General features: G+C 50.0%; 46 protein-coding genes and 3 tRNA genes (1 of these 49 cut by a window edge). 6 read left to right on the top strand and 43 right to left on the bottom strand.

What is annotated here, in order from left to right:
* Both DWY93_RS02990 and aroA read left to right on the top strand, forming a co-directional pair.
* A protein-coding gene (locus DWY93_RS02990) for a prephenate dehydrogenase (protein ID WP_278286466.1) crosses the window boundary here: on the top strand, positions 1-947 show its 3' portion. Its footprint begins 181 nt before the window's first position; the window shows 947 of its 1,128 coding nt (coding positions 182-1,128); the start codon falls outside the window, past its left edge; its stop codon occupies positions 945-947.
* Positions 948-1,082: 135 nt separating this feature from the next.
* Positions 1,083-2,360 (top strand): 3-phosphoshikimate 1-carboxyvinyltransferase, encoded by a 1,278-nt coding sequence (gene aroA, locus DWY93_RS02985; RefSeq protein WP_117471751.1) that lies wholly within the window; start codon positions 1,083-1,085, stop codon positions 2,358-2,360.
* Between the two features lie 146 nt (positions 2,361-2,506).
* Here aroA and DWY93_RS02980 read toward each other — a convergent pair.
* The 3 genes from DWY93_RS02980 to DWY93_RS02970 all read right to left on the bottom strand — a co-directional run bounded on the left by DWY93_RS02980 (position 2,507) and on the right by DWY93_RS02970 (position 2,778).
* Positions 2,507-2,579 (bottom strand) — tRNA-Thr (locus DWY93_RS02980).
* A 37-nt stretch (positions 2,580-2,616) separates the two neighbouring features.
* Positions 2,617-2,688: transfer RNA gene (locus tag DWY93_RS02975), tRNA-Glu, on the bottom strand.
* Positions 2,689-2,704: 16 nt separating this feature from the next.
* Positions 2,705-2,778 (bottom strand) — tRNA-Pro (locus DWY93_RS02970).
* Between the two features lie 448 nt (positions 2,779-3,226).
* Between DWY93_RS02970 and DWY93_RS02960 the strand changes: the two genes are divergently transcribed.
* Positions 3,227-3,478 carry a hypothetical protein gene (locus DWY93_RS02960; RefSeq protein WP_015554284.1) on the top strand — a complete coding sequence of 84 codons (252 nt, stop codon included), beginning with the start codon at positions 3,227-3,229 and terminating at the stop codon, positions 3,476-3,478.
* Between the two features lie 234 nt (positions 3,479-3,712).
* Here DWY93_RS02960 and DWY93_RS02955 read toward each other — a convergent pair whose 3' ends face one another.
* From DWY93_RS02955 to DWY93_RS02895, 13 genes are all read right to left on the bottom strand, one after another.
* Complete coding sequence (locus DWY93_RS02955; protein WP_117471749.1) at positions 3,713-4,024, bottom strand: hypothetical protein; 312 nt, start codon at positions 4,022-4,024, stop codon at positions 3,713-3,715.
* Positions 4,025-4,046: 22 nt separating this feature from the next.
* A complete protein-coding gene (locus tag DWY93_RS02950) occupies positions 4,047-4,370 on the bottom strand; it encodes a metal-sensing transcriptional repressor (RefSeq protein WP_117471811.1) in 324 nt (107 codons plus the stop codon).
* Between the two features lie 247 nt (positions 4,371-4,617).
* Positions 4,618-7,146 (bottom strand): heavy metal translocating P-type ATPase, encoded by a 2,529-nt coding sequence (locus DWY93_RS02945; protein ID WP_117471748.1) that lies wholly within the window; start codon positions 7,144-7,146, stop codon positions 4,618-4,620.
* A gap of 209 nt (positions 7,147-7,355) precedes the next feature.
* Entirely contained in the window at positions 7,356-8,216 is an 861-nt protein-coding gene (locus DWY93_RS02940) for a hypothetical protein (protein ID WP_117566410.1), read from the bottom strand.
* Positions 8,217-8,289: 73 nt separating this feature from the next.
* Positions 8,290-8,523, bottom strand: a complete 234-nt coding sequence (locus tag DWY93_RS02935) for a hypothetical protein (RefSeq protein WP_015554280.1) — start codon at positions 8,521-8,523, stop codon at positions 8,290-8,292.
* Between the two features lie 341 nt (positions 8,524-8,864).
* The gene (locus DWY93_RS02930) at positions 8,865-10,043 is read right to left on the bottom strand and encodes a MalY/PatB family protein (RefSeq protein WP_117471746.1); all 1,179 of its coding nucleotides are present in this window, start codon (positions 10,041-10,043) and stop codon (positions 8,865-8,867) included.
* A gap of 34 nt (positions 10,044-10,077) precedes the next feature.
* Positions 10,078-11,229, bottom strand: a complete 1,152-nt coding sequence (locus DWY93_RS02925) for a PLP-dependent aspartate aminotransferase family protein (protein ID WP_117471745.1) — start codon at positions 11,227-11,229, stop codon at positions 10,078-10,080.
* A gap of 266 nt (positions 11,230-11,495) precedes the next feature.
* Entirely contained in the window at positions 11,496-12,077 is a 582-nt protein-coding gene (locus DWY93_RS02920; protein ID WP_347465613.1) for an NUDIX hydrolase, read from the bottom strand.
* Positions 12,078-12,107: 30 nt separating this feature from the next.
* Positions 12,108-12,725, bottom strand: coding sequence for a flavodoxin family protein (locus DWY93_RS02915; protein ID WP_117471743.1), 618 nt, complete (start codon positions 12,723-12,725; stop codon positions 12,108-12,110).
* Positions 12,725-12,856: a hypothetical protein gene (locus DWY93_RS02910; RefSeq protein WP_330579524.1), complete on the bottom strand. Its 132-nt coding sequence runs from the start codon at positions 12,854-12,856 to the stop codon at positions 12,725-12,727. Before DWY93_RS02910 ends, DWY93_RS02915 begins: the two co-directional genes overlap by 1 nt.
* Before the next feature lie 458 nt (positions 12,857-13,314).
* A complete protein-coding gene (locus DWY93_RS02905) occupies positions 13,315-15,015 on the bottom strand; it encodes an ABC transporter ATP-binding protein (protein ID WP_117471742.1) in 1,701 nt (566 codons plus the stop codon).
* Positions 15,003-15,779 (bottom strand): energy-coupling factor transporter transmembrane component T, encoded by a 777-nt coding sequence (locus DWY93_RS02900; RefSeq protein ID WP_117469629.1) that lies wholly within the window; start codon positions 15,777-15,779, stop codon positions 15,003-15,005. Before DWY93_RS02900 ends, DWY93_RS02905 begins: the two co-directional genes overlap by 13 nt.
* A 58-nt stretch (positions 15,780-15,837) precedes the next feature.
* On the bottom strand, positions 15,838-16,440 hold the full coding sequence (locus DWY93_RS02895; RefSeq protein WP_117469458.1) for an ECF transporter S component: 603 nt from the start codon (positions 16,438-16,440) through the stop codon (positions 15,838-15,840).
* A gap of 568 nt (positions 16,441-17,008) precedes the next feature.
* On the opposite strand from DWY93_RS02895, the gene DWY93_RS02890 reads away from it, so the two are divergent.
* Positions 17,009-17,590: a cysteine hydrolase gene (locus tag DWY93_RS02890; protein ID WP_117469457.1), complete on the top strand. Its 582-nt coding sequence runs from the start codon at positions 17,009-17,011 to the stop codon at positions 17,588-17,590.
* 477 nt (positions 17,591-18,067) lie between these two features.
* Here DWY93_RS02890 and DWY93_RS02880 read toward each other — a convergent pair whose 3' ends face one another.
* The 15 genes from DWY93_RS02880 to rsmH all read right to left on the bottom strand — a co-directional run bounded on the left by DWY93_RS02880 (position 18,068) and on the right by rsmH (position 37,315).
* Complete coding sequence (locus DWY93_RS02880; protein WP_117469456.1) at positions 18,068-22,768, bottom strand: PolC-type DNA polymerase III; 4,701 nt, start codon at positions 22,766-22,768, stop codon at positions 18,068-18,070.
* Between the two features lie 2 nt (positions 22,769-22,770).
* Entirely contained in the window at positions 22,771-23,835 is a 1,065-nt protein-coding gene (gene ispG / locus DWY93_RS02875) for a flavodoxin-dependent (E)-4-hydroxy-3-methylbut-2-enyl-diphosphate synthase (protein WP_117469455.1), read from the bottom strand.
* 41 nt (positions 23,836-23,876) lie between these two features.
* A complete protein-coding gene (locus DWY93_RS02870) occupies positions 23,877-24,962 on the bottom strand; it encodes a M50 family metallopeptidase (protein ID WP_242990509.1) in 1,086 nt (361 codons plus the stop codon).
* A gap of 232 nt (positions 24,963-25,194) precedes the next feature.
* Positions 25,195-26,343: a 1-deoxy-D-xylulose-5-phosphate reductoisomerase gene (locus DWY93_RS02865; RefSeq protein WP_117469454.1), complete on the bottom strand. Its 1,149-nt coding sequence runs from the start codon at positions 26,341-26,343 to the stop codon at positions 25,195-25,197.
* Between the two features lie 14 nt (positions 26,344-26,357).
* Positions 26,358-27,161, bottom strand: coding sequence for a phosphatidate cytidylyltransferase (locus DWY93_RS02860; RefSeq protein ID WP_117469453.1), 804 nt, complete (start codon positions 27,159-27,161; stop codon positions 26,358-26,360).
* A gap of 11 nt (positions 27,162-27,172) precedes the next feature.
* Complete coding sequence (locus tag DWY93_RS02855; protein ID WP_015554260.1) at positions 27,173-27,901, bottom strand: isoprenyl transferase; 729 nt, start codon at positions 27,899-27,901, stop codon at positions 27,173-27,175.
* Between the two features lie 239 nt (positions 27,902-28,140).
* Positions 28,141-28,695: a ribosome recycling factor gene (frr, locus tag DWY93_RS02850; protein ID WP_021904275.1), complete on the bottom strand. Its 555-nt coding sequence runs from the start codon at positions 28,693-28,695 to the stop codon at positions 28,141-28,143.
* A gap of 15 nt (positions 28,696-28,710) precedes the next feature.
* Positions 28,711-29,412 (bottom strand): UMP kinase, encoded by a 702-nt coding sequence (gene pyrH / locus DWY93_RS02845; RefSeq protein WP_021904274.1) that lies wholly within the window; start codon positions 29,410-29,412, stop codon positions 28,711-28,713.
* A 179-nt stretch (positions 29,413-29,591) separates the two neighbouring features.
* Complete coding sequence (locus tag DWY93_RS02840; protein WP_117469627.1) at positions 29,592-29,945, bottom strand: hypothetical protein; 354 nt, start codon at positions 29,943-29,945, stop codon at positions 29,592-29,594.
* Between the two features lie 242 nt (positions 29,946-30,187).
* Positions 30,188-32,293: a heavy metal translocating P-type ATPase gene (locus DWY93_RS02835; RefSeq protein WP_343220174.1), complete on the bottom strand. Its 2,106-nt coding sequence runs from the start codon at positions 32,291-32,293 to the stop codon at positions 30,188-30,190.
* Between the two features lie 5 nt (positions 32,294-32,298).
* Positions 32,299-32,613 (bottom strand): DUF6110 family protein, encoded by a 315-nt coding sequence (locus tag DWY93_RS02830; protein ID WP_015554255.1) that lies wholly within the window; start codon positions 32,611-32,613, stop codon positions 32,299-32,301.
* 356 nt (positions 32,614-32,969) lie between these two features.
* Positions 32,970-33,326 (bottom strand): transcriptional repressor, encoded by a 357-nt coding sequence (locus DWY93_RS17845; RefSeq protein ID WP_117469452.1) that lies wholly within the window; start codon positions 33,324-33,326, stop codon positions 32,970-32,972.
* An 86-nt stretch (positions 33,327-33,412) separates the two neighbouring features.
* Positions 33,413-33,781 (bottom strand): heavy metal-associated domain-containing protein, encoded by a 369-nt coding sequence (locus tag DWY93_RS02820; RefSeq protein WP_117469451.1) that lies wholly within the window; start codon positions 33,779-33,781, stop codon positions 33,413-33,415.
* 388 nt (positions 33,782-34,169) lie between these two features.
* Positions 34,170-36,050, bottom strand: coding sequence for an LTA synthase family protein (locus DWY93_RS02815; RefSeq protein WP_117469450.1), 1,881 nt, complete (start codon positions 36,048-36,050; stop codon positions 34,170-34,172).
* Between the two features lie 182 nt (positions 36,051-36,232).
* Positions 36,233-37,315, bottom strand: coding sequence for a 16S rRNA (cytosine(1402)-N(4))-methyltransferase RsmH (rsmH, locus tag DWY93_RS02810; RefSeq protein ID WP_117469449.1), 1,083 nt, complete (start codon positions 37,313-37,315; stop codon positions 36,233-36,235).
* Positions 37,316-37,716: 401 nt separating this feature from the next.
* On the opposite strand from rsmH, the gene DWY93_RS02805 reads away from it, so the two are divergent.
* Positions 37,717-38,952: a 6-phosphofructokinase gene (locus DWY93_RS02805; protein WP_015554249.1), complete on the top strand. Its 1,236-nt coding sequence runs from the start codon at positions 37,717-37,719 to the stop codon at positions 38,950-38,952.
* A gap of 238 nt (positions 38,953-39,190) precedes the next feature.
* On the opposite strand, the gene DWY93_RS02800 is transcribed toward DWY93_RS02805, so the two are convergent.
* The 4 genes from DWY93_RS02800 to DWY93_RS17065 all read right to left on the bottom strand — a co-directional run bounded on the left by DWY93_RS02800 (position 39,191) and on the right by DWY93_RS17065 (position 45,666).
* Entirely contained in the window at positions 39,191-40,687 is a 1,497-nt protein-coding gene (locus DWY93_RS02800; RefSeq protein ID WP_117469448.1) for a C69 family dipeptidase, read from the bottom strand.
* A gap of 258 nt (positions 40,688-40,945) precedes the next feature.
* Positions 40,946-44,710: a phosphoribosylformylglycinamidine synthase gene (locus DWY93_RS02795; protein WP_117469447.1), complete on the bottom strand. Its 3,765-nt coding sequence runs from the start codon at positions 44,708-44,710 to the stop codon at positions 40,946-40,948.
* A 127-nt stretch (positions 44,711-44,837) separates the two neighbouring features.
* Entirely contained in the window at positions 44,838-45,449 is a 612-nt protein-coding gene (locus DWY93_RS02790) for a sigma-70 domain-containing protein (protein WP_117469446.1), read from the bottom strand.
* 52 nt (positions 45,450-45,501) lie between these two features.
* On the bottom strand, positions 45,502-45,666 hold the full coding sequence (locus tag DWY93_RS17065) for a hypothetical protein (protein WP_181968285.1): 165 nt from the start codon (positions 45,664-45,666) through the stop codon (positions 45,502-45,504).
* 49 nt (positions 45,667-45,715) lie between these two features.
* Here DWY93_RS17065 and DWY93_RS02785 point away from each other — a divergent pair, with 49 nt between their 5' ends.
* Positions 45,716-46,591: a LysR family transcriptional regulator gene (locus tag DWY93_RS02785; RefSeq protein WP_117469445.1), complete on the top strand. Its 876-nt coding sequence runs from the start codon at positions 45,716-45,718 to the stop codon at positions 46,589-46,591.
* Between the two features lie 73 nt (positions 46,592-46,664).
* On the opposite strand, the gene DWY93_RS02780 is transcribed toward DWY93_RS02785, so the two are convergent.
* From DWY93_RS02780 to DWY93_RS02745, 8 genes are all read right to left on the bottom strand, one after another.
* Positions 46,665-49,085 carry an ATP-dependent DNA helicase gene (locus tag DWY93_RS02780; protein WP_343220175.1) on the bottom strand — a complete coding sequence of 807 codons (2,421 nt, stop codon included), beginning with the start codon at positions 49,083-49,085 and terminating at the stop codon, positions 46,665-46,667.
* Positions 49,086-49,339: 254 nt separating this feature from the next.
* On the bottom strand, positions 49,340-49,582 hold the full coding sequence (locus tag DWY93_RS02775; protein WP_015554244.1) for an HPr family phosphocarrier protein: 243 nt from the start codon (positions 49,580-49,582) through the stop codon (positions 49,340-49,342).
* 333 nt (positions 49,583-49,915) lie between these two features.
* A complete protein-coding gene (locus DWY93_RS02770) occupies positions 49,916-51,301 on the bottom strand; it encodes an NCS2 family permease (protein ID WP_117469444.1) in 1,386 nt (461 codons plus the stop codon).
* A gap of 312 nt (positions 51,302-51,613) precedes the next feature.
* Complete coding sequence (locus tag DWY93_RS02765) at positions 51,614-52,894, bottom strand: adenylosuccinate synthase (protein WP_021904264.1); 1,281 nt, start codon at positions 52,892-52,894, stop codon at positions 51,614-51,616.
* A 360-nt stretch (positions 52,895-53,254) separates the two neighbouring features.
* Entirely contained in the window at positions 53,255-54,160 is a 906-nt protein-coding gene (locus DWY93_RS02760; RefSeq protein WP_117469443.1) for a LysR family transcriptional regulator, read from the bottom strand.
* Positions 54,160-55,590: an adenylosuccinate lyase gene (purB, locus tag DWY93_RS02755; protein ID WP_117469442.1), complete on the bottom strand. Its 1,431-nt coding sequence runs from the start codon at positions 55,588-55,590 to the stop codon at positions 54,160-54,162. The genes DWY93_RS02760 and purB overlap by 1 nt, the downstream gene beginning before the upstream one ends.
* A 100-nt stretch (positions 55,591-55,690) precedes the next feature.
* Entirely contained in the window at positions 55,691-57,130 is a 1,440-nt protein-coding gene (purF, locus tag DWY93_RS02750) for an amidophosphoribosyltransferase (protein WP_117469441.1), read from the bottom strand.
* A gap of 105 nt (positions 57,131-57,235) precedes the next feature.
* Positions 57,236-57,547 carry a hypothetical protein gene (locus DWY93_RS02745; RefSeq protein WP_117469440.1) on the bottom strand — a complete coding sequence of 104 codons (312 nt, stop codon included), beginning with the start codon at positions 57,545-57,547 and terminating at the stop codon, positions 57,236-57,238.
* Between the last annotated feature and the right edge of the window lie 124 nt (positions 57,548-57,671).

The following is a 57,671-nucleotide window of genomic DNA, read 5'->3' as shown; positions in this document are numbered from 1 at the left end:
TCGACATGATCCTTGACGGGATCGATGAGACACTCTCCGCATGTGACGTTATTTTTCTCTGCACCCCTGTAGAATACAACGCGGTATACCTCGAAAAGGTACGCCCGTTTCTGAAACCTGGTGCGCTGATCACTGATATCGGAAGCACAAAGACAGACATCCATCAGGCGGTGGAACGTCTGGATTACGAGGATGTGTTTGTCGGCGGCCATCCGATGGCGGGTTCTGAAAAAACCGGCTATGAGAGCTCTACGGACCATCTTCTGGAGAATGCCTACTATATTATTACACCTACAAAAAAATCCACACCGGAGCAGATCGGCAGGATCCGCCAGGTTGCCCTGGCCATCGGCGCTCTCCCCATCGTTCTCGACTACCATGAGCACGATTTTTCCGTCGCGGCCATCAGCCATCTGCCGCACCTTGTGGCATCCAGCCTCGTTAATCTTGTCCATGACAACGATTCAAAGGATGAGATCATGAAGCGGCTGGCCGCGGGAGGTTTTAAGGATATCACACGTATCGCCTCCTCCTCCCCTGTCATGTGGGAGCAGATCTGCATGACGAACACAGAAAATATTCTGGTGCTCTTAAAGCGGTATATCACTTCCCTGGAATCCATTTGCGACACGCTGGAAAACCATAACGGTGACGCGATCTACAAGATGTTCGAGGAATCAGGCAAATACCGTTCCACATTCCCGAACCGCGGACAGGGTCCCATCGAGCGGGATTACTCCTTCTGTGTGGATGTTTTGGATGAGCCGGGATCTATTTCTGTCCTCTCTGCGATCCTTGCCGCGAAGGGAATCAGTGTTAAGAATATAGGTATCAATCACAGCCGCGAGGAAGGTGAAGGAGCACTTCGGATTTCTTTTTATAAGGAAGATAAGAAGAATGAGGCGGCGGAGCTTTTGAAAAGCCATAACTATGTGCTGACAAAGTAAGACTTATAGTTTCATTCAGGTATGCGCCAGCATATTCCGATACCGCATGACCGCCTGTTATACGCGGACTGCTACGTCAAAATGCATACCAGTTTTTTATCAGATCGTATTAAACGCAAATTACGAGGAATTTATATGAAATTACATAAAGCAGACCATGTCCGGGGTGAGATCACGGTCCCGGGCGATAAATCCATCTCCCACCGCAGTGTCATGTTCGGATCCATTGCGAAGGGAACTACAGAGATCCATAACTTTCTGGAGGGCGCTGACTGCCTCTCCACCATCGGCTGTTTCCGCCGCATGGGAATCGATATCGAAAATAAAAATGGTGTTGTCACTGTCCACGGAAAGGGCATGCACGGACTGGCTGCCCCTGCCGAGACCCTGGACTGCGGCAACTCTGGAACCACCACAAGACTCATCTCCGGTATTCTCGCGCCGCAGAATTTCGACGTGACGCTGACCGGTGACGAATCCATCCAGAAACGTCCGATGAAGCGCATTATCAAGCCGTTATCCATGATGGGAGCTGATATCAAGAGTGTCCGCGGAAATGACTGTGCGCCGCTCAGGATCTGTGGAAAACCGCTTGCAGGGATCCATTACACTTCCAAAGTCGCATCTGCCCAAGTAAAATCTTCGATCCTGTTGGCCGGACTCTACGCAGACGGGCTCACAAGTATCACGGAGCCGCAGGTTTCCAGAAATCATACGGAACTGATGCTGAAGTTTTTCGGCGCAGAGCTGGAATCAAAGGGAACTACCGTTACGATCTGGCCGGCAACAGAGCTTTTTGGAAACCGGATCGATGTGCCGGGAGATATCTCCTCTTCCGTCTATTTTGTGGCAGCAGGCCTGATTCTGCCAAATTCCGAAGTTCTTATTAAGAATGTAGGCATCAACCCGACAAGAGCCGGACTCATCAAGGTCTGTGAGGCTATGGGCGCTGATCTCACCCTGTTAAACGAGGATCACGAGAACGCAGAGCCGACAGCCGACCTTCTGGTCCGCACAAGTTCCTTAAGGGGCTGTGTCATCGAGGGCGATATCATCCCGACTCTCATCGACGAGCTTCCGACCATCGCCATGATGGCATGTTTCGCCGAGGGGACCACGGTCATCCGCGATGCCGCTGAGTTAAAAGTCAAAGAATCCAACCGTATCGCCATCATGGTCGAAAACCTGCGCGCCATGGGCGCCGATGTGGAGGAGACTGAGGATGGCATGATCATCCACGGCGGAAAACCGCTCCACGGTGCCGTCGTCGACAGTCGCAAGGATCACCGCATCGCCATGACCTTCGCCGTAGCTGCCCTCGCTGCGGACGGGGAGACTGAGATCATTGATGCGGACTGCGTGGATATCTCTTATCCGGCTTTTTATGAGGAGTTGGAAAAACTTACAAAATAGTAAAAAGACCCGAATCCATCTGGTACTTCTCCAGAGATGGATTCGGGTTCTTTTTATAAAAACGCAAAAAGCCGTCCATTCCAAACAGTTTTCATCTTCACACAGAACAACAAAAAAACCCTTGATTCACAAGGGTTTCATCAGTAAGCTCCCGGCCGGACTCGAACCGGCGACCTACGCATTACGAATGCGTTGCTCTACCAACTGAGCCACGGAAGCACCTTTAAAAAATGCTGCTGCATAACGCAACAGCAAGTGACCTGTCCGGGAATCGAACCCGGGTTTACGCCGTGAGAGGGCGTCGTCTTGACCGCTTGACCAACAGGCCTTAGTATTTAAGTAAGTCGAGGCGACAAGATTCGAACTTGCGACCTCTGCGTCCCGAACGCAGCGCTCTACCAAACTGAGCCACGCCTCGTCTCGATTACGTACGTAAGTATAATATAGATTTGCGGAAATGTCAACAGCTTTTTTTGATTTTTTTCTATTTTTTGCATTTTATCTACATTATCTACATTTTCTACTCTTCTTCCCATTTTTAATCCGTCACACATGCCTGACGGATCAAATTTTTGAAAAGAAATTAACAGAAAAGTTTTCTTTTTAAACAGAATAGTGTTATAATATCCGAAAGAGAACTCATCGCATCTGCTTATCTCACTCATGAGGTCCCACTTCTTTAAACGCCGGATCATAACAGCCTTTCCGAGCGGGAATATCATCTCCATCTGGGAGAAGCACTCTGCGAAGATATGCTGTGATCCTGAAAAGAATTTGTCAGCCTGTACTGACCGTGTTCACACATCAGAGTTCATGTGCGTTCAACTTAAATTTTCCGTAATTTTATATCCAGAGGGGGCGTTTTTATGAAAGCAATCAGAATCCTTCTTTCCATTGCCATGCTGATCGCTGCCGGTCTCGGCGCTTTCAATGTAATTCCGTTGCGAACTGCGTACTTCACACTGATCATTCTTGTGGCGATCACTGTGAGTATCCGGATCATCCACCGGATCGCCGGCAACGGCGCCCCAAATACCATCATCCGGATCATCAGCGAGATCATCGCGTCCCTCTGTATCCTCGGCTTCGCATTCTTTACTTACCGCACGATCGGATAGATTTACGAGATATAATCGCAGGCTGGAAAATCAAAATCCATGCCTGCGATTGTTCTATATAAGATCACTTTTTCCTATATCTAACATTATATCCATTAATCCTTTTAAAATGCGCCCTTCGCATCTGATGAAAAAAATTTATCCCATCTACACAAATGTTTTTCGCTCTTTCTAAAACATATCTTACTGCAATAGAAAATCGTCCTCTGCTTTTATAGCAGGGACGCTTTTCCATTACCAGTCATCTATTTTTCTAGCGAGTCCTGTTGGTATGAACCACCACATAACTAATAAAATTATCAGTATTACATCCACTACCTTCCCTAAAAATTGCAAAGGAATCATAGCAAATCCTATGATAGGTAACGTTAATATCTGGATTATATATTGTACTAATTCCCCCAATGAGAAAGAGCCAAAAAACTTCGGCGGCGGATCGTCATAAGGGAATTTTTCACGAAAATCATAAGGATAGAGTAAATGTTTTATATACAATACAACTGCGGTAATTATAACACATTCCGGGTAAAACTTTATATATTTCAAATTTCATTGTTACCTCCCATCTCTACATCATCTTCTTGATCGTCTCGCAGAGTTCCGCTACAGCGGTCTCCTCGTTTCCGTTCTTGATATCTTCCACCACGCAGGTTTTGATGTGGTTGGATAAGAGAACTTTGCAGAAGCCGTTTAAGGCAGACTGGACGGCAGATACCTGAACCAGGATATCCGGGCAGTAGCGTTCGTCCTGAACCATAGCTTTGATGCCGCGGACCTGCCCCTCAATGCGGTTTAAGCGTGTCAGAAGATCTTTCTCTTCCTTTTCTGTTCTATGTTTGTGGCGGCAGTGGCAGACAGCGTCATCGGACGGTGTTTCTGTTTCGGCAGTCACCGTATTTGCTGTTGCTTCTGCTCCTGTTACCCCTGTTGTCTCCATATTTACATTTACTGTCTCCGCTTCTCCGGCACAGCAACATGATTTTTTCTCCATGCACAACCTCCCCAATCTTACGTTCCTACGATATCATGTTTTCTTCTCTGATCTGCCTCACAGGCATTTGCCTATATAGCAGGAAAGCCACCCCGGGAATCTTTCATCCCGGGGCAGCTGATATTCAATCATTTTTTGCAGTCAACTCTCAACCGATCACCTTGTAATCCTTATCCTCGATGGCTTTTTTAAGCACTTCGGTCGGAACATCTTTTGTGAGTGTCACCGTTGCGGTTCCTTTTACGTGATCTGCCTCTGCAACGGATACGCCGTCAATGGCCTCAAGTGCTTTTTTTACAGTTGCCTCGCAGTGCGGACACATCATACCTTCAACTTTTAATGTCTTTTCCATCATGTTACTCTCCTTTTCTTTATTGTTATGGATTTTTGTTTTTATCTTTTTGTCCCTGTCGGAACGCCGGATATCAAAGAAATTTAAGCGCAGGGCGTTGGATACAACGCAGAAGCTGGATAAGCTCATGGCTGCGGCACCAAACATCGGATTCAGTTTCCAGCCGAATACGGGGATCCAGAGTCCCATCGCAAGCGGGATCCCGATCACATTGTAGAAAAATGCCCAGAACAGATTCTCGTGGATATTCGTAAGCGTCGCACGGCTTAAGCGGATTGCTGCCGGGACATCGGATAAGCGGCTCTTCATGAGGACCACATCCGCTGCATCGATGGCGACGTCGGTTCCGGCTCCGATGGCGATTCCCATATCGGCTCTTGTGAGGGCCGGAGCATCGTTGATCCCGTCACCGACCATGGCAACCTTGCCTTTTTCTTTCAGCTTTCGGATCACGCTCTCCTTGCCGTCCGGAAGGACTCCGGCGATGACCTCGTCGACGCCGGCCTCTTTTCCGACCGTCTTTGCAGTGCGCTCATTATCACCGGTCAGCATGACTACATGGATTCCCATGTTCTGGAGCTCCCGGATTGCCTGTGGACTGTCTTCCTTGATCATATCCGCAACAGCGATGATGCCCACAAGCTTCTCATTCTCCGCAAAGAATAACGGAGTCTTTCCGCTCTCCGCGAGAGCTTCGGATTTCTTCTTCATATCTTCCGGAACAGCCACATGAGTTCCGATAAACTTCATGTTTCCGCCGTAGATCGTATTTCCATTTAATTTCGCAGAAAGTCCGTTTCCGGGAAGTGCCGCAAAATCTGTCACATCAGCTGCGGAAAGCCCCATTTCCTCACCCTTTAAGAGGACTGCCTTCGCCAGCGGATGCTCGCTCTTCTTCTCGAGAGCGTATGCCATGGAAAGAAGTTCTGACTCGCTCACTCCATCTTCCGGAACGAGATCTGTCACGCGGGGTTCCCCGCTTGTGATGGTTCCTGTCTTATCTAAGGCAACGATCTCTACTTTTCCCGTTTCTTCCAGAGAAACTGCTGTCTTAAAGAGAATTCCGTTCTTTGCTCCCATTCCGTTTCCCACCATAATAGCTACCGGCGTTGCAAGTCCTAAGGCACACGGACAGCTGATGACGAGAACGGAGATCCCTCGGGCTAAGGCGAAGGCCATGGTCTCGCCTGCGAGGAGCCAGCCGATGGTCGTGATAATCGCGATCATGATCACGGCAGGTACAAATACGCCGGATACCTTATCGGCGATCTTCGCGATGGGCGCTTTTGTTGCCGCCGCATCGCTGACCATTTTTATGATCTGGGAGAGTGTGGTATCCTCTCCGACTCTCGATGCCTCGCAGCGGATAAAGCCGGACTGATTTAATGTCGCAGCAGAGACAGGGTCACCTGCCGCCTTATCCACCGGAATACTCTCCCCGGTGAGGGCAGATTCATTTACTGCGCTGTTTCCCTCTAAGACGATACCATCCACGGGTATATTTTCACCGGGACGAACCACGAAAATATCGCCTTTTTTAACCTGGGCGATCGGAACCGTAGTCTCAACGCCGTCCTTTTCGATCACAGCGGTCTTCGGGGCCAGCTTCATTAAACCTTTTAAGGCATCTGTGGTGCGTCCCTTTGATCTCGCTTCCAGCATTTTCCCGACGGTGATAAGGGTTAAGATCATCGCCGCGGACTCAAAGTAGAACTCGTGCATATAGCTCATGACTGCATCCGCGTTCCCTTTTACCTGAGCATCTGTCATCATAAATAAGGCATAGGTGCTCCAGGCAAAGGAGGCACTGGATCCCAGTGCTACCAGAGTATCCATATTCGGAGAACCGTGGAGCAGGCCCTTAAAGCCACTGATAAAGAATTTCTGGTTGATCACCATGACGATCACGGTGAGAAGGAGCTGCAAAAGCCCCATCGCCACATGGTTTCCGTTGAAGAAAGCCGGAAGCGGCCAGTTCCACATCATGTGTCCCATGGAGAAATACATGAGGACTAAGAGGAAGCCGATGGAGGAAATGAGTCTCTTCTTTAAGGCCGGGGTTTCATGGTCTTCCAGGGCAGATTCATCATAGAGAGTGACGTTTCCGGATCTGTCTGCTTTTTCCACTCCTTTTACGGACGCGCCGTAACCGGCAGCCTGAACTGCCGCGATAATTTCTGAGGAGGAAGCTGTACCTTCGACACCCATCGAGTTCGTGAGCAGGCTCACGGAGCAGGATGTAACGCCCGGCACTTTGGAAACTGTCTTCTCCACGCGGGTCTGGCAGGCAGCACAGCTCATTCCTGTTATTGTATACTGTTCCATCTTTGTCGTTCCTTTCCATTTACATATACCCATACCGGGTATATGTAAATAATAGCACGAATTCAAAAAATGTCAAGAATCGTATTTGAGATTTTTTCTTTAAAAATGGACTGCGATTAAGAAGTCATGGCTGCATAACGGCTTTATACGATGTAAAGCCTTCCCTCTGATACCATCTTTTTCGCGGTATCATGCCGGTGTAAATTCTCTTACTTGCCGGTCGTTCCAATGTAATTGATTCCTTCTCCATCCAGTACATCACTGCCGATAAATTTCTTTTCTTCCGGATTGAAAACAAAATCAGACACTTTATATCTGGCAGTCCGTACATCCCGAAGCACTATATGCATTTTTTCCTGTTCGTCCTCCCAGATATCCGCCTCCGGTATACCTAACTGGATCATTTCATCTAAAAATACATAGGAATCCTCTCCGGAAACTGCCTGTATCAGAAATCGACAGCTGTCATCCATAGTCAGTTCTCCATCTATGAGCATATCTTCCTGCACATAGATCTGAAGTTCCCATTGTGAGTCTTCGTGCACAAAAGGGCAGGAAGAATAGATTGCCATTCCTTGTAAATTTCCTTGCGCATTCCCGATTTTCCGCGGTTCTTTCGCTGTTTCTGTCAATTTTTCTTCCATCCCCTGTTTCAGACACCCGGAAATTTTGAAGGTAATTGAATCAATTTGAAGATTGGTTTTCTGATGACGTGAAATAGAAAGTCCAAGCGTATACATGTCCGCGCTGCCATCATCTTTTACACATTGAAATACCATCTCACCATTTCCATCCTCCAATGCAATTATATGAAATTCTGAAATATTTTCCGCAATGTTATGATAATCGCTTACAAAAGTTTCTGGTTCCGACACGATTGACCATTCTCTGCTTTTATTATCATTATGAAGTTCCAGCAGCAGAGAACCTCCATCAACAGTTTTCGCCGACCACTGATCTCCATCGACAGTAAATGATACTGGTTTATAGGGTCTGTTTAAAAACATGACCAGCGCACCGACTGATGCGCATAGCACAGCAGTTAAAAGGATCATCGTTTTCTTTTTCATACCAATCTCACTCCTTATTAACATGATAACGACATACTCGCAGAAAATCATAACCATCGACGGAATACCATCTCTACTGCTTATCTCTCCGGAATAACTCAACCATCATGATCACAATCCCCAGAACAACGAAAAGGATCGCCATGCCAAACACTTCCGACAGCCCCATTTCCGCCACCGTAGTCATAAATCTCCCCGGTGGAGTTGTCCATCCGGACGTCAGATTACTTCCCGCAACAAACAGCACCGCCATCGCCCAGATACTTCCAATCAAAGATAAAAAGCCACCGATCAGCACTCTCTTCATTCCGCATTCCTCCTCACTGAAAATCTGTTACCACTCACACTTTTTTCATCCTGTTACATTTCCAATTTCTTTCTATCCTTCTCCTGCCTGAACATTCCATATTTTCTGGAATTCACATGTTTTCTGCCAATTTTATTATAGCATACGGTTCTTTTTAATGGAGGATTCTAATGAAATCGTACATGTTTCGTAAGGATTCCGTAACTTCCCATTCATCGTGCAGGAAGCTGCAAAAAGTCTCCGGAACAGATCAAAAAATTTTCCAATCTGTCCCAGAGACTTTTTATCCTGTCACAATCCATATCCTGCGATCCCGGTCTTCCTATGAGACCAAAAATGCGCTATTTCAGTATTCCTTCTATTCTTTTCATACACTCCTCAATCGTCTTCCTCGGTGCCGCCACATTGATCCTCTGGAATCCGGTTCCTGTCTTTCCGAAGATCTTTCCGCTGTCCAGCCACAGCTTTGCGTCGTAGATGATCCGCCGGTCCAGCTCATCGGCATCGATTCCGGTCCCTCTGAAATCCAGCCACAAGAGGTAGGTTCCCTCGCCGTCAATGACGTTCACTCCCGGCATGTTGTCCTTCACATATTTCTTTACGTAGGCGATATTTTCCCAGACATATTTGAGCATGTTCTCATACCATTCATCGCCCTTCTCATACGCCGTCTGTGTCGCCACAAGTCCCAGTACGCCCAGCTGGCTGATTCCCGCGGCATCGACCTGATGCTGAAATTTTTGTCTCAGCTCCTTATTCGGGACAAATATATTCGAGATCATCATGCTGGCCAGGTTGAAGGTTTTGCTCGGAGACGTGCAGACCACGCAGATGTCCTCGAACTCCTTCTTGATGGACGCAAACACCGTATGTTCGCCCTGGAACACGAAATCGTTGTGGATCTCATCGCTGACCACCGTGACACCGTGCTTCACACAGATATCTCCCATTGCAGTCAGTTCTTCCTTCGTAAACACTCTTCCTGACGGGTTGTGGGGATTGCAGAGAAGGAACAGCTTCACATCATGTTCCACGATCTGCTTTTCAAAATCAGCCAGGTCGATATGATACCGGTTATCGTCCCCCAGGATCAGGTCATTGCTGACGATCACACGGTCATTGTCCCGGATCACCTCGGAAAATGGATAGTAGACCGGCTGCTGGATCAGTATGCTGTCACCGGCCTTTGTGAACGCCTTTACCTCCATTGCCAGGGCAAATACCACGCCCGGAGTCTTGATCAGCCAGTCCTCTTTGATCTTCCAGTGATGATGCCGTTCCATCCATCCTGCCACCGCGTTAAAATATACTTTCTGGGTATCGCTGTAACCAAAGATTCCATGTTCTGCCCGCTCGATCAGCGCATCCTCCACGTAGGAAGATGTCTTGAAATCCATGTCTGCCACCCAGAGCGGGAGGACGTCCGCCGGCTTTCCTCTCCTCTTTGCAAAGTCATATTTCAGGCAGTCCGTTCCGCGCCGCTGGACGATCTCATCAAAATTCAAATTTCTCTCTGCCATGCCGAAATTCTCTCCTCTTTTCGCGTTTCTGATCCTATTTCAATCCCTTAAATACTTCCGTTAACTCCGCGAGAAGGTCCTCGATATCCTCGATTCCCACAGATACCCGGAGCGTGCACGGCGTGATTCCATTTTTCAGCCGTACTTCCTCCGGCACATCCGCATGGGTCTGGGTCGTCGGGTAGGTGATCAGTGTCTCCACGCCGCCGAGACTCTCCGCAAATTTGATCATTCTGACACTCTCGAGGATCTGCAGCGCATGTGCCTCTGTGTCCACATCGAAGGTCAGCATCGCGCCGAATCCTCTTGCCTGCTTTTTCATGATCTCATATCCCGGGTGTTCCTGAAGTCCCGGATAATATACATGTTTTACAACCGGCTGTTCCTTCAGCCAGTTCGCGATCTTGATGGCATTCTCCTGGGACCGCTCCATGCGGATTCCGAGAGTCTTGATGCCTCTTAAGATCAGCCAGCAGTCGAACGGTGCGAGCCCGGCTCCGGTCGTCTTTATGATAAACCGAAGTTTTTCCTGAACTTCTTCGTTGTTTGTCACGATAAATCCGGCTAAGGTATCGTTGTGTCCGCCCAGGAACTTCGTTCCGCTGTGGATCACGATATCCGCGCCGAGTTTTAACGGATTCTGAAAATATGGGGACAGGAATGTGTTGTCGACGATCAGGTAGAGTCCGTGTCTTTTTGCGATCTCCGCGATCTTGGAAATATCAGATACGTTCATCATCGGGTTCGTCGGCGTCTCAATGTAGACCGCCTTCGTGTTCTCTTTTATGGCACCTTCGATGTCATCCCTGGAACAGTTTAAGTATGTAAACTCATATCCGTTCTTTTTCGAGACATTGTCGAACAGACGGACACTTCCGCCGTAGAGATCTGCCTCAGCGATAATATGGTCACCCGGCTTGAAGATTTCCATAAGCAGTGTGATCGCCGCCATTCCGCTCGAAAGGGCGAAAGCATCGATGCCGCCCTCCAGGCTTGCAACCACCTTATCAAGCTGCTCTCTCGTCGGATTCTGAAGTCTGCTGTAATCGTATCCCGTGCTTTTTCCGACACCTGCATGGGCGTAAGTCGCTGTCTGATAGATCGGGTAGCTCAGTGCTCCGTAATTATCTGTTTTTCCTTCTGTTTCCTCTAAGTGTAAACATCGTGTGTTAATTCCTCTCTCCATATCTTTTCACTCCTGTCTTGTTTTCTCCTGTAAATAGAGAGTTCATATTCCTACTATTCCCATAGGATATTTGATGATAATCTACCACCGGACGGCAGTTCTGTATAATCTTTCTATTTTATGGTTACATATAAGGAAAACCTATAACGAGTCGATAAAAAGAAACACCCATCCGGGGCATAGAACCGAATCATTTTCTAAAAAAGGTGGGAGTCTTCTCGACTGAAATAAAAAACGAGCAACAAAACCGGATTTACACCCGTCTGCTACTCGTTCATCAACAATGATATCGTCTTCTCGACAAGCTTCGCATACACCCGCTCCACAAACCACGGCTCCGTAGATTTCTTTAACGCCTCCTCCGGCGTAAACCAAGCGACCCCACTGTTCTCATCCGCCTTCACAGACACCTGTTCCTCAGAATCCGCTTCCAGGAGATACGTCACATTCAGATGCAGGTGACTGGACACATACCGTCCTTTTTTCACATGTCCGTCAACGGTGAGTGATTCCAGAGAAAAAATCTCCTCCGACACTGACCTAACATCGGAAATTCCTGCTTCTTCCTTCACCTCCCGGATTGCAACCGCCAGAAGATCTGTCTCCCCATCCGCATGCCCGCCAAGCCATGACCAGGAATGATAAATATTGTGATACACCATAAGGACTTTACTCCTGTCCTTATCCACCACCCAGGCCGAAGCCGTCATGTGCGCCACCACATTATCCCGAAGGAACGCGTCATCATTCTTCTCGATCCAGTTTAGGATCAAAGCCTTATCCGCCTCTTCCTGCTCATTATAAGGCACATACCTTCTGATCTGACTTACCAGTTTCTGCCGATTCATCGCATAATTTCCTTCCAATATCATTCTTCTCTATCTGATAAAATGCGTCCGCACGACCTCTTCCTTCTCCGGAAGACCATACTTTTCTTTTCCAAGCTCAATGCTCTTCATGAGAAATGTCATATTTCTCGCAAGAACCCGCATCGTCTGAATACCTTCCGCATCCCCCACTGCTTCTCCGGATCCGCGCCCGTGGATGGAGTTCCAGTACTGACTAGATGCGATCGGCATGTTGCTGATCGTAAAATACTTATTTAACTCGTCAAAAGTCGCCGAACATCCGCCGCGTCTCGCACAGACAACGCTCGCCCCGACTTTCATTGTCTTATCAAAGGATGTACTATAAAACAGCCGGTCCAGAACCGCGATCAGGGTCGCATTTGCGGACGCATAATAAACAGGGCTTGCGACCACCAGTCCATCAGCCTCCGAAAGCTTCATCGCCAGCTTATTCACCACATCGTCGAACACACACTTCCCAAGCTCCGCGCATCGATTACAGGCAATACATCCTCTTACCGCCTCACTGCCGACCTGCACGATCTCCGCGTCGACTCCCTCTTTTTCAAACACCGTCTTCATCTCATTCAACGCGATCGATGTATTTCCATTCGCCCGCGGGCTTCCATTGATCATCAATACTTTCATTATTTATCCTCCACACTCAATTTCAACACGTCCGGTCTCGCGTAATGTCCACAGACATCATGCTCCATCCGGCTCGCCGGGACCTTCTGCATGTCGAGGTCCGCGTAGATGATCTCCTCTTTATCCCACACAGTCTCACTCACCGCTTGCCCGATCAGGGTGATAATTTTCCTCCTGTCGCTACCGTAAACTCAGATGTAAAAAGTGAATTTCCCTTATTGTTTCCCTTGTGCTATATCAACCCACCGGTGTTTACGAACTCTGATAAGGACAAATACAAGGGTGCAGGACATCCGGTGGATGTCCGCTTTGCACCGACCGTAGCGAAGCGAAGACCACAAGAGATCCGGCGGACCTATGCTCTGTGCCGACCGGTTCACAACGTCCAGTGGACGTTGGCTCTGAACCGACCGTAGTGGAACGAAGAGCGGCAGCGGAGACCAAAAAATATATAAAACAGTATATCACAAAATAAAAGCAACATGGTGAACTGATTAAAACATTTATAATTTTTGTAACTGATAAAAGATGTGCCCCATCGGCTCAAATCTTCCCCGGGCCAATGATCTGCACATCTTTTTCACTTTAATCAGGACACCTGATTTCTCAATATCTCATCCACCGTCAGATACGCTCTCTCATACCCCAGTACCTCACCGAGCTGCATCATATACGGTTTCTGCAGTCTTGCCTTTTTCAACGCTTCATCCTGCATGAACACGTCCCTGGCCGTTCCATCCGCCAGCACCTGTCCATGAGCCATAATGATCACGCGCTCAAAATTCTCCGCCACAAAATCCATATCGTGAAGGATCGCGATCACAAGCTTTCCTCTTTCCGACAGGCTGCGGATAATACCGCCAATGATCTGGCGTCCCTTCCAGTCCTGGGCGATCGTCGGCTCATCTAAAATCAAAACATCCGTGTCCATGGCAAGAACCGAAGCGATCGCAGTCATCTTCCGCTCATATAACTCAAGGTCATAAGGATTTTCCTTCTCCTTACCCGACAACCCTGTCAGCTCCAGCGCCCGCTTTGCCTCTTCCTCCGCGCGTTTCGGATCCATCCCGATATTCATCGGACCAAACATGATCTCGTCCATCACATTGTATTTGAAGATCTGATCATCCGGATTCTGGAACACATAGCCGACATTTCCAGCTAACATCGCCACCGTTTTTCCAGAAATGTCCTCGCCGCGGAAGTAAATGTTTCCGGATACCGGCTTCAGCAGTCCCTTCAACAGCTTTACCAACGTAGTCTTTCCCGCTCCGTTCTGGCCAATGATCGCCGTCGGACGCTTATCCAGTCTCATGTTCAACGCCTTTAAGACCGGCACATCCGGAAGATAGGAAAAATCCAGATTCTTAATGAGGAACTGTTCCTCGCCTAAAACTTCTGAATCCTTTTTTTTATCCGCCTTCGCAGCTCCTTTTGCCTCTGCTCTTCCCGCATGTCTCTCTTTCAGTACTCCGGCAGCCTCTTCCACAGTGACCGGATACGTTCCATCCGGCAGAGTCATATGTTCTGCCTTACAGATCCGGGTAAATGCCGGTTCCTGAATCCCATAATCCGCAAGATCCGGCATGGAAAATACCTTCTGCGGCGTATCAAACGCGATCTGCTTTCCACCATGCAGAAGAAGTATGCGGTCGCAGTAAGCTGCCAGTTTCTCGATCTTCTGCTCGATCATTAAGATCGTGATACCGGAATTCGTCAGGGTCTCAACCGCCCGGAATACCTCGTCGCTTCCCTCCGGATCAAGCTGGGAAGTCGGTTCATCAAGGATCATGACATCTGGCCGCATGACCAGCACGCTGGCGATCGCCACACGCTGCATCTGACCTCCGGACAGATCAAACGGATTTCGATCGCGATACTGCCAGATATCAAGAAGCTTCAGGGCGTTCTCCACCCGCTCCTTCATCTCTTCGGCCGGAATTCCCAGGTTCTGCATTCCGAAAGCGACTTCCTCATATACATTGTCCTTTGCTCCGGACAGCTGGTTAAACGGATTCTGGAACACCAGACCCACATGACCACAGAGCTGTGATACCGGAGTCTTTCCGGCCTCTATGCCGTCCACAATGACTTTTCCGCCGTAAGCTCCCTTGTAAAACTGCGGAACAAGCCCCATAATCGCCTGGCTCAGCGTGCTTTTTCCTGCTCCGTTTTCTCCGATAATACCGATAAACTCTCCCTTTTCTACTGAAAAGTTCAAACCATCCAGCGCCAGTTTCTTCGCGTGAGGATAGCGGTATCGTAAATTTTCAATGATTATCTCAGACATACAACGATCCTCCATGCAATAGCTGCCAGAATGCAGAGTCCCAGTAAGATCGTGATCTCCTGGTCTCCCTTGTGACGTTTCCGATCTGACAGCCAGGTTTTCTTTTTTCCTGCGCCGAATCCACGCACCTCCAGAGCGATCGCCCGCTCTCTGGTATTGATCAGGGAACTCATGACCACCGGGGAGATCAGCGGTAAAAATGCCTTAGCACGGGTCCGCAGATTTCCTTCTGTCTCCAGTCCGCGGCTGCGCTGCGCGTCCATGATCGTATTCATAGTTCCCATCATCTGCGGGATGATCTGGAACACGGATGTCACGATGTAACCGAAACGCGGTGAAAACCCACGTTTCTCCAGCTCATCCACAAACTCAGACGGCTTGGTAGAGAGGACGAACACCGCAAAGGACAGCAGCATGTTCAGAATGTTTAAACCGATATGGAGGGCGTAAAGTGTGCCCTCTCTGTAAAATTTCAGCCCGCCGATCAGAAACAGCACATTCTCGTTTCTCTGGTTGAACAATCCATGGATCAGGAAAATCGTCAAAAGGATCGTAAAAGAAAAAGCGATCAGCGGAAACGTCTTTTTCAGGATCTTTCCGCTGGCCAGAACACAGAGACTGACTGCGATAAACACACCAAACATCCAAAGCTTTCCAGTGATCAGCGGAATACTGATGGCGGCAGCGATATACATCAATTTTGTAAAGGGATGCACCTTCGTCAGATATGTCCCGTTATCTACAAACAGGCTGATACTTTTCATATATTTGTTTCCCGGCAGCTGCTCCGAAGAACAGCTGCATTTCCTTTTCTAAATCTGATTAGTCCAGAGTCTCGATCTCGGAATTTGCCTCATACAGCGTTGTAAGCTTCTTTGGAAGACCCTTCAAAATAAAGAATACAACGATCAGAGTGATCAGTTTGTCCGGAACATCCACTACGACCTCATCTAACAGAGATCCCAGAAATACCGGCATGGAAGCCGCCTGAGTTGCCGCGAACACAGCGTCGCCCCATACATTTCCAGTAGTGCCGCCCCAGAATAATACGTTTAACGGGGTGGAGATCACAACCGCAACAAGACCGGCTACACAGGCTGTAAGAATTGCCTTCGGGAATGATTTCATAAATCCAAGGCGGGCCATGATTCCTGCTGCCGCTCCAATACCTAAGCTTGTCAATGCATAGATAAGCGTAATATTATCTCCTGCGGAAAAACCATAGATCAGGTTGTTCGCCGCACCGCAGATCGCGCCGATGATCGGACCGCCAAGGCACCCACCGATGCATGTTCCGATAGAATCCAGCCATAACGGAAGTTTTAATACACTCGCAAACAGCTTTCCAAGATAATTGATACCGATGCAGGCCGGGATCAACACGATCACTGCCGCATCAAACTTTGTTTTAAATAAATTCTTCATACCTCATATACCCTTTCTTTTTTCTTAATCTTCATCCTTACCAGTTTATCAGGAGTTTCTCACGTCTTTCCTGACCATTCCTCCCGGAAGCGCCAGATTCCGCTACCTTAGATTCACTAAAATCTAAGCCGGCAGCATCTGCTCCCTTCCCATACAATATCCCCCCTCCAGAACATACTAAATTGTGACTTCAACGTAACCATCCGGTTGGCGCATCAAGCGCAAAAACTTCCAAGTAGGTAACTGTTCAGTACCTTCACAGTCACGAGCAAAAATCCATGAAAAATTGCCTGCGGCAATGGGATTTTTGCCTACCCGCCTATGTTTTCTTACGGTCAGCGCAGTAAATGCGCAGACCTACTGAACCCAAATAGTTACAATTTAACAACAATTCCAAATAAAGATAGCATTGATTTTGTGTAAAGTCAATGAAAACACCTGATTTCAAGCAGGATTGTTAACATAATAACAATCCATTTCACTTGTAATTTCTCCTCATCAAAACTATACTAAACTTTAGACACACGGTTCTCTCACCAGGCCGCCAAGAATCAGGAGGAATCTCTTTATGGATCAAACAGCAAAAACAAATCAGGATCTATTACTTGTCATTGACATGCAGAACGTCTACACCAAAGATCAGGAGTGGGCCTGTGAAGGAGTCGAAAAAGCATCCGCTTCCATTCTCCGCCTTCTAAACAGCCGCGCCCTTTCCCAGGTGATCTTCACCCAGTACCTCGCCGCAAAACACCCGGAAGGCGTATGGAAAGAATACAACAAAGTCAACGCCGCCGTAAACGCAGACCCCTGGCTCAACGAAATGATGTCCGAGTTTCTGCCCTACACAAAAAAATACCCGGTATACACAAAAAGCGTCTACTCCTCCTTCGCCATCCCGCAAGTGCGTGAACTCGCAAAACACGCTTCCCGCATCGTGATCTCCGGCGTAGTAGCAGAATGCTGCGTACTCTCCACCGCCCTCTCCGCCATCGATGCCGGATGCAAAGTCATCTACCTCACCGATGCCGTAGCAGGGCTCAATGCGACCTCACGAAAAGAAGCCGAAAATATCCTTTCCTACCTGTCCCCTCTCCACACCGAACTCATGACCACCCAGCAATACCTGGACAGCCTCCTCCAAGAGGAATAAAAACCTCAGATGCTTCACGATCCCCCAACGTCCCCACACTGCCCACATCCTCACGATCCCTCAACGTCCTCACACTGCCCACATCCTCACGATCCCTCAACGTCCTCACACCGCCACAACAACCTCGCGATGCCGCGGCGCCCAAAGGGCCCCGCGCATCGTCTGGCTTCCGCCAACACTTTTTCTCCCTCCACAGCCTTCCCTTTCCCCTCCCCCCTCACTCCCGCCAACACACAGCGCCGGTGAAACTCCGGGCACAGACCGCCTGGGTGGAGGGAGCTGGCTTCCTCTTGGCTCGCAGGAAAATGCGTTGGAGGCCCGGGGACACTTATCTGAGCAACGCAAGTTGCGGGTTGTGTCCCCGGACCTCCGCCCTTAGCATTTTTCTGGGAGCTTAGAGGAACCCTCCCGGAATCCCGTGAAGCGTCTGCGCCCGGAGTCTCACCGGCGCGTCCCCCCCCCCAGCCACTATGAAATTTAGAAATCAAACAACGACAACTGATTCGACTCCGGAAGTCCCTTCAAGATCCCCAGTTCCTCCATCAGATCGCAGATCGTCTTACTGACCTTCGTCCTGTTCCTGAAATCCTCTTTGGACAGGAACTTCCCATCCTTCGCCGCCTCCTCGATCGAGTCCGCAGCCTTCTCTCCCAGACCATCAATACTGTTAATGGAAGGCATCAGCTTGTCCCCCACAACCTGGAAATGCCTGGCCTTCGCCGTATAAATATCCAGCGGCAGAAAATCAAACCCACGGGCATACATCTCCTGCACGATCCTCATATCTCTCAGCGTATCCTGCTCCTTCTTCGAAAGTGTATCCGCCCTCTTCTTATAATCCGCCAGATGATACTCCAGCTTCTCACGCCCTAAACACATGATCTCATAAGAAAACGCACTTGCACGAATACTGAAAAAAGCCGCATAATACGCCAGCGGATAAAACACCTTACAATAAGCAATACGCCAGGCCATCATAACATACGCCGCCGCATGCGCCTTCGGGAACATATATTTGATCTTCTTACACGACCAGATATACCAGTCCGGCACCCCATGCTTCGTCATCTCCTCTTCCCACTCGGGCTTCAGTCCCTTACCCTTACGGACCGCCTCCATGATCGTAAACGCAAGACCTTCCTCAAGCCCCTGCTGGATCAGATAGATCATGATATCATCACGCGTACAGATCGCAGTCTGGATCGTCGCCTTTCCTTCCTGAATGAGTGTCTGGGCATTTCCCAACCATACATCCGTACCATGGGCAAGACCGGCGATACGCACAAGGTCTGAAAAGTACTTCGGCTTTGTATCAATTAACATCTGCATCGCAAAATCCGTACCAAACTCCGGCACGCCAAGTGCTCCAAGCTTACAGCCACCGATATCCTCCGGCTTGATCCCCAGCGCATCCGTACTCTGGAACAGGCTCATGACCTCCCTGGAGTCAAGCGGGATATCCTTGACCGGATCGAGTCCTGTGAGATCCTGCAGCATACGGATCATCGTCGGATCATCGTGTCCGAGAATATCGAGTTTCAACAGGTTGTGGTCGATGGAATGGTAATCGAAATGGGTCGTGATCGTCTTCGTGGTCATATCGTTCGCCGGATGCTGTACCGGGGTAAACGAATAGATCATCTCGCCGAGCGGCAGAACAACGATACCTCCCGGATGCTGTCCCGTTGTACGCCGTACGCCGACACACCCCTGAACGATCCGGTTGATCTCACAGTTTCTCTTCCGTTCCCCATGCTCCTCAAAGTAATTCTTCACATAGCCGTAGGCCGTCTTATCTGCCAGAGTACCGATGGTTCCCGCACGGAACGTCTGCCCTTTACCGAAGATAACCTCCGTATAGTCATGGGCACGGCTCTGGTATTCACCGGAGAAGTTTAAGTCGATATCAGGCTCCTTATCTCCCTTGAATCCCAAGAACGTCTCGAACGGAATATCAAAACCGTCCTTGACCATCGGATGTCCGCAGACCGGACACACCTTATCCGGCATATCACATCCCGCCATACCTCCGTACTTTTTCACTTCCTCCGAATCAAAATCATAATAATGACAGTTCGGGCAGGAATAATGGGGACTTAGCGGGTTTACCTCCGTGATACCGGACATCGTGGCGACAAAGGACGAACCTACCGAGCCTCGTGATCCGACCAGATACCCGTCCTCGTTGGATTTCCATACTAATTTCTGCGCAATGATGTACATAACCGCGAATCCGTTGGAGATAATGGAGTGCAGCTCCCGCTCCAGACGGTCCACAACGATCTTCGGAAGATTCTCGCCGTACATCTCGTGGGCGCGGTTGTAACAGATGTTTCGCAGCGTCTCATCAGACTTGTCGATGACCGGCGGACACTTATCCGGCCGCACCGGCGCGATCGGCTCACACATGTCCGCGATCATTCTCGTATTCGTGACAACGACCTCATAACACTTGTCACTTCCCAGATACTCAAACTCTGAGAGCATCTCTTCCGTTGTCCGCAAGAACAACGGAGCCTGTTCATCCGCATCCTTAAATCCCATTCCTGCCATCAGGATCTTCCGGTAGATCGCGTCATCCGGATCCATAAAATGCACATCGCAGGTCGCACACACCGGCTTATTAAACTGCTCGCCGAGGGAAACGATCTTCCGATTGATATCCATCAGGTCATCCACCGTCTTCACCGTGCTCTTCTCATCCCTCAGCATAAACATGTCGTTTCCGAGAGGCTGGATCTCCAGATAGTCATAAAACTTCACGAGCTTCGCAAGCTCCGCATCCGGCACACCGCGCAGGATCGCCTGGTATAGCTCTCCCGCCTCGCAGGCTGATCCAATGATCAGGCCCTCTCTGTACTGGTTTAGCACGCTCTTCGGAATTCTCGGTCTTCTCGAGAAATATTTAAGGTGGGACCATGAGACAAGACGATACAGATTCACGCGTCCCAGGTCATTCTTTGCGAGAATGATGACATGGTACGTCGGCATCTTCATGATCGTCTCATCGCTCACGTGGCTGAACTCCTCCAGCTGGTCGAGATTCGTCATATCGTGCTGTTTTTTTAACATTTCCACGAATTTCAGGAAAATTCCAGCAGTTGCCTCCGCATCGTCCACGGCCCGGTGATGGTTCTCCAGGGAAACACCCAGTGCCTTCGCTACCGTATCCAGCTTAAACCGGTTCAGGTTCGGAAGAAGTGCTCTCGCCAGAGTCACCGTATCCAGGACTGTCGGATCAAAGGGCAGTCCCAAAAGACCCGCATTGTGGGAGATAAAGCTCACATCGAAGGACGCGTTGTGGGCAACCAGTGCCGCATCCCCCACAAACTCCAGGAATCTCGGCAGCACCTTGTCCACCGTATCCGCCCCCATGACCATGGCATCGCTGATTCCTGTCAGACGCTCGATATCGAAGGGGATCGGAACCTCCGGATTCACAAACTCATCCATCCTGTCGATGATCTCGCCATTTCTCACCTTCACGGCACCAATCTCGATGATCTTATTCTTTGTCGGCGAGAATCCCGTGGTCTCGATATCGAACACCACATAGTCCCCATCGAGACTCTGATTTCTGGAATTGACGACCATCTCCTTCATGTCGTCCACCAGATATCCCTCGACACCGTAGAGGACCTTAAAAGTATCCCCTTTGTCAAGGGCATGGTTCGCGTCCGGGAACGCCTGGACACAGCCGTGGTCTGTGATCGCCAGGGCCGGCATTCCCCACTTCTTCGCCCGCTTTACCAGGTCCTTTACCTCGGAAACGCCATCCATATCGCTCATCTTCGTATGGCAGTGGAGCTCCACTCGCTTCACCGGGGCATTATCCACACGCTTGGAGGTAAAGTCCTCGCTCTTCTTAATGCCCACGATGGAACCGATAGTCAGCTCGCCGTCGAACTTATCAATGGTGGTGATTCCCTTGATCTTGATGAAGTTTCCTTCCTTGATAGCCGCAGTGGCGTCCTCCTCCTGACCCTCTCTTAAGAACATCTTTACAGTAATACTGTCTGTAAAGTCTGTAAGATCGAAGATCATGAGCTTGTTTCCGCTCCGGAGTTCCCGCTTCTCCGCCCGGATCACTTTACCACGGATCACGACCTCGCCGATCTCACCGTCGATGTCATGGATATTCACCGCATCGCCCTCAAAATCGCGCCCGAAAAGAACATCCGGGTTCTCCGACTTTCGGTACGGGATCCTTCCGTCGGAGCCTTTCCGGAAACCGCCGGAGAATCCACCTTTTCCCTTCTCTCCGAAGGTCTTCTTCGTGAATCCGCCGCCGTTTCCGTTCTGTCCGCCGCCCGCGGACTTTCCAGTCTGGTTTCCGCCGCCCTTTCCAGCCGCGTCCGTCTTCTGCTTTGCAGCTCCAAAACCGGCCGATGTCTTTGTGCCGGAACCGCTCTTTCCACTGGCTGCCTTTCCCGGATCCGCGCCGGATCTGCCGCCGGAAGCTCCAGAACCGGCCGCGCTTTGAGCCGCCATCTGAACATCCGCGTTTCCATTTCCATCTCCGAATGTCCCGTTAAATCCACCGTTTGACGTTCCTTCATCCCAGGGGGCACTCTCCGCTGCACCTTCTAAGTAATTCTCCTCACTCTGTACACCTACAACGAGTTCTCCTCCCGGCTTCATGAATACCGGCTGATCCATCGGGTCTTTCTTTTCACTCTCTTTATATAAAAATTCCACCTCAGCCGCAAGCCCGCAGCGCTCCGTGAAGATCTTTTCCAGTACCCGTCCGACTTCCTTAGACCGCTCCCTGTAGATCAGATTGTCCTCAATGGTCATGACCATTTTATCATCGGTAACAAACTTCGTGTCTGACCGGCGGAGAATGTTGTACTCGATCATGCCGTAGCGTTTAAGTTCCATAAGGATACTGTCCCGATAGACATCGTAAAGCTTCTCCGGAGTATACTGCGCTGAGAGACGGTATTTCTCTAAGATCTTGACCGTGATCGGTCTCCCCGGAAACAGCTGCTTCGCGATTCCGTCCTCTAAGGCATAAATATTCTTTTTATGGATCAGCCGGGGACTCCGGATATAAACACGAATAGAGCTTCTGTCCTTTGTCATGGTGACCTTTTCCACCACAACAAGCTTCAAAAGCTCTTTCAGTTCATCAGCAATATTAAGCCCCGGGAAAACTTCAAGGAATGGTTTTTCCATACTTATTTCTGCATCTCCTGCATCTTCAAAAGCTCTTCCCGAAGAACGGAAAGAAGTTCATGTTCCGGTACCTTTTTGATGATCTCTCCCTTTTTGATCAGGAGACCTTCGCCGATTCCACCGGCGATTCCGATATCCGCACTTCTCGCCTCGCCAGGTCCGTTGACCACGCAGCCCATAACGGCTACCTTCACATCAAGATCCATGCCGGATACCATATCCTCTACCTGATTTGCCAGGTGAATGAGGTCGATCTGGGTCCTTCCGCAGGTCGGACAGGAAACAACTTCCACGCCGCCCTTCCTGAGCCCTAACGTTTTCAGGATCAGTCTCGCGCTCTTTACTTCCTCCACCGGATCTCCGGTTAAGGAGACACGGATCGTATCGCCAATCCCCTCATGGAGAATGATTCCAAGACCCACAGAGGACTTGATATTTCCGGAAAGCAGTGTTCCGGACTCTGTGATCCCCACATGAAGCGGATAATTCGTCTTCTTTGCGATAAGCTCGTGGGCTGCCACACACATTAAAACGTCGGAGGACTTGATGCTGATCACAAGATTATCGTATCCCAGTTCCTCCACAACGGCCACTTCCTTCAATGCGCTCTCAACGAGAGCTTCCGCCGTCACACCGCCGTATTTTGCGAGGAGGTCTTTCTCCAGAGAGCCACTGTTTACTCCCACGCGGATCGGGATCCCGTACTCTTTCGCCCTGTCGACGACAGCCTTCACCCGCTCTCTCGCCCCGATGTTGCCCGGGTTGATGCGGATCTTATCCGCTCCGCTCTCGATAGCTGCGATAGCCAGGCGGTAGTCAAAGTGAATGTCGGCAACCAGCGGAATATGGATCTGCTTCTTGATCTCGCGGATTGCAGCAGCCGCTTCCATGGTCGGAACCGCCACACGGATAATGTCACATCCGGCGTCCTCCAGGCGGTGGATCTGCTCTATCGTTGCCGCCACGTTCTCCGTCTTCGTGTTGCACATGGACTGGATCAGAACCGGATTTCCCCCGCCGATCTTTTTGTCCCCAATCTGAATTTCCTTTGTATGATCTCTATACATACATCTCTCTCCCACTTCAAAAAAACGAAATTTCACTCCTGCTAAAATATCATTCTCAAATCATTAAATACAACAAACACCATAAACGTCATGAGCAGCGCCATCCCGGCCATATTCACCGCGCTCTCCACTCTCTGGCTCACCGGCTGTCTCGTGACGAGTTCCCAGAGTAAGAATACCAGCCGTCCGCCGTCAAGCGCCGGGAACGGGAGCAGGTTCATAACGCCCAGGTTCGCCGAAAACATGACCATAAGATTTAAGAGGTTCATCACCACCGTCACGAATCCGTACTGGGTGTTCTCTTCCACAGTCTGATCGATGATCGTGACAATGCGGACAGGTCCTGCGATATCGTTTGTGGAGACCTTGCCCCCGGCGATCATCTTCAGGCTGTCGATCACCGTGAGGATCCAGTACCGCACCTCGTAGACGCTGTACTGCAGAACCTGCACCAGTGACTCCGGAGCATCCCGGTGTCCCTGAAGAAGGACGCCGAGGTAATACCTGCCGTCCTTAAACTCCGGCTGGATCACCGTGTGTTCTGTCGTCCACGACGATGATGTTTCGTCATATCGTCTATACTCCACCTGCACGGGATCCTGTCCGGCCGTCATCAGGTACATGGAGATCTCCCTGGAAAGATGGATCTTTCTGCCATCAAGCTTTGTGATCACATCGCCCTCTTTCAGTCCAGCCGTCTCCGCAGGCATTCCCTCGGAGGTTCCGGCGATGACTGCAGGATCGATTCCGGCCCAGGATAAGATCACCAGGGAAAAAACGAACGCCAGGATAAAGTTGAAGATCGGTCCTGCGGCGATCACCGCCATCTTCGCCAATGGTCCCTTATCAAAGAAGGAAACTCCCTTCACATCCGGGACTTCTTCCTTTTCATCCTCATCTTCCCCGAATTCTCCAAGCATCGCACAGGAGCCGCCGAGGGGCAGAAGCTTTAAGGAATACCGGATTCCGGTCTTTTGGCTCACCCATGAGAGAAGTCTCGGTCCGAATCCCACCGAGAACTCCACCACGGCAATCCCGTTTAACCGCGCCAGGAGATAATGTCCAAATTCATGAAACAGGATGATTCCGCCAAGGACAACCACCGCTGCCAGATACCCAAGATCCAACTTTAATATTCACCTGCTTTCATTAAAACATCATAACTATTCAGTACCTTCATAGTTACATGCAAAAATCCATTCCAGATCAGCTTTGCTGATGGGATTTTTGCTTTCCAGCTCGAGTTTTCTTACGATCAGCGCAGCAAATGCGCAGACCTACTGAACAGTTACAAAATATCATTCAATCTTTGCATATACCTCTGATGTGTAAAACAGATTTTTCAATCATTATGCAGCCTTAGAAATTCCACTGCTTCTTCAGGAACTCGTAAGTCTCCGCTTCCGTCTCAAGCACCTCATCCAATGACGGATGGGCGATCTTCTTATGATGTTCCATTGCAGCCTCGAGCATATCCGTGATCTCCAGATAGCTGATCTTCTTCCCGAGGAACTTCGCAACCGCGAACTCGTTCGCCGCGTTAAACACTACCGGCACGGAACCGCCCGCTTTTCCTGCTTCTCTCGCGAGTGCCAGGCCGCGGAAATTCTCGTAATCCGGCTTGTCGAATATGATCTCCTTCATGGACCAGAAGTCGAGACGATCTCCCCTCATTGGTCTGCGCTCCGGGTAATAGAGGGCATACTGGATCGGAAGCTTCATATCCGGCGTTCCGAGCTGCGCCATCACAGCGCCGTCCTCAAACTGTACCATAGAGTGGATCACACTCTTTGGTTGCACAACGACCTGGACATCGTCCATTCCCACATCAAAAAGCCATTTCGCCTCCATGACCTCGAGACCTTTGTTGACCATGGTGGAACTGTCGATGGTGAGCTTCGCTCCCATGGACCAGTTCGGATGCTTTAAGGCGTCCTCCACCTGGACATTCTTCATCTGCTCTCTCGTCCATCCGCGGAACGGGCCGCCGGATGCCGTTAATAGGATCTTTTCAATCTTATTCCCGTGTTCCCCGTTTAAACACTGGAAGATCGCGCTGTGCTCACTGTCCACCGGAAGAAGACGGACTTTTTTCTCCTTCACAAGCGGGATGATGAGATGTCCCGCAGTGACAAGCGTCTCCTTGTTCGCCAGGGCAATGTCCTTTCCTGCCTCAATAGCTGCCATCGTCGGGCGGATGCCGATCATGCCCACCACTGCCGTCACGAGGATCTCATATCCTTCCATGACCGCAATCTCCAAAAGTCCTTCCATGCCGGAGACGATCTTCGTGTCTGTATCTGCCACGCGGACAGCCAGCTCTTTTGCCTTCTCCTCATCCCAGACACCGCAGATCTTCGGGGAGAATTCACGGATCTGGCTCTCCAGCGCATCGATGTTTCTTCCCGCCGCGATTCCTACAACTTCTATATCTCCGTTTGCACGGACTACATCCAAAGTCTGGGTTCCGATGGAACCTGTGGAACCCAGAATAGCAATTCGTTTCATCTCTTTGTCCTTTCCTACCGGATGCCCATAAACGTGATGGCGAAATAAATCGCCGGGGCGGTAAAGATCATACTGTCAAACCGGTCTAAGATTCCGCCATGGCCAGGGATCAGATTTCCGTAATCCTTGATGTCATGGTTTCTCTTGATGGCGGAGGCCGCCAGATCTCCCACCATGGAGATTACCGCCGCGATGGCGCAGGCAGCTCCCGAGATCACGCCCGGATTTATCACCTGGATCATATTGTTCTTAAAGAAGGTTCCGTAGAGGAATCCTAAGACTGCCGCGCCCACGACACCTCCGATGGCACCCTCCACGGTCTTTTTCGGGCTCAGCTTCGGGGTCATCTTATGCTTTCCAAAAAGCTTTCCCGCGCAGTAGGCGAAGGTATCACAGCCCCAGGAGCTTAAAAGGATCAGCCATACGAGATATTTTCCGTCCGGCATCTCCCGCACCTGATAGAGGTAGGAGAACATGATCCCCACATAGAAGATTCCAAAGAACGCCACCGTGATCTGCTCCGTCCCGTACTTCGGGAACGTCACCACGTAGATCGTCATTAAGATCATGAGGGAAATGATAGCGAGGAACGTCACATACTGCTCCCTGTTTCCCATGATCCAGTAATAAGCAACGACAGCCGCATAGCCCACAAACCCCGGTGCCGATCTCTCGATCTTCATGACCCGGTAAAGCTCATAAAGTCCGATCAAGGAGATCGCCATGGAGCCGAAATAAAGGACTGCACTGCCCTCAACAAGCAGAAACGCCGCAATGATCACAAGGACGATTCCGCTGATCAGTCTTGTCGTAAACATAAGATCACCTCTTACTCCGTTTTTACCGCCGTAACTCCTCCGAACCGACGCTCTCTCTTATTGTACTGGCGGATCGCGTTCAATAATTCTTCCTTATTGAAATCCGGCCACAGGCATTCTGTCACGTAGAGTTCTGAGTACGCGAGCTGCCATAACAGGTAGTTAGAGAGGCGAAGCTCCCCGCTGGTGCGGATCATGAGATCCGGATCCGGGATTCCTGCCGTGTCCAGGTAGGACGCGAAAACTTCCTCCGTCATATCCTCCGGCGCGATCTTCCCTTCCTCCACATCCGTCATGATCTTTCTCACTGCTCTCGTGATCTCATCGCGGCTTCCGTAGTTTACGGCGATCACAAAGGTCATTCCCGTATTTTTTTTTGTCTTTTCTTCCAGGACATTGATCGCATCTACGATATCCGACGCAAAACGGCCTCTCTCGCCGATCATGCGGACACGGATGTTGTTCTTTTCAGCCATTGCGAGAAGTCTCTTCGCGTAGAAACGGAATAACTGCATCAGCGCACCGACTTCCTCCTCCGGGCGTTTCCAGTTCTCTGTGGAAAATCCGTAAACTGTCAGATACCGGATTCCAAGCCGTGCTGCGTCCTCAACGACCTGCTCCAGTGTCTCACATCCCTTTTTATGTCCAAGCTGTCTCGGAAGTCCGCGCTTCTTCGCCCATCTTCCATTTCCGTCTAAGATCAGCGCCACGTGGGCGGGAATCTTTAAATTCTCTTCCATGATTGTTCTCCCTTTATCTTTTGGCTCGTTGCCCGCGCAGACTATGAGAAACGTAAGCATTTCTCAAGTTACCGCGTCTTCTACACTCTGTTCCGGTCGTTGCTGGACAAGCGCCACTGGCGCTTAGCAACGTCAAAACCTCGTGCAAGCACGGGCCTTGACTCGTTGCCCGCGCAAACAAACGGGGACAGGAAAACTTCCCCTGCCCCCTGTCTGTTTTGTGTAGTAGGAAACTCCGATTAAACGGTAAGAATTTCCTTTGTCTTGTTCTCAACGGCCTTGTCGATCTTCTCGATGGACTTGTCGGTAAGCTTCTGGACTTTCTCGGTAAGCTCTTTTAAATCGTCCTCAGAGATCTCATCGTTCTTCTCCATCTTCTTGAACGCCTCATTCGCGTCGCGGCGGATATTGCGGATCGCTACCTTAGCGCCGTCGCCTTTTTTCTTAACATCCTTTGCAAGCTCTTTACGTCTCTCCTCGGTGAGCTCCGGGAATACGAGACGGATCACGGAACCATCGTTGCTTGGGTTGATTCCAAGCTCGGAAGTCTGGATCGCCTTCTCGATCGGGCGGATCAGGCTCTTCTCCCACGGCTGGATCAGGATCATTCTTGCCTCCGGAACAGAGATATTTCCGACCTGCTGGATCGGTGTCGGTGTTCCGTAGTAATCTACTTTGATTTTGTCAAGTACATGCGGGTTCGCACGTCCTGCGCGGATAGATGCGTACTCGTTCAAGAGGGCATCGATGGATTTTTCCATTTTTTCTTCATATACTTTTAATTCTTCGCTCATGGTTTCCTCCTGTTATCAGACGGTAACGATCGTACCGTTAATTTTTCCCTGCATGGCGTTCGCGATTCCATCCTTTTCGTTCAAGGAGAATACTGCCATCGGCATTTTGTGCTCCATACACATAATGGAAGCAGTCAGGTCAACGACACCGAGCTGCTTGTCGATCACTTCCTGGATCGAGATCTCGTCATACTTTTTCGCATTCGGATTAACCTTCGGATCACTGTCGTATACGCCATCGATGGACTTTGCGAGGAGAATGCAGTCTGCATCCATTTCAATCGCCATCAGAGTGATCGTCGTGTCGGTAGAAAAATACGGCTGTCCGATTCCACCGGCAAAAAATACGACCATTCCGTGCTCAAAGTACTTGTTCGCACGGTCCTTGGAGAACAGTTTTGTCATATTTCCGCACTCGAACGGGGTCAGGATCTGCGTCTTCATTCCCGCGTTCCGGAAGATCTCGGATACATAAATACAGTTCATGACAGTCGCAAGCATTCCGATCTGGTCTGCCTTCGGGCGGTCGATGGCATCGCTTGTGCGTCCGCGCCAGAAATTTCCGCCGCCGATCACAACGCCGACCTGTACACCTGCATCAACAGATGCCTTGACCTGTCTTGCAACTTCCTTTACCGTATCTTCGTCAAAGCCAGTCTTTTTCGGACCTGCAAGGGCCTCTCCGCTGAGCTTTAAAAAAACTCTTCTGTTTTTCATTTTCTCTGATCTCCTCGTAATCTTCTGTGACTGTTTCGTTCCAGCCGCCACAGATCTCTTTTTTCCTTTCCACAGGGCAGACCACGATCACCCCGCAGATTTAGGATAAGTATAACACACTTTTGTCTGTTTGCCAACAGTTTCAGACCGGCAGGACCGCTTATAAACGTTTCCCTGTCCTACCTCTTCTTATCTTCCCGGAAGCTCTTGAGCACCAATGTCGTCGGATACCGGTATGCGTAGGTACAGCTCTTCATAAGCTCCACTTCCTCCGGATTTCTGCACACGCTGAGGATCATATTCTCTTCCTCGGAGGTCAGGTATGCCTCCCCGTTTCCGTCGCGTTCCTTGATATCTTTGTAGATCCGGTATTTCTTATAGTAGTCCGGGCAGGATCCCTGGCGCATCTTAACCGGCTCCGGGACGATATTGACCCGGTACTGATCCGACATTCTGGCTAAAATGTTGTGGATCCTTTCACAGTATTCCCTTGAGACGAGTCTCGGTGAAGGAATACAGATCATATAGTTCATAATTGTGCCTTCCTTTGTCGTTTTTGAAAAGCAGATGACAGACTTCTGCCACATGCCTGCACTAGTATAGCATGAAATCCGCGTCTTGTGAACCACAAAATGCAGGCAGCCGCACCGCCAGGTATTCCATGTCACCTCCATGCAGAGAAAAAAACACCCGCGGCCGGATCGCCCCATGCCGCGGGCATATAATTCATCGTAACTATTCAGTGCATTCATTCATAGTTACAATTCTACCTATATTAGTGCTTCTTCTCCTCGTCCTTCAACAGGTTCGTCATGCTGTGCATGCTGATGCACAGGGTGGATGTGTTGTGAAGCAGGGCGGATGTCGCCGGGGCAAGCACGCCCATCACGCCTAAGATGATGAGACCAAAGTTGAAGCTGATGACAAAGCGGTAATTTCTGTGAACACGCCGCATCAGCGCATTGCTGATTGCTTTTAAAGTCACAAGCTGGAACATCGCGTCCTCAGAGATTGTGATGTCCGCGATCTCTCTTGCGATCTCAGCGCCCTCGCTGATCGCGATGCCGACGTTTGCCGCGGAGAGTGCCGGAGAATCGTTGATTCCGTCTCCCACCATAATAACCTTATGGCCTGCGTTCTTCTCTGCTTCAACGAAGTTCGCCTTATCCTCCGGAAGGACCTCGGAGTGATGCTCGTCCACGCCGACTCTTGCGGCGATGGCGCGGGCCGTTCTCTCGCTGTCTCCTGTCATCATGACGATCTTCTTGATACCAAGCTTTCTGAGCTCCTTCATAACTTCCGGAGCTTCCGGACGGAGCGGATCCTCGATGCAGATCACAGCCGCCAGTCTTCCCGCGATCGCGAGATACAGGTGGGAGTACTCTGCCGGAAGGGCTTCAAATTTCTCTTCTTCGCCCTCCGGGACTACACACTGCTCGTCCTCGAATACAAAGTGGTAGCTACCGATCACGACTTTGTCCTCGCCGATATGGGATGCAATTCCGTGTGCAACGATATAGTCAACCTTAGAGTGCATCTCCTCGTGGACAAGTCCGCGCTCTCTGGAGGCCGCAACAACCGCGTTCGCCATGGAGTGCGGGAAGTGCTCCTCTAAGCAGGCAGCGATCCTTAACATCTCAGCCTGGTCGCGTCCCTCGAAGGTCACAACGTCTGCAACCACCGGCTGTGCCTTTGTGAGGGTGCCTGTCTTATCGAATACGATGGTGTCCGCCTCAGCGACTGCTTCCATGAAGGAGCCGCCTTTGACAGTCATCTTGTAGCTGCTTGCCTCTCTCATAGCAGAGAGTACGGAAAGCGGCATTGCGAGCTTCAACGCACAGGAGAAGTCAACCATAAGGATCGAGATCGCCTTTGTCACATTTCTTGTGAGAAGGTAAGTAACGATGGTTCCGCCGAGACTCCACGGAACGAGAGCGTCCGCAAGTCCGGATGCCTTTGTCTCTAAGGAAGACTTTAACTTCTCGGACTCCTCGATCATCTTCACAATGCGCTCGAATCTTGTGGATCCAGCTGCTTTCTTGACGCGGACGATGAGGTTTCCTTCCTCGACCGCGGTTCCGGCATAGACGTACATGCCGTTCTCCTTGCGGACCGGCTCAGACTCACCGGTCATTGATGCCTGGTTTACCATCGCCTCGCCGGAATCTACAATGCCGTCAAGCGGGATCACGCTGCCGACGCGGACGGAGACGAGATCTCCTTCCTTAATATCAGAGATCGGGACAAGTACTTCCCCGTCCTCTGTCTTCTGCCATACTCTCTCGATATTTAAGGACATGCTGCCCGCAAGATCGCTGACAGACTTCTTGTGGGTCCAGTCTTCCAGAAGCTCACCGATTCCGAGAAGGAACATAACGGATCCTGCTGTGTTGAAGTCGCACCGCAGCATGGACACCGTGATCGCCGTCGCATCGAGGACCTCGACCTCAAGCTTTCTTCCCGCAAGCTTTCTGATGCCTTTAATAACGAATGGAACAGACTGGATCGCTGTCCATACCGCACGGACCGGAGCCGGAAGGAAGATCTTTGTAAGACATCTTGTAAGACACTTTGTCACGAGCTTTTCCTGGAACTCCTGATTTAACTCTCTCGTGCTTGTCACAGGCACGATCTCGTTTAACTCTTCATCGTCAAAGGAGAACCTTAAGATCTCAGCAATGAGATCTTCCTTTGAGCCTGTGTACGTGATCGCCGCATCTCCGATTCTCTCATATACCTTTGCTGCCGTTACCTGCGGAAGGGATGCGAGATAAAAGGAAAAGAGGTCCGCCTGTCTGACTGACAGGCGGCCTCTGGTGAGATGGATTCGGATACGGCCCTTGATATCATGTTTTACCGTAAATCTGATTCCTGATTTCATAATGATTATTCAGCGTCCTCTGCTTTTTCTGTTGTCTCTGTGAAGTCTTCTGCTGCTTCCTCTTCCTCACCGAATGCTTCTTCAGCACGTGCTCTGTTGATCTCCTTAGCCTCTGCAAGAACATCCTCAGCGTTTGCCTGGATGTTGGAAGCTGTTGTCATAACGCACTCTTTTGCGCGGAGACCTGCTGCGAGGCAGTTGATGTATAACTTCTTAGCGTCCTGGCTTCCGAGAACCTTGACACCAGCTGTCCCAAAAAGAACACCGCCTGCGAATACTGCAACATTTTTTAATTTCAAGCATTTCTTAACATCTAACATTTTAAATTCCTCCTGTAAGTAAAAAATATAATTTAATAGTAAATGATCTGTCCTGTTTAAAGCCTGCTGACCTGGCTTTTAGCTGCCGGATCACTTGTGCTTATATCCGGTATACATCACCATAGCAAAGCAGAAAACAGTTGCCCACGCCCAGAATTTATGGTGTTTCATCGGTTTTCACTCCCTTGCATTTTACTTGGCAGAACGCCGAAAACCGGAAGGCTTTCAAGCATTTTTCACATGGTAACTCTTCGCCCCCAAGTTAGTCAATCATAATATTTTATGTTGAAAAATTTTGTCATTTTCTGATAATTTACAGTCATTCCTAACTCTATGACCTGCTGTTTTCTCCGCGTTTATGACGCACTGACGGAACAGCATTTTTCTTTCTCTTTTTCGATCTGTCTGAGACCGTTCTTTCCGTGGAACTCCGGGGCGATAACCTCGTTTTCCCCGTCTGCGCGCACTCCTGTTTCATCCGTAAATACATACTGGTAAACGCGCTTTAAGACGCCCATCTCCTCCAGCATGCGGATCGTGCGGTAGACTGTGGAAAGACCCACGGTGGAATCTCTCTGTACCGCCTCATAGTAGACTTCCTTGCAGTCGGTCCAGTTCTGTTCTAAGATCACATCAAGGATGACCATTCTCTGCTTTGTAATACGCTTCCCAAGTCTCTGGAACTCATTAACGATGTCTTTCTTCTGCCACATCCGGCATCCCTCTCATTCCTAAAAAGTGTGTTCCTGCCCTGCAGAGAGCCAGGCATTTGGAGTTTCAACCGAAACCGTTTTTTCGTTTACGCCTGCTTCCACTCGATATTGCGGAGCACATAGCCGGCCTTGCTCACGATGTCACGGATCTCACGGTCTGTCAGTTTTGTCTTCATGCGGACATCGGCTTTCTTCTTCTCGAGGTTTACCTCAGCCCAGTTGCCATCCTTCTCATTAAACGCATTCTCCACATGGAGCTTGCAGTGTTTGCATTTCATGCCGTCCACTCCGATGACTGCGTAGTACGGATAGTCTGAAGCATTTTTATCCTGCACCTTGATCTTCTTTTCTACATCTTTCGTTCCGCAGCAGCCATAGGTGAACTGGCGGAGCGAACCTTTCACCGCGAAGATCGCGACAACGATCAATGCGACGATAATAATACCATTTATCATGACGGATCACGCCTCCTCTTAATTTTCAGAAACTACAGTTTTTCATTCCCCATGGGGTATCTTCTTTCGCCTGTTAGTTTCTACTAACAAAGATTAGCACCAACTAACCATCTTGTCAATCCTCTTTGTCACTTTTTTGACATTTTATTTCAATACAAAAAATACTCTCATCCCTGACAGTGCCGTTCTTCTCATACTGGCTCTTCGCCTGCTCTCCGGAGACAGGCATCTGCAGTTGTTCCTGCCGCCCTCTTCTCTTTTTATTTTGCATAAAGTTTTACTTTAGCGGAACTTTCAAAAATGAATGTGCCTTGGCACATTCTCGCGCGAGCTATTACGCAAAACAGGCAGCCTGTCTCCAGGCTGCCCATCTCTATATAATATTCATTTACTGTGCGATCGAAAACATCTCATTCACGGTCTTCGAATCCAGGCTGTGGTTGTATACAAGCTTCTCATACTCCACCAGCTGTTCCTTCCAATCGTAGTCCCCGCTCTCCGCGTCCTCCCAGCTGTGGTAGGTTCCGTCGGATTCCCAGATTCCAAGGTGATGGATGATCGGAAGCTTTTCGGAAAGCTGTAAGAGGAATTCGTTATACGGAGTCAGTGACAGGTTCGCGCGCTTTAATACATAGGAGGAAAGGTAAATTGCACCTAACCGTCCCATGTCCTCCGAAGGCTGGTCGTAGTTGGTCCAGATCACAAACGGGGTCTCGTACCAGACCATTTTCTGCTCATTCGGAACCTTCGCACTCTCCACGCCCATAGCCTCATCGAAGAACTCGTCCTCGATTCCCGGCTGATGGTCGCCGAACATGACGATCATCGTCGGCTGGTCGCACTGGGAGAAATAATTTACAAGCCACTCAAAAGCTTCATCAGATTTCTTCACGAGGGACAGATACATGTCTGCCTCCGGATACTTTCCTTCCATGTCCCCGGTGAGCCATACTTCCTGGTCAAAATTCGCGTATGGGATCGTATAGCCGCCGTGGTTCTGCATGGTCACATTAAAGAGGAACAGCTTGTCATCCGGATTTGCCTTCTGCTCGATATACTCGGTGATGACCTTAAAATCGCTCAGGTCACTGATATAATTTCGAAGTTCATCCCGGCTTTCGTAGGCGCTGATATCCATGAAATCGCTGAAGCCCATGTTGTTGTAGCAGATGCGGCGGTTCCAGTTCTCAGCCGGGTACGGGTGCATGGCAACCGGTGTGTATCCCTGATCCCTCACCGTGCTGACCATGGAGCGGACGCCCGGATTTACATAGAACTGATAAGCCACACTTCCTCTCGGCATCAGATACATAGAGTCACCGATCAGAAATTCAAACTCAGAGTTGCTGGTCATGGCACCAAATACCGGCATGCAGAGCTTTCCTTTTACGGTGTTCTCCGTCAGGCTGTGGAGAAACGGGAGATAATCGATATTTGTCGTAAAATCTCCGTCCACCGCCAGATCGGAAAGACTCTCGTTCATGATACAGATAATATTCGTCGGCTGGACCGCGTCCCCGGACGCCACCACTGCAGCAGTCTCCCCATTCCGCTCCTTCTCACTGTCCACATATTTGTCGCAGATTTCCTGGATCTTCGCCTGGGAGTAACCTCCCGGCGCTTTCTTTACCAGATATTTGATCGAGATTGCGGAGGACAGGATATAGCCATTCTCTGCGTAGGAGGTCGTCGGATCCCAAAGGTTTACCTCCAGAGACAGGCCTGAGATCATAAAGTTATAAAAGCAGGCGATAAACGCAGCAACCGCACCAGCAGAAACGCTGAATACCGCTGCTCTTTTCTTTTTTCCTTTTACCCGCACAAACACAAACTGCGCCAGCGCGTTCCATATGATCAGGAGAACACCGCAGATGATCATCATAAATGTCGGGGTGTAATCGTAGCTTCCTGCAACCGTCATCGCGGTCTTCACCGCCAGAACATCGCCCATCATGATCGGACGGCTTCTGAAGGAAACGACAAACGCCTCCGCCAGGGAGATCGCATAGAGGATCACAGAAGAGACCGGAACGGAAATCCGGGTGCTGCCGGAGATTCCGAATACCAGAAGGTACAGCGCGAACATCCATACAATGTTGAGCACCGCGTTCTTCGGAAGTACCATCACAAAGTTTCCGGTCACGAACTCGAACATGACATAGGAGAACACCGGCGATGATAAAAATAATGCGATAGCGCCTGCATGTTTCAGTCTGTGGTCTTCCCTCTCTTCATACTCCCCTGTTCTTTCTTCAAACTTTTCGTCCATATACGTTTATTTCACTTTCTAAATCTGTCTGTCAGAAACTTGTTCAGCAAAATCTCATCCGCAGGGCTTGCCACCGGCAGCTGCTTCCGGATCCATAGCAATTTAAAAGAACTGCTGTCGATAGTTTTCCAAGTGCATAGCCGCCCAAACGTGTGCCTGCTGGACTTTTATCTTCTATTACATTAATTTCTATGGGAATTCTCTCCCTCACGGATCGCCCAGCGCATCTTCGTGGATCTCGCCCTCGGATTTCTCTGACATTCCTCCGCGGACGGGCGGATCACATCGTTTGCCACGTCACTGTAAAGTCCATCTTTTTTGCCTTCTTTGAAGTAATACTTTACGAGACGATCCTCGCCAGAATGGAACGTCAGGATCGCCGCTCTTCCGCCCGGTGCCAGGATACCCGGAAGCTCTGTAAGGAAACTTTCCAAAACCTCAAATTCCTGGTTTACATCGATCCGGAGTGCCTGGAAACATCTCTGGCAGGACTTCTTCACCGCTTCCTTCCGCTCTTTTTCCGGAATGAAGGAAAGTGTTGTCTCAATGACTTCCTTAAGTCCTGTCGTCGTCTCAATATACTGGCGCTTTCTATTTCTCTTCGCAATCTCCCTCGCGATCTCCTCCGCATACGGCTCGTCGGAATTTTCCACAAACATTCCGGCGATTTCTTCCATATCCATCTGCTTTAACCGCTCCGCCGCGGAGATCCCCTTTTCCGGATTCAGTCTCAGGTCTAACGGACCGTCCGCCTTGTAGGTAAATCCGCGTTCCGGGTTATCGATCTGCATGGAGGACACACCGAGATCCGCCAGAACGAAATCAAAAAGTCCGGTCTCCGGGACAAGCTTATCGATATCCGCGAAGTTCATCTGCTTCACCGTAAGGATGTCCTCGTCAAATCCGCGCTCCTTTAACCGTGCCTTCGTCTTCACGATCTCGATGGGATCCACATCAAGGCCGTACATGTGTCCCTGTCCCTCGAGTTTCTTCAACATCTCCGTTGTGTGCCCGCCGTAACCCAATGTAGCGTCAAGCCCCTGCATTCCCGGTCTGATATCCAGGAAATCCAGGATCTCGTTCACACAGATCGAGATGTGCATGCCTGCCGGAGTGCTGCCTTTTTTGATGACCTTCTCGACCGTGTCAGCATATTTCTCCGGATTCTGTTCTTTATACTTTTCCTCAAACCGTTTCGGATGTGTCCCGCTGTAACGGACACGCCGCTTGTGTACCGGTGCTCCCTGTACCTCTTTTTCTTCCATGTCAAAACCTCGTATTTATCGCTGTTTTTCTACACATACCGGTTTATCTTAACATATTCTTCATATAAATGTAAAGTATCTTTTCGTTGACAGAAATTATGGCTCTTCCGGAGTGCTGCCGTTCACGCCCAGCCAGATAGCCACCGGTTTTTCCAGTACTTCACACTCCTAATCACTCAATCGTCAAAATCCTGTCATATTTGTTCGAGATGCGCATATATTTCAAATTTGTCATCTTTTTTCTAAATATTCTGCCTTTTACTTGTTTTTGCATCATAAAACTGATATAATGATTTTATTGTAACTGCTCCGTGTTTCCGTGTCTTCGATCAGCGAAAAAACTCAAAACGCTGGTCTGACGGACAGTTATCATATAATTACAATACCTGGAGGGATGCTACATGAAAGGCAACATTATCGTTGGACAGTCCGGTGGCCCGACTGCCGCTATCAATTCCAGTCTCGCGGGCGTTTACCGCACCGCTATCGACCGCGGAGCAAAAAAAGTATACGGCATGCGTCACGGCATTCAGGGTCTCTTAAACGAAGATTATATCGATCTTTCCGAACATATCCAGACGGATCTGGACGTAGAACTTTTAAAACGCACACCTGCTGCCTATCTCGGATCATGCCGCTATAAGCTCCCGGAGATCCATGAGGACATCGCTACATACGATAAAATCTTTTCTATTCTCGACAAGCTTGAGATCGAGTGCTTTATCTATATCGGCGGAAACGATTCCATGGATACGATCAAAAAGCTGTCCGACTACGCGATCTTAAGGGGTCATCCAACCAAATTTTTAGGCGTTCCGAAGACTATCGACAACGATCTCGCCCTGACCGACCACACACCGGGATACGGCAGCGCGGCGAAATACATCGGAACATCAGTGAAAGAGATCATCCAGGACAGCCAGGCGCTGATCTACGATAAGGGCCTTGTCACCATCGTCGAGATCATGGGCCGAAACGCCGGATGGCTCGTTGGTGCCGCGGCGCTCTCCAAGGGCGAGGATTGCGATGGACCGGACCTGATCTATGTCCCGGAACTTCCCTTCGATATCGACAATTTCCTTGTCCGCATTAAGGAACTCCTGGCAGAAAAGACTTTCGTTGTGGTCGCCGTCTCCGAAGGCATCCGCCTGGCGGACGGACGTTATGTGTGCGAGCTCACCGACGGTGTGGATTTCGTTGACGCCTTCGGCCACAAGCAGCTCACAGGCACCGCGAACTATCTTGCCCGCCGTCTGGCTCAGGAGATTGGCTGCAAGACGAGAACCATAGAGCTTAGCTCCATGCAGAGAGCGGCCTCCCATCTGGCATCCCGAATCGACATTCTGGAAGCTTTCCAGGTCGGCGGTGCCGCCGTGAAGGCAGCCGACGAGGGCGATACCGGTGAGATGGTCATCATCAAACGTCTCTCCGATGACCCGTACCAGTCCACCACAGACCTTAGAAATGTCCACAAGGTCTCCAATGTGGAAAAAGTGGTCCCGAGGGAATGGATCACCGAGGACGGTACCTACGTCACCGACGAGTTTATCAGCTATGTCCGCCCGCTGATCCAGGGTGACGTGTCACCAGTTATGGTGGACGGAATTCCGCGATATCTGTATCATAAGAAGAAATAATGGCAGAAACCTTTTTCCCTGCCGCGGCGGGCCGCAACGGCAGCAGCTTTTTATAACCGCATAAGTTTCCTTTAAGGATTTCTAATGAGCTTAAAAGACCTCCTACAGGAATACAGAACCATAAACTTAGATTCTGTCTCCTGGGAGGTCTTTCTTTATTCATCTTTATTCATTCCTGCTGCCATCATTCATGGTTTCCAGGCCTTCCAATGATTCCGACAGGCACTTTCTGACATTTTTACGCGTCAGATCTTGAAAACGCATTCTTCATGGAATTGCTGAGCTCAAAGAGCACATGATCCAGGGTATTTCCTGTCTCCTCTTTCAACATCTTCGCGATCTCGCGGTTCGCTTCTTCTAAAAGTCTTCTGCTCTCCGCCGGATCCGTAACCTTCGCCGCCTCTTTATCATACTTGTTGAGCAGCGCATGCCCCTTCGCCTCCACAGCGTTCTGGTAGCGCTCGATGTGGATCGCGGATTTTGCGAAGGACGCGTCCGCCATAGCCGCGATCATTCTCGCGGACCAGTAGAAGTTCTCTGTAGAGACTTCCTTCGTGGTGTTCGCAAGGTACTCCGGTGTCTCGTCCACAGCCGCGTAGAACGGAACCAGGGTGTTGAACGCGTTTGACGCGAAAGCCAGCCACTGGACCGCCTGACAGTTTGCCGGGGCACCCGGGCGCATCTGGATCAGAGCAAGGAAATCATTGCGGTTGATGCCGATAGCGCGGTATTTGCCCTTCTGGAGTCCGTCACCGCTCTTTGCGTACGGATCGTAAGGGGTTCCCTGGAAATGGGAGGAAAGAGCATACTTGACATCCTCCACCGTGATCTTCTTCTCCGGAACCATGCTCCACGGGATATCGTCGGATTCCGGTCTGTAGTCCGCGTCCGGTCCGTCCCACTTCTTTGTCTTCGGATTAAAGTAGCGCTCCATAAACCATGCTCTTGGTGTATTGTAGATATGGTCGGAATCGCTGTGGCTTCCGAATGCGGCGCGGGCATCAAAATGGCTCCCATTTCCTCCGTTTAAGGAGAGGTCCAGGTGGTTCTCAGCGATAAACTCTCTTAAGTCGGAAGAACACATATGTTCATTCTGCTCGGAGAACGCGTCGTTTAAGTCAAAATCATCGATACCGAACTGGTTCGGCATCACCACGTAACGGTCATCCGGAACACGCTTTGCGATCCAGTGATGTCCGCCGATGGTCTCAAGCCACCAGATCTCGTTGACGTCCTGGAACGCGATACCGTTCATCTCGTAAGTCCCGTACTTCTCCAAAAGACTTCCGAGGCGGATCACACCTTCTCTCGCGCTGCTGATATACGGAAGCGTGATGTACACAAGGTCTTCCTCACCGATTCCACCGACGATCTCCTCTTTTCCGTCCTCCGCCGGCTGTAACTTTACAAGCGGGTCTGCTCCGAGAACACGAGCGTTGGATGTGATGGTTTCCGTAGCTGTCATGCCGACATTCTTTTCATTAACGCCGCTGGCCGCCCAGATTCCCTTTCCCTTAATGGCGTTCGGAACTGCCGTAAACTTCATCGGATCTCCCGGAAGATCGATCTCAGCATGAGAGAGAACAGACTTATAAACCTTCGGCTGCTCCTCCGGGTGGATCACCACAAATTTTTTCGCCGTAAAATGTCCGGAACCGGAATCATCATTTCGCGCGATCATCGTTGAACCGTCATAAGACGCGTTTTTTCCTACAAGAATCGTTGTGCATGCCATGTCAAATACCCTCCAAAACTATAATATGCGGCCGTCACTGTCCGCCAGCCGCGGATACGTCCAGTTTAGTACGCTTCGGAGTTTCTGTCAACTAACTGAGGTACCGCGGCAAAGCAGCACCTCACACAGAACCTCCTGTCAACAGTCTCTTTCAGGTTCATGGTAATCGGCAGCTTCTTCCGAATGCACAGCAGCGCAGAACGCCCCAGGGGAATTTTCTCTCCCTGGGGCATTCTCTTATTTCTTCCAAATATTCAATTATTTGAAATACTTCACACCACTCTCAAACAGCTTCAGATCCTGCTCGCCTGTGATGTTCTTTGCAACATAGTCGCCGCGTCTCTCAGCATGGCCCATCTTACCGTAGACACGTCCATCCGGGCTTGTGATACCTTCGATCGCCATGAAGGAGCCGTTCGGGTTCCAGTATTCGTCCATGGTCGGAACACCGTTAAGGTCAACGTACTGGGTCGCAACCTGTCCGTTTGCGAAGAGCTTGTCGATCCATTCCTTCGGAGCCACGAAACGTCCCTCGCCGTGGGATACCGGGTTTGTGTAAACGCCGCCAAGTTCTGCGCCTGCAAGCCACGGGGACTTGTTGGAAACGACCTTTAAGTTAACCATCTTGGAAACGTGGCGTCCGATGGTGTTGTAGGTTAAGGTCGGGGAATCCGGCTTCTGCTCTACGATCTTTCCTTCCGGCACAAGACCAAGCTTGATGAGAGCCTGGAAACCGTTACAGATACCGAGCATTAATCCGTCACGCTCATTTAAGAGCTTCATGATCTCGTCCTTTAATACCTCGTTGCGGAACGCAGTAGCGAAGAACTTTGCGGAACCTTCCGGCTCATCACCTGCGGAGAAGCCGCCCGGGAACATAACGATCTGGGACTCTTCGATGCTCTTTCTGTAGACTTCTACGGAATCACGGATGTCCTCGGCGCTCATGTTCTTGAATACCTTTGTGATGACCTTTGCTCCCGCACGTTCGAATGCCTTCGTGCTGTCGTACTCACAGTTTGTTCCCGGGAATACCGGAATAAATACAGTCGGAGTACCGATCTTATGATTGCAGATCACAACGTTCTCTGCCTTAAATACTTCGTTCTTAACTTCTTCTTTCTTTACCGCGCTCTCTGTCGGGAATACATCCTCGAGAGCTGCGTCCCATGTCTTTAATGCCTCGTCGAGCGCAATGGAGACATTGCCGTACTCGAAGGCTGCCTTGTCGGTAACTTCACCGATGACACGGTAGCTCATCTGAAGCTCGCCGACCTTATCAGCCGGAACCTCGCAGACGATATTGCCCCATGCCGGTGCAAAGAAGTCTCTCGGATCCACGTCATGCTCGATCTTGACACCGAGGTGGTTTCCGAAGGCCATCTTGCTGACTGCCTCTGCGATTCCGTTTGCCTCTGCGGCGTACGCGGAGATCACGCGGCCTGCCTTGATGTCCTCATGGAGTTTATCATATCCAGCCATGATCTGGGCATAATCCGGAAGATCATAGGAATCTTTTTTAATTTCAAATACAACGATCTTATTTCCGGCCTTCTTGAATTCCGGGGAGATCATGTTCTTCGCGCTTGCAACGTCAACCGCGAAGGAAACCAGGGTCGGCGGGACGTCGATCTCTTTTCCGCTCTCCTCATCAAAGGTACCGGACATACTGTCCTTACCGCCGATGGACGGAAGTCCGAAGCCCAGCTGCGCATTGTAGGCACCGAGAAGTGCTGCGAACGGCTGGCTCCATCTTGCCGGCTTGCTGCTCATTCTGCGGAAGTACTCCTGGAATGTGAAGCGGATCTTCCTGTGGTCACCGCCTGCTGCTGCGATCTTAGCGACAGATGTGAGGACTGCGTAGATCGCGCCGTGATACGGACTCCAGCTGGAGAGATACGGATCAAAGCCGTAGCTCATCATGGTCACAGCGTCGCACTTTCCTTCCAGAACCGGAAGCTTAGCGACCATGGTCTGGATCTCAGTCTGCTGATATTTTCCGCCGTACGGCATCATAACGGTAGATGCGCCGATGGAGGAGTCGAACATCTCAACGAGACCTTTCTGGGAGCAGACATTTAAGGAACCGAGCATCTTCAGCCATTTTTCCTTAACGTCTCCTACTTCTTTCTTTTCAAACGGAGTTCCCTCATGGTTCGGAACCTCCAGGGTAACGTCTGTCTCCTGATGAGCGCCGTTTGTGTCGAGGAACGCACGGCTTAAGTCAACGATGGTCTTTCCCCGCCATGTGAGGACGAGTCTCGGGCTCTCTGTGACTGTTGCGACTGTGACAGCCTCAAGGTTCTCCTCCTTGGCGTATCCTAAGAATGTGTCAACATCTTTCGGATCAACGACAACTGCCATTCTCTCCTGGGACTCAGAGATCGCAAGCTCTGTTCCGTCAAGACCTGCGTACTTTTTCGGTACTTTATCGAGATCAATCAGAAGTCCGTCAGCGAGTTCACCGATCGCTACGGAAACTCCGCCTGCGCCAAAGTCGTTGCACTTTTTGATCAGTCTGGAAACTTCCGGACGGCGGAACATTCTCTGGATCTTTCTCTCGGTCGGGGCGTTACCTTTCTGGACCTCAGCGCCGCAGACCTCGATGGATGCCTCTGTGTGTACCTTGGAGGAACCTGTCGCACCGCCGATTCCATCACGGCCGGTACGTCCGCCGAGAAGGATGATCACATCACCCGGATCGGATGTCTCACGGATCACGTTCTTTCTCGGAGCTGCCGCCATAACAGCACCGATCTCCATTCTCTTCGCAACATAGCCCGGATGGTAGAGTTCTTTTACATAACCGGTCGCAAGACCGATCTGGTTTCCGTAGGAGCTATATCCATGGGCAGCCTCTGTAACGATCTTTCTCTGCGGAAGCTTGCCCTTTAATGTCTGATTTAACGGCTTTGTCGGGTCAGCGGCACCTGTGATGCGCATTGCCTGGTATACATAGGTACGTCCGGAAAGCGGGTCACGGATCGCGCCGCCAAGGCAGGTTGCCGCGCCGCCGAAGGGTTCAATCTCTGTCGGGTGGTTATGGGTCTCGTTCTTGAAGTTTACGAGCCACTCCTCGGTCTTTCCGTCGATCTCCACCGGAACGACGATGGAGCAGGCGTTGATCTCGTCGGATACCTCAAGATCTTCTAACTTGCCCTCTTTGCGGAGCTTTTTCATGCCCATGATCGCAAGGTCCATGAGACATACGAACTTGTCGTCGCGTCCTTTGTAGATCTCCTTGTGGTCAGCAAGGTACTGGTTGTAGGTATCCTCGATCGGTTTCTTGTAGTCGCCCTCTGTGAATGTCACATTCTTGAGTTCTGTGGAGAATGTGGTGTGGCGGCAGTGATCGGACCAGTATGTATCAAGCACGCGGATCTCTGTCACGGACGGATCTCTGTGCTCTTCGTTCTTATAGTAGTTCTGGATGTGAAGGAAGTCTTTGAAGGTCATTGCGAGGTTTAAGGAACCGTAGAGTTCCTTTAAGGCCGCCTCGTCCATATCCTTAAATCCGTCAAAGACCGCAACGTCTTCCGGCACATCAAATACGGTGACAAGTGTCTCCGGGATCTCCTCGGACGCCTCTCTGGAGTCCACCGGGTTGATACAGAAGGACTTGATTGCTGCGATCTCCTCCCCGGAAAGCTTTCCGGAGATCACATAGGTCATTGCGGAGCGGATCACCGGCTCCTCGTTCTCGTTTAATAACTTTACACACTGCTCCGCGGAATCGGCTCTCTGGTCAAACTGTCCCGGCAGATACTCAACGGAGAATACCACATCCTCCGCGCTGTGCGGGAATGTCTCCTCAAACACATCGTCTACCGGCGGCTCGGAAAAGATCGTTCCGAGTGCCTCTTTATATACGTCCTCAGAAATATTTTCAATATCGTAGCGGACTAACACACGGACGCCCGTTACCCCTGTAATGTCAAGATAGCTTGCGATCTCCTCGCGAAGCTCTCTTGCCTTGATTGCATATTCCGGTTTTTTCTCAACAAATACGCGCTTTACGCTCATAGTCTCTCCTCCTGGAAAACGGCTTTGTCAGATGGTTTTCATTTTGCCTTAATCATAGCACAGGTCAGTGTGATTAGTAAAGTTAATATATTTAATTATTTTTATTATTTATACTTATATATTGATTTTAACTCTGTAATCTCTGGTTGATCTTGCTCATGCTCAGCGCGTCCATGGTCACCTTCATGATCTCCCGGACCTCGTCCTCGGTCATCTTCATGCGCTCCGCAAGCTCGGAAAGCTTTGCCTCGCGTCCAAGCTCCTCCGCCATGGATTTCGATACCTCCTGAAGCACATTGACGCGGGCTAACATCTCCTCCTCGATATCCGCTTCCTTCTTCTGATCGTTGATGATCTCCTCCATACGGACACGGATCCGGCTCTCCAGAAGTTTTTCAAAACTACCCTCGAACCCTTCATCTGCCAGCATCATGAGCTCCAGACTGGCTTCCTGGATCAGGTCCGCCATCGGAACACCTTTGTTGATGTAATCCTGGACGAAGAACAGGGCGTTCTTTAAGTTGCCCTCGATGAGGCGCTCTCTCGCCGCCTTGTTTCCGTTCCGGATCTCGCCGAGAAGCTTCGCGTTCTCCGCCTCGCTGCATGGCGGGATCGCCGCGATCTCCTCCATATATACGCGGTAGATGTCCTCCGCGCTTAAATCCTCCTCGGAGTTGTTGAACTCGTCGTCAACCTTCGCGTTCTCTATTTCGTTCTCATATCTCATTTTTTCTGCCATAGCCTCTATAAACCTCTCTGATTTTTCTTGATTACTGCTTCAGCTTTCACAGTTATTCTCTCTTCGCAAAGCTTTTTGCTTCTCCTTTGCACCTGTTTTTCTTATTTTTCGCACGACGGATTTCTTCTTCCCGCCCCGCCGCCTTTCCGTAATCATACCATATTTTCCACCCGGCTTCCAGACAAAACCACACTTTCTCGTTTTTTCCTCTTTTCAAATCCCTGTTCCTGTGATAAAATAGCCTTGTTTCATTAGGAGGACTAATAATGGATATTAACTATGAATTATATAAAGTATTTTATTACGTTGCAAAAACTCTGAGCTTTTCCGAGGCATCGAAATGCCTCTATATTTCCCAGTCAGCCGTCAGCCAGTCTGTGAAGGTTCTGGAAAAAAAGCTGGGCCAGACGCTCTTTATCCGAAGCACGAAGCGGGTCCAGCTCACCCCGGAAGGCGAGATCTTATTTAAACACATCGAACCTGCAATGAACCTGATCCATAAAGGCGAGACCCAGCTCTTAGAGGCCAACACCCTGAACGGCGGCCAGCTCAGGATCGCCGCCAGCGACACGATCTGCCGCTATTTCCTTGTCCCATATTTAAATAAGTTCCATAAACTCTACCCGAACGTTCATATTAAAGTAACGAACTCCACCTCGATCGACTGTGCCCGCATTTTAGAGAATGGACAGGTGGACTTCATTATCACCAACTACCCAAATTCCGGTCTCTTGAACACCCACAGTGTCCGGGCGATCCGGGAATTCCGCGATGTTTTCGTTGCGAGTGCTGACCATTTTCCGTTGCAGGACAAGACCTTCACCCTCGCCGAGCTTCTCGATTACCCGATCATGATGCTGGACCGCAAGAGTACCACAAGTGAGTTCTTACACTCCATGTTCCAGAAGTCCCATCTCGATCTGGTCCCGGAGATCGAGCTCAGCAGCAATGACCTTCTGATCGACCTGGCCCGCATCGGCCTTGGAATCGCCTTCGTGCCGGATTTCTGTATCCCAAAGGACGAAAAGCAGCTCTTTATCTTAAAGCTCTCCGAGACACTTCCGGTCCGCCAGCTTGTTGTGGTCCATAACGAAAACCTTCCGGTCTCCCAGGCCGCGAAGCAATTCATGGATATGTTGTAAGACCTGCAGCAGCCCTTCACCAGACCTGCATATTCCCTGCACCGTCCCGGCAAACGACTGCCCGGATATCCATCTACCTGCCCCGTGACTCCCAGAAGTCCGAAAGGCACTGACCAACGTTCTTTCTGTTTACCATCTGGAAATGCTCCCATTCCCTTGGGAACAGTTCCAGATATTCTTTTTTCAGGAACCTGTCATCGAGAAGCAATATGATCCCTTCGTCCTCCGTCGTCCGGATCACACGGCCCGCCGCCTGTAAAACCTTATTCATTCCCGGATACTGATACGCAAAGTCAAATCCCGCTTCTTCTTTTTCCTCAAAATATCCCCTGAGAACCTCCTGTTCCACGCAGACCATCGGGAGTCCCGTTCCGACGATCACAGCACCGATGAGCCGCTCTTTCTTCAGGTCGATCCCCTCAGAGAACACACCTCCCATGACGCAGAATGCCGCAAGGGAGTGATCTCTGGGCTTTTCAAATTCTTCTAAGAATTCCAGGCGTTCCTGTTCCTTCATGCCCTGTCCCTGGACCAGGAGATCCGCTGGGAAGTCCATGTCCTCCACAGCATATTCCACCTGTTCCATATACTGGTAGGACGGGAAGAATATCATGTAGTTGCCGCTCTTAGAGAGGACCACCTCCCTGATATACTCCGCCACCTTCCGGTATTCGCTCTCGCTGCGCCTGGAATAGCGGCTGCTGACGTCCGTCGCAACCATGAGAAGACGTTTTTCTTCCTCGAAGGGCGAGTTCGCATAGACCGCGTAGTCGTCCTCGTTTCCGGAGAGCAGTGTCTTGTAATACCGGATCGGCAGCATGGTTGCCGAAAACAGGATCGTGCTGTTTCCCTGGGACATGCAGAGGGAGAGGTTCGCCGACGGGTCCACGCAGAAGAGCCTTACTTTAAAGGAAGTGACTCCCACGTTCTCCGCGTAGATCCGGTAATGGTCATCCAAAAGCTCGTACACGTTTAAGAAATCCCTGAGACCAAAGTAAAAGTCCAGAACCGTATCCCTGCCCTCAAACTCCGGAAAATCTTCCAAGAATGTCTCCATATCGGAGAACACCGCCATCGCAGCTGCCGCTAAGGATGTCACATCGGAGAGCAGCTGCCATGTCTCGCACTCCCGCTTCATTCCCAGCATCACCTGGCTGCATTTTTCCAGATTTTTCTCCAGTCGGGGCGCTTTCTGCTTTACGAGGCGCTTTACGGTGAGGAGATCTTCTTTTTTTAATTCGGCGCTGTACATCTCCCTCGCGCGGGAGACCAGATTGTGGGCCTCATCCACGAGGAACAGATAATCACCTTTCTGTCCGTCCGCGAAGTAGCGTTTCAAGCGCACATTCGGGTCAAACACATAGTTGTAATCGCAGATGATCCCGTCGGTCCAGCTGGAGATGTCCAGACAGTATTCAAATGGGCATACCCGGTACTTTTCCGCGTACTGAAGGATCTTCTCTCTTGTCATCTCCTGTTCCAGGTGGAGAATATCGAATACCGCCTCATTGACCCGGTCAAAGTGGCCTTTCGCGTATGGGCACGCGTCCGGGTTGCACTCGCACTCGTCCATGGGACAGAGTTTTTCCTTTGCCGTTATTGTCACCGAGGTGAAGATCAGGCCATGATCCCTTAAGATCCGAAACGCCTCCTCCGCCACGGTCCTCGTCACGGTCTTTGCGGTGAGGTAAAAGAGCTTGTCTCCCTTTCCTTCCCCGATGGCACGGACCGCCGGGAATACAGTGGAGAGCGTCTTTCCGATTCCCGTGGGAGCCTGGATAAACAGGCGTTTTTTCCGGCTGACGGTCCGGTAGACGGATACTACAAGGTCACGCTGTCCCGCCCGGTAAGGGAACGGGAATTCCAGGTGCCCGATGGAGGCGTCACGGGTCAGCTCATGGTGGTAGAGGTACCTCGCCCACTTAAAGTATTCGTGAACCACGCCGGAAAACCATGTCTCCAGCTCTTCTCTCGAGCGGTCGGTCTGGAATCTTTTTATTTCCTCTGTTTCAAGGTTACAGTAGGTCATCTGCAGGCGGATCCCGTCGAGATCTTTGTCGCAGCAGTAAAAATATCCGTAGCACATGGCCTGGGCGAGATGGACCTCGATGGGCTCCTCCAGCCTTGAAATGTCCGTGTACATGCCTTTGATCTCGTCGATCACCGGGATCCCGTTTTCCGCGAAGATTCCATCGGCGCGTCCCTCCACGAGAAGCGTGATCTCCTGCTCCTCGTCCTGGACCTCATGCTTTAAGGGGACCTCCGCCCGGTAGCCGGATCCCATCCGCTTCTGGATCTTCCTGTGGATCCTTCCTCCCGCCAGCATGGCATCCTTCTGGGCGTTTCCGGAACAGCGGTTGTCGATATCCCCGGAGCGCAGCACGAATTCCACCAGGTTCCGGACCGAGATCCGGATCGCTTTCCTGTTTTCTCCGCTCATGAGACGCTCCTTTCCTGTGGATATGCTGATCGACCACCGCTCACCACCCCACATATGTTCCTCTTTTTCCTGAATCCTGCTATATGCCGCACATATCGCTCCCGCAAGTATAACATTTTTACAATTTCCTGTAAAGTAATGCCGTGTGTTCACAGAACATATGGCAGGTCATCTGTCAGAAGCTTTCCGTGCTATTTTCCCGTGCTGCCGGAATTTTCACGCTTTGTGCCGCCCGCCGGACGCAAAAAAGACAGCCTGCCGTACTTTTCATACAGCCGCTGCCTCTTTCTTTATCTTTATGTATATTTTTACGCTACCGCGTGCATCGGATTCTTTCTCTCAAGAAAAGCTTCGAACGGCGCATTCTCGCCGTCATATTCAACGGTGAGGATCTTTGTCAGATCAAGGCTCAGTACTCCGAGAAGAGACTTCGCGTCGATGATCATACGGTTATAAAATACATTTACATCAAAATCGCAGCCGCTTGCGATGCTGACAAACTCCTTCGCCTCGTCTGCGGACACAAATTTTACTTTTTTCTGTTTCATCATGATTCCTTAACTCCTTTTTTGTTAAACCCTTTGATGTCAAATCCTTTATATTTTTACGATTCTACATTTATACCACATTCAAATTCAAGCGTCAATCGACAATTATCACCATCTTTTTGATAGTTTTATGACAAATTTTGTCATTTGTTACAGAAAAGCAGCCAGATTTGTCTGATGTCTCCGTCAACTCCGGATGTTTTCACACAAAAATCCGGCAATCTGCCCGACAACTCCTATTCTCTGTGGAATACAATCAAAAAAGCCGGATGCACAGCGGCAGTCATCTCTGACATTACCATACTATGCATCCGGCAGTCTTTGGCATTTACATATTTACATTAAAATATACTTGAGGATGAAGAGCACCGCCAGGATATACATGACCGGAGTGATCTTCTCCTTCTTTCCGGCAAAGAGGTTCATGACAACATAGGCGATAACTCCCATGGAGATTCCCTCGGAGATGCTGTAGAAGAACGGCATCGCGATGATGCAGAGGAATGCCGGGATTCCTTCTGCCGGATCCTTGAAATCGATCTCCGATACGGAGCCGATCATGTAGAAGCCTACAACGATCAGGGCCGGAGCCGTCGCAAAGGACGGGATTGCAAGGAAGATCGGGGATAGGAACAATGATAGCAGGAACAGGATACCGGTCGTTAAGGATGTAAGACCGGTTCTACCGCCCTCTGTCACGCCGGAAGCACTCTCCACGAATGTTGTAACTGTGGATGTACCGAGGCAGGCACCGCAGGTCGTACCGACCGCATCTGCAAGGAGTGCGCCCTTGATCCGCGGGAGTCTTCCCTCGGAATCCAGCATATCCGCCTTCGCGGACACACCGATCAGGGTTCCAAGTGTGTCGAAAAGGTCAACGAACAGGAACGCGAATACGATAATGATGAATTCCAGTACCGGAACACCCTTTAAACTGAACTTGAACATGATCGGCGCCAGGCTCGGGATGGAAATTCCGTTGGAAAAATCCGGGAGCAGGTTGTAGAAGCCGAGATCCGGATTCGGGATGTAAATGCCCGCAAACTGGCAGATGATTCCGAGGATCCAGGTGATCAGGATACCCCAGAGAATATTTCCTTTGACATTCTTTACGATCAGGATTCCAGTGATCAGAACACCAAAGATCGCAAGGAGTACGGTGATCCCCGCGTCGCTCATGGACGCTGTGAGACCGTCAGCGAGAGTTTTGTTGTAGCCGTCAACAGAGAACAGACCTACAAGCGTTGCTCCACCAATCACGATCTTCGCATTCTGAAGACCAAGGAATGTGATGAAGAGACCGATTCCAACGCTGACCGCTTTCTTTAAGTTAAACGGGATCGCGTTGAAAATCGCTTCCCTGATGTTGAAGCAGGACAGGATGATAAAGATGATACCTTCTGTGAGAACTGCCGCAAGAGCAACTTCCCAGGAATAGCCCATACCGAGAACGACCGTGTATGCAAAGTAAGCGTTCAGACCCATTCCAGGTGCCAGAGCAAACGGGTAGTTCGCGAACAGTGCCATACAGAGTGTTCCGATAAAGGATGCCACCGCTGTCGCTGTGAAGACCGCTCCGTGGTCCATTCCGGCTGCCGCCAGAATGTTCGGGTTTACCGCCAGGATGTACGCCATCGTCATAAACGATGTCACACCGGCCATGATCTCAGTCTTAACAGTTGTGTTGTTTTCCTTGAGATGGAACATTTTTTCGAGACTCATTTGTTTCCCTCCAATTTGTTTTATCAGTTTTTGTTATAAAACCGCTAATTTCTATTATACGTGGTACTAATAGAAAAGGCAAGGGAAAGAATTTTGGGGGTTCCGAACACGTCATCCGCTCGTTACAGTACACGGGCACTCCATGCCCGCGCACTGTAACAGGATTTTGCCGATGCTTCGCATTCCGAATCGGCAAAATCCACTACCACCACTGTATTGTACGGAATTTTCAGTTCAGAAAATTCCTACCCATGAAAAGTAACATCTGCTCCACAGGGAACTTTCCCCGCTTCTGCATCCTGCATCTTCGAATTACTTTCTCATAATGATCTCGTCTCTTCCCGGACCATTGGAAACCATCGTGATCGGCACTCCGATCTCCTCCTCGATGGTCTCGATATACTTCTTACAGTTCTCCGGAAGATCCTCGTAGTTCTTGATTCCGCGGATCTCGCACTTCCAGCCCGGAAGAGTCTTGTATACCGGTTTTGCTTTCTCAAGCTCCGGAGTTGTCGGGAAGTCTTTTGTTACCTTTCCATCGATCTCATAGCCTACGCAGATATGAAGCTCGTCAAGATATCCTAAAACGTCGAGAACCGTGAGGGCAACCTCTGTGGATCCCTGGATCTGTACGCCATATCTTGATGCGACTGCATCGAACCATCCCATTCTTCTCGGGCGGCCTGTCGTCGCACCGAACTCACCGCCGTCACCGCCGCGGCGTCTTAACTCGTCTGCCTCTTCACCGAAGATCTCGCTGACAAACGCACCTGCGCCGACTGCGCTGGAGTAAGCCTTAACGACTGTTGTGATGTTCTTGATCTCGTACGGCGGGATGCCTGCGCCAATCGCGCCGTATGCAGCCAGTGTGGAAGAAGATGTAACCATCGGGTAGATACCGTGATCCGGATCCTTTAAGGAACCGAGCTGGCCCTCTAAGAGGACATTTTTTCCTGCCTTGATCGCATCGCGAAGGTATTTGGATGTGTCGCATACATACGGAGCGACCATCTCCTTATACTCCATAAGTGTATTGAAGATCTCCTTCGGATCAAGAGCCGGCTGATGATATAAATGCTCTAACATCACATTTTTCAGTGTGCAGACATTTTCGATCTTATCCATCAGTTCCTTCTCATCACCGAATAACTCGTTGACCTGGAAACCGATCTTTGCGTATTTATCAGAATAGAACGGAGCAATTCCGGACTTTGTGGAGCCAAAGGACTTACCTGCCAGACGCGCTTCCTCATAAGTATCGAATAAAATGTGGTACGGCATTAAGATCTGTGCTCTGTCGGACACAAGGATCTTCGGCATCGGAACGCCCTGGCTTGTCAGGTCGTTTAATTCTTTAACAAGGAACGGGATGTTTAATGCCACGCCGTTTCCGATGATGCTTGTTGTATGATTATAGAATACACCTGACGGAAGAAGATGAAGGGCAAATTTTCCGTAATTGTTGATAATTGTGTGACCAGCGTTGCTGCCGCCCTGGAAACGGACAATAATGTCGGATTCCTTTGCAAGCATATCCGTGATCTTACCTTTTCCCTCATCGCCCCAGTTGGCGCCTACGATTGCTCTAACCATGTTCTAATATCCTCCTTTGGACGTTTAAACAGAATGCGTATTCCGCATCCCGGCGTCTTACGCAGTTGTACGTGCCATACTCATGACACTCCCATAGTTTACAACAAAATTATCCATAAGTAAAGACAATATTTATTATGAAGTCCATAATGTCTAATTATGGTTACAGCACACGGGCACTCCATGCCCGCGTACTGTAACAGGATTTTGCCGATGCTTCGCATTCCGAATCGGCAAAATCCGCGGCCATAACAGTATCTTACGGAATTTTCAGTTCAGAAAATTCCTACCCATGAAAAGTAACTAATTATGCACTGCAATTCATACAGGGCACGAACTGCAGTCGGAAAACATTTTATCCTATACTTTTCGTTCCCTTAAGACCTCTAAGAACCTCTCCCCTGCCGGGGAGATCGGCACCTTCTTATCCGTCACGACGCAGATCTCCCGCTCCGGCATCATCTCCCGGAAGGCGAGCTCGAAGAGCTCCCCGCTCTCGATCTTCTCCTTTGCGAACTCTTCCATCACGCAACCGATCCCCATGTTCCGGATCGCGAACTGGACGATCATATCGCTGGTGGCCAGCTCAAACTCCGGTTCCAGAATGATCCCCCTCTGTTCCAAAAAACGGTCCATGAACTTTCTGGTACTCGTATCCTTTTCCAGAAAGATGCAGGGAAGCTGCTCCAGCTCCCCATACTCCATTCTCTTTCCCTTCAAGGTCCAGAACTTGTTTCCAGCCACAAAGGTGTTCCGGATCTTCTTCACCTCGAAGGATTCCACCTCCGGTCTCGCGTCAAATGGCGTGCTCACCACACCGAAATCGATTTTTCCCTCGTACAGGGACTCGATGGTCTCCGGTGTCGGCGCGTTTGACACCATGACCTTGATATTCGGGTAGCGCTCATGGAAAGTCTCAAGGTACGGGAGCAGGTAAAACTGCAGTGTCATATCGCTGGCACCGATCCTCACCTCTCCCATGTCCATATCCACAAGACGTTTTAACATCTCCTCACCGTCCATGAGGTTTTCCATCCCGCGCTCCACATATGGATACAGAAGCTTTCCCTCTGTGGTGAGCCGCACACCCTTCTGGGTCCGAAGAAAAAGCTTTGTGTTCAGCGCTTTTTCCAGCTGCTTGATCGCCTGACTCGCCGCAGGCTGGGAAATGCAGAGCGCCTCTGCTGCAGCGGTAATGCTGCCGAGGCGCCCTACATAGTAAAATACTTTATAATATTCCGTGCTGATGCTGCTCGCATGATCCATTATACGTTGATCTCCGCTTTCACTCCGAGAAGATCCGCGTTTTCTTTTAAGATCGGGCGGACAACCTCATCCAGGAACTCATCTACCTGCTTCGGTGCGCGTCCGACGTACTTCTTCGGATCCATCGTCTTCTTTAACTCATCAAGGCTTAAATTGAAGGACGGATCTGCCGCGATAAGCTCTAAGAGGTTGTTGTCCTTTCCTTCTACCTTCACATTCTTTCCTGCTTCCATGGAAAGCTCGCGGATACGCTCGTGAAGCTCTTGTCTGTCTCCGCCGGCCTTTACCGCATCCATCATGATGTTCTCAGTAGCCATAAACGGAAGCTCGGCCATTAAATGCTTCTCAATCACCTTCGGATATACCACAAGACCATCCACAACATTTAAGTAGAGATCCAGAATACCGTCGATCGCAAGGAATCCTTCCGGAACGGAGAGACGCTTGTTCGCGGAGTCATCCAGAGTACGCTCGAACCACTGGGTGGAGGCAACAAGCATCGGGTTCATCATATCAGACATCACATAGTTCGCCAAGGACGCGATACGCTCACTTCTCATCGGGTTTCTCTTATATGCCATAGCGGAGGAACCGATCTGGTTCTTCTCAAACGGCTCTTCCACTTCTTTTAAGTGCTGGAGAAGACGGATATCGTTGGAGAACTTATGGGCGCTCTGGGCGATTCCGGCAAGAACGGAAAGCACACGGCTGTCGATCTTTCTGGAATATGTCTGACCGGATACCGGGTAGCACTGGGAGAATCCCATCTTTGCGGCGATCCGTCTGTCTGCCTCGCGGCACTTCTCATGATCCCCGTCAAAGAGCTCTAAGAAGCTTGCCTGAGTACCTGTAGTTCCCTTGGAACCGAGTAATTTCATGGAACCGATCACATGGTCAAGATCCTCAAGGTCAAGGCAGAGTTCCTGCAACCATAAGGTCGCACGCTTTCCTACGGTTGTCGGCTGGGCCGGCTGGAAGTGTGTGAATGCCAGTGTCGGGAGCTCTTTATACTTATCAGCGAAATCAGAAAGCTCTTTCATCACATTGATGAGTTTTTTTCTGACAAGCTTTAATGCCTCCGTCATCAGGATGAGGTCGGTGTTGTCTCCAACGTAGCAGGATGTGGCACCGAGGTGGATGATTCCCTTTGCCTTCGGGCACTGGAGTCCGTAAGCGTATACGTGGGACATCACATCGTGGCGGACAAGCTTCTCTCTCGCCTTCGCCTCCTCAAAGTTGATATCCTCGGCATGTGCCTTTAACTCTTCGATCTGCTCGTCTGTGATCGGAAGACCGAGTTCTTTTTCTGTCTCGGCTAATGCGATCCATAATTTTCTCCATGTGCGGAATTTCTTCTCCGGAGAGAAAATATACTGCATTTCCTTGCTTGCATATCGCTCAGAGAGCGGGCTCTGGTATCTGTCGTTCATGACAAAATCCTCTTTTCTAATTCAATGTTTTTCTAATTCAATATATTTTCACGAATTCTCCGCCAACTGCGGAGCTTTGTGGAACGTTGAATTTCCCTGATTATTTTTCATAACTTCCGCGGATATCTTCTTCCGGCGGATCCACCGGATACTCTCCGGAGAAGCAGGCCGTACAGATCGGAAGTCCGTTTGCCATTTCACTTAAGCGCTCCATCTTTAAGTACGCTAACGAATCTGCTCCGATCACCTTGCAGATCTCATCCACAGTACGTTTGTGGGCGATGAGCTGCTCGCTGGACGGGATATCGGTTCCGAAATAGCACGGATAGAGGAACGGCGGTGCGGAAATTCTCATATGTACTTCCTTTGCTCCTGCCTCACGCAGCATATCCACGATCAGGTTGCTGGTGGTTCCGCGGACGATGGAGTCGTCGATCATAACGACGCGCTTTCCTTCCACGGCCTCTTTCAATACGTTTAATTTAATACGGACTGCAGACTCACGGCTGCTCTGGCCCGGCTTAATAAAGGTTCTTCCCACATAGGAGTTCTTTACAAAGGCCATCGCGTAAGGGATGCCGGATTCCATGGAATATCCGAGGGCTGCTGCATTTCCGGACTCCGGAACGCCCACAACGATGTCCGCGTCTACCGGTGAATCCTTTGCGAGGCAGCGGCCTGCGTAGATTCTTGAGTGGTAAACTCCGACGCCGTCAAAGACGCTGTCCGGTCTTGCAAAATAAATATATTCAAAAATACATCTCGCTTCTTTTTTCGGGTCATGCATCATGAGATTGGACTTGATGCCATCCTTATTGATCGTCACGATCTCGCCCGGAAGCACGTCGCGGACGAAGGTAGCACCGATCGTGTCAAGCGCACATGTCTCGGAAGTCAGGATATAGGCATTATCGCGCTTTCCGATACAGAGCGGTTTGAATCCCTGCGGATCGCGGGCACCGATGAGTTTTCTCGGGCTGCTGATCACAAGGGAATAGGCGCCCTTGATCTTCTTCATCGCGTTTGCCACGGCTTCCTCAGCGGTTCCCACCTTACAGCGCTCTCTGGCGATGTGGTAAGCGATGACCTCAGAGTCGATCGTGGTCTGGAAAATCGCTCCGTCGTAAGCGAGTTCTCTGCGAAGTTCCGGCGCATTGACAAGGTTTCCATTGTGTGCCAGTGCCAGAGTTCCCTTCACATAATTTAAAACGAGCGGCTGTGTATTCTCGATGGTGCTGCTTCCGGCAGTCGAATACCGGACATGGCCGACACCAATATTTCCTTTTAATTTTTCCAGCTTCTCTGACGTGAATACTTCATTGCAGAGTCCCATCCCCTTACAGGCATTGACAACACCTTTCGGTCCGTATGTATCGCTCACCGCGATTCCGCAGCTCTCCTGTCCGCGGTGCTGTAATGCGAACAATCCGTAATAAATGGTTGATGCAACATCATTTCCGTCCAGATCGTACATTCCGAAAACGCCGCACTCCTCATGCAGCTCGTCTGTTCCCCAGTCTAAAGTAAGTGATTTCTCCATAAATGCTTTTCATCCTCTGATTTATAAGTTTTTGCGATAAAACAGCAGTGTTTCAGTAGAAATTATAATACATACCCTATGGAAAATCAAGAAGAAGTTCCTCTCTCAAGGAGTCCTGTGGACTTCTTTGTGAAACCAGAACAAATTTCCGGCCCCTTTTTCGATCCCTATACCATAAATTTCCCCCTCCGTCTCAGAGGCGGTCCCATCTGGAATCCCTGTTTCAATATCCGGCACCAGGTATGTCTTCTCTGTCATCCTGGAGCACGCACAGGAATACGCGAGCCAGAGGAGTTCCAGCAGCAAAAGGATCCTCGCTGTCTTTACAGCAGCTCTTCTTATCTTTTCCCTTCGGTACCCGTGTCTCCACGGATGGTATGGATGGTACAGATAGCGGATGGCGTTCACTCCTTTCAAAATTCAGGCTGATACTTTTCCACGACTTTTGATAAGTTTTTTCAAGATGTACTCTTATTATATCTGTTTTCGCATATTTTCACAACAGGAAAACTTGTTATCGTTACATTTTAGTTGCTGTGAC

The sequence above is a fragment of the Clostridium sp. AF28-12 genome, assembly GCF_003435225.1.
GTDB classification, from domain to species: Bacteria; Bacillota; Clostridia; order Lachnospirales; family Lachnospiraceae; genus Pilosibacter; species Pilosibacter fragilis.
This window is presented reverse-complemented; position numbering and strand designations above follow the sequence as displayed.

Coding starts and splice junctions, on each gene's coding strand:
- aroA (WP_117471751.1), top strand. CDS start 1,083: ATGAAATTACATAAAGCAGACCATGTCCGGGGTGAGATCACGGTCCCG.
- DWY93_RS02960 (WP_015554284.1), top strand. CDS start 3,227: ATGAAAGCAATCAGAATCCTTCTTTCCATTGCCATGCTGATCGCTGCC.
- DWY93_RS02945 (WP_117471748.1), bottom strand. CDS start 7,146: ATGGAACAGTATACAATAACAGGAATGAGCTGTGCTGCCTGCCAGACC.
- DWY93_RS02940 (WP_117566410.1), bottom strand. CDS start 8,216: ATGAAAAAGAAAACGATGATCCTTTTAACTGCTGTGCTATGCGCATCA.
- DWY93_RS02935 (WP_015554280.1), bottom strand. CDS start 8,523: ATGAAGAGAGTGCTGATCGGTGGCTTTTTATCTTTGATTGGAAGTATC.
- DWY93_RS02930 (WP_117471746.1), bottom strand. CDS start 10,043: ATGGCAGAGAGAAATTTGAATTTTGATGAGATCGTCCAGCGGCGCGGA.
- DWY93_RS02925 (WP_117471745.1), bottom strand. CDS start 11,229: ATGGAGAGAGGAATTAACACACGATGTTTACACTTAGAGGAAACAGAA.
- DWY93_RS02920 (WP_347465613.1), bottom strand. CDS start 12,077: ATGAATCGGCAGAAACTGGTAAGTCAGATCAGAAGGTATGTGCCTTAT.
- DWY93_RS02915 (WP_117471743.1), bottom strand. CDS start 12,725: ATGAAAGTATTGATGATCAATGGAAGCCCGCGGGCGAATGGAAATACA.
- DWY93_RS02905 (WP_117471742.1), bottom strand. CDS start 15,015: ATGTCTGAGATAATCATTGAAAATTTACGATACCGCTATCCTCACGCG.
- DWY93_RS02900 (WP_117469629.1), bottom strand. CDS start 15,779: ATGAAAAGTATCAGCCTGTTTGTAGATAACGGGACATATCTGACGAAG.
- DWY93_RS02895 (WP_117469458.1), bottom strand. CDS start 16,440: ATGAAGAATTTATTTAAAACAAAGTTTGATGCGGCAGTGATCGTGTTG.
- DWY93_RS02890 (WP_117469457.1), top strand. CDS start 17,009: ATGGATCAAACAGCAAAAACAAATCAGGATCTATTACTTGTCATTGAC.
- DWY93_RS02880 (WP_117469456.1), bottom strand. CDS start 22,768: ATGGAAAAACCATTCCTTGAAGTTTTCCCGGGGCTTAATATTGCTGAT.
- ispG (WP_117469455.1), bottom strand. CDS start 23,835: ATGTATAGAGATCATACAAAGGAAATTCAGATTGGGGACAAAAAGATC.
- DWY93_RS02865 (WP_117469454.1), bottom strand. CDS start 26,343: ATGAAACGAATTGCTATTCTGGGTTCCACAGGTTCCATCGGAACCCAG.
- DWY93_RS02860 (WP_117469453.1), bottom strand. CDS start 27,161: ATGTTTACGACAAGACTGATCAGCGGAATCGTCCTTGTGATCATTGCG.
- DWY93_RS02855 (WP_015554260.1), bottom strand. CDS start 27,901: ATGGAAGAGAATTTAAAGATTCCCGCCCACGTGGCGCTGATCTTAGAC.
- frr (WP_021904275.1), bottom strand. CDS start 28,695: ATGAGCGAAGAATTAAAAGTATATGAAGAAAAAATGGAAAAATCCATC.
- pyrH (WP_021904274.1), bottom strand. CDS start 29,412: ATGAAAAACAGAAGAGTTTTTTTAAAGCTCAGCGGAGAGGCCCTTGCA.
- DWY93_RS02840 (WP_117469627.1), bottom strand. CDS start 29,945: ATGAACTATATGATCTGTATTCCTTCACCGAGACTCGTCTCAAGGGAA.
- DWY93_RS02835 (WP_343220174.1), bottom strand. CDS start 32,293: ATGAAATCAGGAATCAGATTTACGGTAAAACATGATATCAAGGGCCGT.
- DWY93_RS02830 (WP_015554255.1), bottom strand. CDS start 32,613: ATGTTAGATGTTAAGAAATGCTTGAAATTAAAAAATGTTGCAGTATTC.
- DWY93_RS17845 (WP_117469452.1), bottom strand. CDS start 33,326: ATGTGGCAGAAGAAAGACATCGTTAATGAGTTCCAGAGACTTGGGAAG.
- DWY93_RS02820 (WP_117469451.1), bottom strand. CDS start 33,781: ATGATAAATGGTATTATTATCGTCGCATTGATCGTTGTCGCGATCTTC.
- DWY93_RS02815 (WP_117469450.1), bottom strand. CDS start 36,050: ATGGACGAAAAGTTTGAAGAAAGAACAGGGGAGTATGAAGAGAGGGAA.
- rsmH (WP_117469449.1), bottom strand. CDS start 37,315: ATGGAAGAAAAAGAGGTACAGGGAGCACCGGTACACAAGCGGCGTGTC.
- DWY93_RS02805 (WP_015554249.1), top strand. CDS start 37,717: ATGAAAGGCAACATTATCGTTGGACAGTCCGGTGGCCCGACTGCCGCT.
- DWY93_RS02800 (WP_117469448.1), bottom strand. CDS start 40,687: ATGGCATGCACAACGATTCTTGTAGGAAAAAACGCGTCTTATGACGGT.
- DWY93_RS02795 (WP_117469447.1), bottom strand. CDS start 44,710: ATGAGCGTAAAGCGCGTATTTGTTGAGAAAAAACCGGAATATGCAATC.
- DWY93_RS02790 (WP_117469446.1), bottom strand. CDS start 45,449: ATGGCAGAAAAAATGAGATATGAGAACGAAATAGAGAACGCGAAGGTT.
- DWY93_RS02785 (WP_117469445.1), top strand. CDS start 45,716: ATGGATATTAACTATGAATTATATAAAGTATTTTATTACGTTGCAAAA.
- DWY93_RS02780 (WP_343220175.1), bottom strand. CDS start 49,085: ATGTGGGGTGGTGAGCGGTGGTCGATCAGCATATCCACAGGAAAGGAG.
- DWY93_RS02775 (WP_015554244.1), bottom strand. CDS start 49,582: ATGATGAAACAGAAAAAAGTAAAATTTGTGTCCGCAGACGAGGCGAAG.
- DWY93_RS02770 (WP_117469444.1), bottom strand. CDS start 51,301: ATGAGTCTCGAAAAAATGTTCCATCTCAAGGAAAACAACACAACTGTT.
- DWY93_RS02765 (WP_021904264.1), bottom strand. CDS start 52,894: ATGGTTAGAGCAATCGTAGGCGCCAACTGGGGCGATGAGGGAAAAGGT.
- DWY93_RS02760 (WP_117469443.1), bottom strand. CDS start 54,160: ATGGATCATGCGAGCAGCATCAGCACGGAATATTATAAAGTATTTTAC.
- purB (WP_117469442.1), bottom strand. CDS start 55,590: ATGAACGACAGATACCAGAGCCCGCTCTCTGAGCGATATGCAAGCAAG.
- purF (WP_117469441.1), bottom strand. CDS start 57,130: ATGGAGAAATCACTTACTTTAGACTGGGGAACAGACGAGCTGCATGAG.